Origin of the sequence: Arthrobacter sp. ZGTC412 (assembly GCF_002929215.1) — a bacterium.
Taxonomy (GTDB): domain Bacteria; phylum Actinomycetota; class Actinomycetes; order Actinomycetales; family Micrococcaceae; genus Arthrobacter.
In genome coordinates this window covers 114,158-168,553 of record NZ_PJII01000004.1, presented here as the reverse complement: position 1 = coordinate 168,553, position 54,396 = coordinate 114,158, and the positions used below count along the sequence as shown (strand labels likewise).

Sequence of the window (54,396 nt, the reverse complement as noted above, 5' to 3'; positions counted from 1 at the left end):
GAGTTTGAGCTGGGTGCGTTCACGCGAGTTCGCCTTTCAGGTTCCGGTGTGCGGCGTCCAGCCACAGCTCCCGCGCCCGGCCGCTGTGGAACAGCGGGTCAAGTTCCAGCAGGCGGCGTACGACGGCGGTGCGCCCGGCAGCGAAGTCAGCGTCGCCGATGTGCGCATAGTCCTGGCGGACGTCCGCCACGTACCTGGCGTACTCGTCCGGTTCCCCGCCGAGAACGGAAAGGTCGGCATCGCAGAGGAGGGCGCCGTCGTCGTCCCCCGGCTCGGGGCGGTGGTCCGACGTCAGCCGCACCAGCCGCGCCACTTCAGCCACCTCCGCATCGGGAAGCCCGGCGTGCTGCAGCCGGTCCTCCGCCAGGCGGGCCGACTCCTCCTCATCCTGGCCGGCCACGCCCCGGTAGACGGCATCGTGGAACCATGCAGCCAGCAGCACGGAGCGGGGAGGATCAGCGGGATCGGTCAGCAGATCGAGGGCTTCCAGCACCGAGAGCAGGTGGGTGCAGCCGTGGTACCGGCGGTGCGGCTCGCTCCACCGGTCCAGAAGGTCGAGGAAGAGCGCGTCCTGGCCGGCCATGATGGCGTCCCACCGGTTGAACAGCGGAACCTTGAGCGACTTGTTCCGCTGCCGGGCGGGGATCCGCAGACCGCTGGCGATCAGCTTGCGCACCAGGACCCGGGCCTCTACAGGGATTGCTCCTGCCGCCACCAGGTCATCGAAGCGACGCTCGGCCACGTCGTAGTGGTCGCCGTCGAAAGCGCGCTCGGGAATCCCGGCCGCGGAGGCGAACCCATGCAGTTCCGTCAGCGACGAGTCCGATACCAGGTGCGAAAAGTGCGTCCCGTGGGCAGGCCAGAGCGGCGGGTCAATGTAGATGGCCATGGAGGAAGTCTAGTGGGACGCCTCCCAACGGGTGCCGGCCGCAAGCCGCTGACTTAGGTTTCCGAAGATACGGTGTGATTTCGCCGCTTCTGCCGTAGGTGCGCTCTAGACTTGCGCTATGACCATTATTCGCGTCGCTGAGGCTGCCCGGTTCCTGGGTGTCAGTGACGATACCGTGCGCCGCTGGATGGACAACGGGTCCCTCACCCCCGTGAAGGACGACGGCGGCAGGCTCGCCGTGGACGGCCTGGAGCTCGCCCGGCATGCGCAGAAGCTGGCGCATCTTCCGGACGATCCGCACCGTACCGGCAGTTCCGCCCGAAACAGGTTCGTGGGCCTGGTCACCGGCATCACGGCGGACAAGGTGATGGCCCAGGTGGAGCTGCAGTGCGGGCCGTTCCGGGTGGTGTCGCTGATGAGCAGCGAGGCGGTGCGGGAGCTGGGGTTGGAACTCGGCTCCGTAGCCACCGCGGTGGTCAAAGCCACCACGGTCATCATCGAAACGCCGCAGGGCAGGGCCCTGTGAAGAAGGGCCAAAAGCTGGCCGCTCTGCTGCTGGCGTTCCTGGTGGCCGCCCCGCTGGCAGCCTGCGGCGGCGGCCAGGCCACGGGCAACGGCGGCGGGACGCTGACCGTGTTGGCCGCCGCGTCCCTCAAGGCCAGTTTTACGGAACTGGCAAAGACCTTCGAAACCCAGCACCCCGGCACCACCGTTACCCTCAGCTTCGCCGGATCAGCGGACCTGGCCGGGCAGATCAACCAGGGCGCACCGGCCGACGTCTTCGCCTCCGCCGACACCAGGAACATGGAAAAGCTCCAGGAGGCCGGGTTGGTGGACGGCGAACCCCAGGTCTTCGCCACCAACACGCTCGCCATCGCGGTCCCGCCGGGAAACACGGCCGGCATCCGTTCCTTCGCGGACCTCAGCAAACCGGGAATACGGCTGGTTCAGTGTGCAAAGCAGGTGCCCTGCGGAGCCGCCGCGGCCGCCATCGAACAGAAAACCGGCACGGACCTGGCCCCGGTGAGCGAGGAAAACTCCGTAACGGACGTGCTCGGCAAAGTCATTTCCGGGGAAGCCGACGCCGGGCTGGTCTATATCACCGATGTCCGTTCCGCGGCCGGCCAGGTGGAGGGAGTTCCTTTCCCGGAAGCCGCCAGCGCCGTCAACAGCTACCCCGCCGCCGTGCTGTCCAACAGCCGGAACAGCGCAGACGCCCGGGCTTTCCTCAATCTGTTGACCAGCCCGGAAGGCCAGCAGGTGCTGGCGGCCGCCGGCTTCGGCAGTGGCCGGAATTGAGCGGCGCGACGTGAACCGCCAGGCCTACAGCGGCGTTCCGCGCTGGATCTATGCCCTCGCGGTCCTGGCCGCCCTGGTGGTGGTCCTCCCGCTGTTCGCCATGGTCGCGAGGGTCAACTGGGCCAGCTTCCTTCCGCTGGTCACTTCCGAATCAGCGCTGTCGGCCCTGGGCTTGAGCCTGCGGACTTCCGTTGCCAGCACCGTTCTATGCATTGTGCTCGGTGTGCCGCTGGCGCTGGTCCTGGCCCGGGGCAGGTTCCCGCTGCAGGGCCTGCTGCGGTCACTGGTGTTACTCCCACTCGTGCTGCCGCCGGTGGTGGGCGGCATCGCGCTCCTCTACACATTCGGCCGCCAGGGCCTCCTGGGCCGGACCCTGGAATTCCTCGGCCTCCAGATTGCCTTCTCCACCACGGCCGTTGTCCTGGCGCAGACGTTTGTGGCACTGCCGTTCCTGGTGGTGAGCCTGGAAGGGGCCCTGCGGACCGGCGGCGAACGCTACGAAGCCGTGGCGGCCACTCTCGGCGCCTCACCCGGAAGGGTATTCCGCCGCGTCACGCTGCCGCTGGTGCTGCCCGGGCTGGCCTCTGGCGCCGTGCTCTCCTTTGCCCGCAGCCTGGGCGAGTTCGGTGCCACCCTGACGTTCGCGGGCAGCCTCCAGGGGGTGACCCGGACCCTGCCGCTGGAAATCTACCTGCAGCGTGAAACGGACCCGGACGCCGCCGTCGCACTCTCCCTGGTGCTGGTGGCCGTGGCGGTAGCCGTGGTGGCACTTGCTTACCGGCGGCCCAGCGGAGGTGCCTTGCAGACTTCCACGCAGCGGACGACGACGGCTGCCGCGCCGGGCGGGAACGTCGCGTGACGTTCACGTTCGAGGCAGCCGTGGCGGAGCGGGGATTCGACGTGACCCTGACTGTCGGCCCCGGCGAAACGGTAGCCGTGATGGGGCCGAATGGGGCCGGCAAATCGACGCTGCTGTCCGTGATCGCGGGCCTGCTTCGGCCCGACAGCGGCCGGGCGGAACTCAGCGGAAAGGCGCTGTTCGATTTCTCGCCGGGCCGTAGCACATGGACGCCGCCGCATCAACGCGGCACCGCCCTGCTCGCCCAGGAACCCCTGCTGTTCCCTCACCTCAACGCCCTGGAAAACGTGGCCTTCGGTCCGCGGAGCACCGGGGCGACCATGCAACAGGCAAAGTCCGAAGCCGCCCGGTGGCTGGCTGAGGTGGAAGCGCAGGACCTCCACGAACGCCGTCCGGCGGAACTTTCCGGCGGCCAGGCCCAGCGCGTTGCGGTGGCAAGGGCGCTGGCAGCGGATCCGGCTCTTCTCCTCCTGGACGAGCCCATGGCCGCCCTCGACATCCACTCCGCCCCGCTCCTCCGCCGCCTGCTGAAGCGGGTCCTCACGGACAGGCCGGCCATCATCATCACCCACGACGTCCTGGACGCGCTGATGCTGGCGGACCGTGTAGTCATCCTGGAAAAGGGCCGGATTTCAGAGGAAGGGCCAACCCGCGAGGTACTCGAGCGGCCCCGGAGCAAGTTCGCGGCAGGGCTGGCGGGGCTGAACCTGATTCCTGGAAACCTCACCGCCCGCGGGCTCGAAACGGCTGACGGCCAGACCATTTCCGGCCATGTGGAGGACCCCAGTTATGCAGGGGGGGACCTTGCGGCGGTGGCCGTGTTCCCGCCGTCAGCCGTCTCCGTATTCCTCGACAACGCCCACGGCAGTCCCCGCAACTACTTCGAGGTGACCATCACGGACCTGGAGCCGCACGGTGACCTCATCCGGGTCCGCGCGGGAGGCCTTGCTGCGGACATTACTCCCGCCGCTTCAGCGGACCTGGGACTGGTCCCCGGCTTGCCCGTGCATTTTGTGGTGAAGGCAATGGCGGTGGCCATCTACCGGGCCTGACCGACCCCGCCAATACAGCAATATTTACAATATCTGTCATATCAAGTGACAGCCATCACAATTCCTTGTAAAGTCCCCGTTGGGGGAGGCAAATCCTGCCGCTGCCCGTCAACCGGAACTGTTCCCGCGCGCCGCACAACGGAGCCGCGGGCGGTCTCTCGTGAAGGAGTACCGCTTTGAAAATCGCCAGGATTCTTGCTGCCGCTGCCGTCGTCGCCCTGCTCGGCCCGCTGCAGCCGGCCTCTGCTGCTCCTGCCCCGGGTGGGGACACCGCCAGCCCGGACATTGCCGGCGGCACAACCACCACCATCGCCGCCGCGCCGTATGCCGCCCAGATTTCCTTCGACTCCACCGGAACCAACGTGGGTTGCACGGGCAGCCAGATCTCAGCCGGCTGGGTCATCACAGCCAAGCATTGCAACTCCACCTCGCTGAAGTCGGTCCGGCTCGGCACCAGCTACCTGGAGTCCGGCGGCACCGTCAAGGCCGTCTCCGCCAGGTACGCCTCCAGCACCGGCGACGTCCTGCTGCTCAAGCTCTCCACGCCGCACTACGGCTCCTACGTGGGGCTTTCCAGTTCCTTCCCCGCCACCGGCGTCGGGGCCAAGGTTTACGGCTGGGGTGACCAGACCGAGGGCGCCGGCACCATGTCCTACAACCTCAAGACGGCAAGCGTCACTGTGGCCGGCCAGGGAATCGACACCTACGGCGGGCCCTCCGTCCGGACGCAGTCCCAGACCGGGCACACCCTGGGCGGTGACTCCGGCGGACCCCTCATCGTGAACGGGAAGCTGGTAGGCGTCCTGTCGACGTCGAGCATCCTCCCCGCATCCAACCCGTCAAGTTACACCCGCTACTACAACGACCACGCCTCTGTGGCCCAAAACCTGAGCTGGATCACCGGCGTCTCCGGGGTTGGCGCTTCCTGACGACGGCGGCAGTGAACGAGCCGGCGGGTGGCTTTGCTGGGGGAGCCACCCGCCGGTTTCTTGCGCCTGATCATGCTCTGCTTTGGCTGCTGGCCTACATCCCCGGCAGGTCCAGGGACTCGTACACCTGAATGCTGGCGCCGGGCATCATGAGGTGCGGGTGCCCGTCCAGCAGCCCCTGGGCGCCGGCGAGGTCCTCGGCCTGGAGGATTCCATAACCGGCCACGCCGGTGCTGGTATCAGAAGTGCCGGTTGACGTCATCTCCTTCCCGGCCCCGAGCGGGTTCCCCAGGTCCACGATGCCGTCGCCGGCGCTCTCTGCCCAAGCCATCCACGCCTTCATGCCCTCCTGGGCGGCCTCTGGGGTACTTTCGGCCATTTGCGCCTGGGCCGACTGTGCTGCGATGTAGAGAACAACAAACTTCTTCATGGCCTGTCCCGTCTCCCTGCGCCGGCGGCACTGTGCTCCCCGGTCACAAGGCGATCCTAGGGTGGATGAGACCGCTTGAAAACGGGACGGGTGTCGCGTGCGGTGGTTCGCCATTGGCAAACAGGAAATAAAAAGTACCCCGTCCAAAGTTGAGCGTAGTAGACTCAACCTAGATTAATTACCCCTGAAAGGAGCTCTCTTTGGACGTCAAATTCACTACCAAGAGCCAGGAGGCTCTCTCGGCTGCAGCCATGAACGCCTCAACCGCTGGCAACCCGCAGGTGGAGCCGGCCCATCTGCTCAAGGCGCTGATGGACCAGCGTGAAGGCGTCGCCGTGGCGCTTCTGCGAGCCACTGGGGCCGATCCGGACGCCGTCAGCGTGCAGGCGAGCAGCGCCATCAAAGCTCTGCCCGCCACTTCCGGTGGGTCCAGCCAGCAGGCACAGCTGTCCCGGCCCGCCCTGCAGGCCATCCAGAACGCCAAGGGGGAAGCCGAGCGGTTGGGTGACACCTTCGTATCCACCGAAGTGCTCCTCCTGGGCCTGTCAGCAGGAAGTGACGCCGCAGGCCGGTTGCTGCGCGACGCCGGCGCCTCCCACGAAGCCCTGGTCGCTGCGCTGCCGGGTGTCCGCGGCGACCGGAAAGTCACCAGCCCGGACCCGGAGAACACCTTTCAGTCCCTGGAAAAGTTCGGCACGGACCTCACTGCCATGGCCCGGTCCGGCAAGCTGGATCCGGTCATCGGCCGAGACACGGAAATCCGCCGGATTGTCCAGGTTCTCAGCCGCCGCACCAAGAACAACCCCGTGATCATCGGTGAGCCCGGCGTCGGCAAGACCGCCGTCGTCGAGGGACTCGCCCAGCGCATGGTGGCCGGTGACGTGCCGGAAAGCCTGCGCGGCAAGACCCTCATCGCCCTGGACCTCGCCTCCATGGTGGCCGGCGCGAAGTACCGCGGCGAGTTCGAGGAGCGCCTCAAGGCTGTCCTCGAGGAGATCAAGAACTCCGACGGCCAGATAGTCACCTTTATCGACGAAATCCACACGGTGGTGGGGGCGGGAGCCACCGGAGAGTCCTCCATGGATGCGGGCAACATGCTCAAGCCGATGCTTGCGCGCGGGGAGCTGCGGCTTATCGGCGCCACCACCTTGGATGAGTACCGCGAAAACATCGAAAAGGACCCTGCGCTGGAGCGCCGCTTCCAGCAGGTGTACGTGGGCGAGCCCAGCGTCGAGGACACCATCGGCATCCTCCGCGGCCTGAAGGAGCGCTACGAGGCGCACCACAAGGTGGCAATTGCCGACTCTGCCCTGGTGGCAGCCGCGACGCTCTCCAACCGCTACATCTCCGGGCGCCAGCTGCCGGACAAGGCCATCGACCTCGTGGACGAGGCCGCGTCCCGGCTGCGCATGGAGATTGACTCGGCCCCTGAGGAGATCGACCAGCTCCGCCGCGCCGTCGACCGGCTCACCATGGAGGAGCTGGCCCTGGAAGGTGAGACCGACGCCGCGTCCGTGGAGCGCCTCGCCGCGCTCCGTGCGGACAAAGCAGACAGGGAAGAGGAGCTCGCCGGACTGAACGCCCGCTGGGAGGCCGAAAAGGCCGGCCTCAACCGGGTGGGTGACCTGAAGGCCAAGCTGGACGAACTCCGTTCCACGTACGACAAAGCTGCCCGGGAAGGTGACCTGGAGACGGCGTCGCGGATTCTCTACGGCGAGATCCCGGCCCTGGAGCGCGAGCTGAACGCTGCCGCGGAAGCCGAGGCCGCCGTCACGGACAAGTCGGCGCAGATGGTGGCGGAACAGGTGACCGCAGACGACATCGCCGAGGTGATTTCCGCCTGGACCGGCATTCCCGCCGGCCGCATGCTGCAGGGTGAAAGCCAGAAGCTGCTGCACATGGAGGAGGAGCTCGGGAAGCGGCTGATCGGCCAGAAGACGGCTGTCACCGCTGTGTCCGACGCCGTTCGCCGCGCCCGTGCCGGCATCAGCGATCCCAACCGGCCCACGGGTTCGTTCCTGTTCCTTGGGCCCACCGGCGTCGGTAAGACCGAGCTCGCGAAGGCCCTCGCGGACTTCCTGTTCGACGACGAACGTGCCATGGTGCGGATCGATATGTCCGAGTACGGCGAGAAGCATTCCGTTGCGCGGCTGGTGGGTGCGCCTCCGGGATATGTGGGTTATGAGGAGGGCGGCCAGCTCACCGAGGCCGTCCGCCGCCGCCCGTACTCGGTGGTGCTGCTGGATGAGGTGGAGAAGGCCCACCCTGAGGTCTTCGACATCCTCCTGCAGGTGCTCGACGACGGCCGCCTCACCGACGGCCAGGGCCGCACGGTGGACTTCCGCAACGCAATCCTGGTGCTGACGTCCAACCTGGGCAGCCAGTTCCTGGTGGACCCCTCGCTGGATGCCGAGGCCAAGCGGAACGCCGTGATGGCCACTGTCAACGCTTCCTTCAAGCCGGAGTTCCTGAACCGGCTGGACGAGGTGGTGCTCTTCGATCCGCTGTCCGTGGAAGAGCTGGCCCGCATCGTTGAACTGCAGGTGGCCGAACTTGGCCGGAGGCTGCACGAGCGCCGACTGACCCTGGACGTCACCGAAGGCGCCCGTGCCTGGCTGGCGATGTCCGGGTTCGACTCCGCCTACGGGGCCCGGCCGCTGCGCCGCCTGGTGCAGCGGGAGATCGGCGACCGCCTGGCCAAGGCCATCCTGTCCGGCGGGATCGCGGACGGCGACACCGTGCTGGTGGACACGGCCACCGACGTCGACGAACTCACCATCGAAGGGCTGGAGGCGCTCGCCCGGCCCAACAGCGGCGCAGTTCCGGGAACGGGGCTGGTGGTCCGCCGGAAGGACTAAGCCGGCTTGAGTTGAACTAACGCGTGCTGCCCCGGTGCCCCAAGCGCTAGGGCAGCACGCTCGCGTTAATGTTGTTGCCGCCCGGGGAGGTTACGTAGCAGTCCAGCCTGCGGTCCCCGGAGCCCCAGCTCGTGGAGCTGGGGAAACTGCGCTCGAAGTTCAGGGTGTACTCGTTCGCTGCCGGGCCCAGTTTTGCCGCCTTGCAGGCTTCCAGGGCCTTGGCCTTCAGGGCCTCGGCGCCCGGGTAGGACTCGCCTTCCGGGTAGTGGAACAGGGCAACCAACTGCGCGGAATGGCCGGTGTCGCACGGCACAACGGTGGACTTCAGCGCCTCCGGGCTGAAGTCCTTGAAGCAGTCGCCCAGGGCGTAGGCGGCAGGCTCCGCTTGGCGGGGCAGGGGCAGCCGGGTCGCCGGTGGCGTAACGGTGGTTTCCAGCACGCCGGGAACGGCGCCTGCGGACGCTTCCTGGTTCCCGTTGTCGTTCAGCCACAGGGCAAGCCACACCAGCGACCCGATGACCGCCAGGAGGACGACGACGAAGAACGCCTTCCACAGCGTGCGCTGGTTGACGCTGCCACGGCCGGCTTCGGGCCCTTCGGCGAGGACCGACCGGTCCTGGTCCCACGCCTCGCCCTGGTCCCGCGATTGTCCCTTACTGCGAGCCGGGGGCTCGGCTGCCGGGACTCCGTACTCGGCCGCGGGCACCGTGGGCAGGCCAGCGGTGGGCGGAGAGGCGGGTTTGGGCGGAACGTCCTGGTGGTTCACGGGGTGCATCCTCCTGCGTTTTGTCCGCACGGGCAGCCGGATTCCCGGCCAGTATCAGTAGTTGCTTAAGTGACTCTACCGAAGAAAAAAGCCGGATTCCGGCCCTGGGGAGGCAGGAATGGTACTGCATGTGACCGGCGCGTGCAGCGGCTGGCGAGCGGGGGCAGTCGAAAGCATGTAATCTAGGTGTACGACAAATTGACCAAACATTCCGGGGCCTCACCATAGCCAAAGGTGACCACCTCCGGTCCAAGTACAAAAGGGGGTCACGCCATGGGGCGCGGCCGTCAAAAGGCAAAAGCTACCAAGCAGGCTCGGGATATTAAGTACTACTCCCCGAATACTGACTATTCGGCACTTCAGCGTGAGCTGACGGGCCCGAGCAGTCGTGCCACGAGCCATTACGCGAATGAGCCGGTTGAACCGGACTATTCGGCTTATGTGGATAAGTACGCGGATGATTTGGAAGAAGACGACGACGAGGTAGACACCCGTCGGATCGGCTAGTTGTCGCAAGGTGCTGTTGCGTAACCGGACAGCCCTGTGACGCCGTCGCACTCATGGATCCACCACCTGGATCCTGGTTTTTAGGTTTGACCAGTGCAGCGCTTCTATTAGCACCCCTGATCCGGGCCGATCGTGGGTGCTGACTTCAGTTTATGAAGCCCGCCCCCTGCACCGTTGACCGGTGCCGGGAGCGGGCTTCTTGTTGTCTTCCGAGACTAGCGAACTGCCGCCCGTTGACGGCCGGTCCCGGCCGGAGTTGTTGGCAGTTTTCCTGTATTTTGCGGCGGTGACGCCGGGACTGCAGTGCCGCCGGCGCCCGCAAGGCTCACAGCCAACACCGACGCCAGAACCAGCGCGGAGGCCGGGGCCAGCACAGTCCACGGTGCGCGTTCCACATAACCGATGCCCTCGGCAAGGATGAGTCCCCACTCGGGCGACGGCTGTTGTGGCCCCAGCCCCAGGAACCCGAGTGCTGCGAGGGCAAGGGCTACTCCCGGCAGCCGGAGCATTGCGTGGCGCAGGAGCGGCCGCACCACTGCCGGCAGGATGTAGCGGAGCATGATGCGGGCCCTGCCCACCCCCAGCACCGGGAGGATCTGCACGTAGGACTGTGCCCGCGCCTCCTGGGCCAATGCGGCGGTGTGCGCCGCCAGCGGCGCCCAACCCACGGCAGCAACAGCCAGTGCAGCACCTTGCGCTGAGGGCCCCGTGATGGCTGCGACCACCAGTCCTGCCAGGATGGGCGGCGCTGCGTTGGCCACCTCGAGAGGACCCGTGGCAGCCAAGGGGAACAGGCCGACGGCGATTCCCACGGCCAGGCAGACCAGCACCACTACCAGCGCAGTTCCCAGCGTCCCGACGGCCCCGTGACCCACGCGCGCCAGGAGGTCGCGGCCGCTGGCGTCGGCACCGAACGGCAACGCCCAGGTGGGCAGCGCGAGCCTGGCGTGTGCGGAGGTGAAGGGGTCACGCACCAGTCCGGCCATAACCATGAGCAGCAAGCTGGCCGACGCAACCGCCGGTACCGCCAGCCTGCGGCGGCTCCCCGACTGCAATGGGTCCGGCAGCGGAAGTGTGCCGAAGCGGATCGCTGGCCCGATCAGGACGTAACGCACCGCCGTCGTCAGCGTTCCCACCAGCAGTGCCAGCGCCAGAAGTGCCAGCATGCCGGCCTGGAGCGCGGGAATGTCCTGGGCGCTGGCGGCGCCGAGGAGCGCCCGGCCGAGCCCTGGAATGGCGTACACCTTTTCAACGGCGACAGCTCCGCCGGTCAGTCCGATGAGGACCAGCCCGATCTGCGGGAGCACTGACGGCAGCGCTCGCCGCAGCACCGCTCGCGTCAGCTGCCCGGGTTGCGCACCGGCCAGGCGCCAGGTTGCCACCCACTTCTCTCCGAACCCGGCACGGACGGCGTCGGACAGGAGCAGGCCCATCAGGCCGCCTGCCGGGATGCCGAGGGCGAGGGCCGGCAGGACGGAGTACTCCGGACCCTTCCAGCCGAAGGGCGGAAACCACCGGAGCCAGATGGCGCCCACCACCAGCAGCATGGCGGCCAGCAGGAACTCCGGCAGGGAGGTGAGTGCAGCGGACAGGGCCCCGGACGCCGGCCCCCGCCGCTGCCGGAGCCCGTCCACCACCGCGGGCACGCCGATCAGCAGGGCGATGATGGACGCGGCGGCGAGGGCAAAGCCCATCAGGGTCACCGAGACACTTAGGGCGGCCACGACACCGGGCGCCACCGGAGTATTGCTGATCCAGGACGTGCCGAGGTCTCCCGTGACGACCCGTTGGAGCCAGGATCCGAGCATTGCCAGCGGACCGTGTTCCAGGCCGAGCTCTGCGCGGATGGCGGCCAGTGTTTCGGGCGTGGGCTCGCGGTCCGAGTATCTGGCGCGGAGGATGGTGTACTCGGCGCCTCGGCCTGAAAGCCACGGCATTATGCCGATCAGCACCACGAGTCCGAGGAGGGCTGCGATCCGCGAGGCGGCTACTTTCAGGAAGGCCGGAGTGGGCATTAGCCTGCCGCGCCTGTGCTGGTAGACCCGCCGCTGGTGTTCCCGCTACTGCCGGTGATCCCCGTCTTGCCCGTGATCAGTGCCCGCTCGCGCGGATCCCGCTCCACGTGCCGGACTCGGGCGGACTCGCCCTGGATGACGCGTTCGTGGAGCAGCGGGATGGCGGCGTCCCGGGCGAGGATGAGGCTTTCGGCGGCCGAGATCGCAGCACGCCGTTCCGGGCCGGCAGGGATGCCGGCCGCTTTGGCCAGGGCGGCGTCCACTACTGGGTCGCAGAACTGGGAGATATTGAAGGAGCCGGCGCAGGAGAAGTCGCTGTAGAGGTATGCCACGGGATCGCCGGAATCCAGCACCGTGGCACGCGAGAGGATGAACGCATCAAATTTGCCGGCCAAAGCGTCCGCTTCGATGTGCTGGTACTCGCGGACGTCCTGCTCAACGGTGAAGCCAGCGGCTTCCAGCTGCTGCTCGAGCTGGACCGCCACCTCCGGCAGTTCGGCGCGGTCCGTGAAGGTTCCAAGCCGGATGGGCGTTCCCTTGACGGCGGTTGCGGCAACCCTTGTGGCCAGCGCCGCGGCGTAGTCTTCGTTTCCCCGCTCGGCTGCTGCCCAGGGAAGCGCCGGGCCAAGCAGCCCGGCTGCCTTGTCCCCGCGCCCTTCATAAACCCGGTCCACAATGGTGCCGGCATCGATCGCTTCGCGGGCTGCGGCGCGGACGCTGGGGTCAGCAAACGGACCCGCCGACGTGTTGAGGTACAGCGTGTTGGTCCGCGGCATCGGCACTTCATGCACCAAGGCCGGGTCGATCTGCGCCACCTGGCCCACGGGGATGGCTTCCACGATGTCCGCGTTCCCGGTCCGCAGCGCCGCAGCGCGTGCGGTTCCGTCCGGAACAAACTGGACGTCCACGCCGTCGGCTTCCGCTTTTTCGCCCCAGTACCCGTCGAAACGGTCCAGCCGGGCGGAGGTGGTACCGTCCACCGAAACCAGCCGGTACGGCCCGGTTCCGGCATCCACGGGGTCAACCACACCGGGCTCCTTATAGGCCGAGGCCGCGAGGATGGCCAGCTGGGGACTGGACAGCCGCTGGGGCAGGAGCGGATCGGGCGTCGCCGTCCTGATGATCACGGCGCCGGGCCCATCTGGCTGGGCGGTGAGCTCCACGCCGTCGAGGATCCTCGGCTTGGGACTGGCCTGCGCCGCGACGGTCAGCGAGGCAACAACCTCCGTCGACGTCATGGCCGTTCCATCATGAAACTCCACGCTGTCCCGCAGGGTGAAGCGCCACGAGGTCCCGTCGATCTGCTGCCACTTAGTGGCCAGAGCCGGTTCGGCTTCACCGAGCTCGTCCAGCACCACCAGGGTTTCGGCAGTCTTCCAGCGGGACAGTTTGAAGGCGTCGTCGCTGAGGGGCGACAACCCGGACCGCGGCGGTTGGAGCATGGCCACCTTGATCCGGCTGGCGGCGTCCCCGCTATCCCCTGTCTGCTCGGCACCGGCAAAACATCCGGTCAGACCGGCGGCAAGCAGCAGGGTCGAAAGGGCGGTTACACCTGTTTTGAGTCGCATTTTGGGCACGTTTATGACCTGTTTCGGGTATCGAGGGTGCGGAAAGATGGCCCAAGGTGGGCGCGTTGGGTGGTTCCGGGGTTGAGCGTTTTAGGTATTGCGTGTGAGGGCTTAGCGCTTGGCTGGCAGGAGCCTTGAAAGTCCGACGGCGGGAATCACCATAAGTGCCGCCATCACCGCCCAGGGCCAGACGGCATCAGGTCCCGGTTGGGAGGCGCCTGAGTACAGCGGTCCCAGGGCAAAGTTGCCCAGCAGCACCGCACAGCCGCCCATGCTTGCTAGAAATCCGTAGTAAATGCCTGTCCGGCGACCACGGGCAAAGTCCAGGACCAGCGGCATGGCCACCGGCCCGATGCACATGTGCCCGAGGCAGAGCCCCACCACAAGCAGCAGCGGCGGCAGGAGCTGCAGTGTGCCGGTGGCCGGAAGCTGGGCGAGCATGGCCATGGTGGCGAAGGCCAGGCCTTTCAGGAGGAAGCCCGCCGTCAGGGCCAGTCCAGCGCCCATCCTGGTTGTCACCCGGGAGATTGGCCATTGCAGCGCAACGGTGAGGATGGAGGCGGCGGCGAACAAACCGGCCAGTGCCTCCGGTCCAGCGCCGCTTCTGGTCAGTTCGATGGGAAGTCCGAAGTAGAGCTGGTTGTAGGCCAGCAGGTTCACGCTGTAGAGGGCGGCGAAGGCTACAAAGCGCTTGTCCCGGAGCATCGCCGCGACCCCGTCACCGCGCGTGACGGAGGAGGGCGGCACGGATGGGGAGTGCTTGTCCGCCTCGCCGTTTGCGGCTGCGGCGGGCACGCTGCGCCACAGCACCCCTGTCATCACGGCAAAGACCGCCGCCCCGGCCAGCGCGGCCCAGCTGAAGGAAAGCCCCAGCAGCAGGGCGCCCACCAGCGGCCCGGCTACGGCCCCGATCTCTCCGCAGATGGCGAGAAGCGCAAAAAGTGCAGGTGCCTTCCCACTGGTGTCCCGCCGTCGTTCCTCCGCCTTGCCAACCAACGTTTCCAGGGCAGGGGAGAACAGCGCGCCACCCATCCCGGTAAGCACGGCGCCCAGGAGGAACAGCGGAAAGCTGCCGGCCATGGCCAGGGTGAGGTAACCGGAAATGCGGACCAGGCAGCCCGCCAGCATGGCCCGCCGTGGCCCAAGGCGGTCGGTGATCATGCCGCCCACCAGGAAGAGCCCCTGCTGGCTGAAGACGCGGGCGCCCAGGACCACACCCACGGCGGTGGCCGTCATGCCGAAGTCCTGGGTCATCACCAGCGCGAGGAACGGGACCACGGCATAGAAGCCAATGTTGAAGACGAGCTGGCTGGCGAGAAGGAGGCCAGGGGCCGGGCGGGGCTTTGTTGCTGCCAGGTCTATGGCGCTGACTGCAGTCACAGGGCAACCGCCGGGACAGTGCCTTGGAGCTGCAAACCTGCCGACGCCTTCACTAGTTCGACGGCGGCCGGGCTGGCGGGGTTCTCCAGCACCTGGTCCGTTGGCCCATGTTCCACAATGCTGCCTTTTGCCAGGACGGCGGTGGTGCCGCAGATCCGGGCGGCTGTTGCGAGATCGTGGGTTACCAGGAGCATTCCCAGGCCTTCCTCCCGCACCAGGCCGTCCAGCAACGAAAGGACGGTATCCCGCAGGGGGAGGTCCAGGCCGCTGACGGGCTCGTCGGCCAGCAGGTACGACGGCGAGACAACCAGCGCGCGGGCGATCGCCACACGCTGGTTCTGGCCGCCGGACAGCTCTCCCGGGCGGCGCCCCATCAGGGTGGCCGGCACTTCGACGCGATCCAGCGCCTCGCCGATCAGCGACCGGTGGTTTCCCTCCACCCGGAGCTGCCGGAGCGGTTCCATCAGCAGTTGCGAAACGGTCATCCGGGGGTCGAGGCTTCCGGCCGGGTTCTGCGGGATGTACTGCACCGCGCGGCGGTACCAGCGAAGAGCCCGGGCGGGTCCGGGACTAACCGTCCGGCCGTCGAGCATCACGGTGCCGGCAGAGGGGTTTGCCAGGGCCAGGAGAATCCGCACCAGGGTGGACTTGCCGGAGCCGGAACTCCCCACAAGCGCCGTGCTGGTTCCGGGAGTCAGGCTCAGGCTGACGTTTGCCAGCGTTTCCGTGGGTTGCCTGTGGCGGAAGCCGCGGGAGGGGTGGGCGAAGGAGATTCCGTGCGCGGTAAGGGCGGCCGTCATGCTGCCGCCGCTGTGTCTGCAGTGGCGAGCAGTGCCCGGGCCGCAAGCATCGGGGCCCCCGTGGCTGCTTCCACTAACCGCCGCGTGTAGGGGTGGCGCGGGTTTCGCAACAGTTCGGCCATCGGTGCCTCTTCGACGATCCGGCCGCCCTCCATCACCAAGGCGCGGCTGCACAGAGACGCGGCGGCCGGAAGGTCATGGGTGATAAAGAGGAGGCTGCGGCCTTCGGCTCCCCACGTGCGGAGGGTCGCAAGGACCTTGGCCTGGGTAACGGCGTCCAGGGCTGTAGTGGGCTCGTCTGCCACGAGGGTACGGCTGCCGCAGGCCAGGGCCAGGGCGATGCAGACTCTCTGCAACTGCCCGCCGGAGAGTTCTCCGGTGTAGCGGAACAGGATCGCTGTGGGGTCCGCAATTCCGGCCTGCACCAGGAACCGGGCTGCTTGGATCCGCGCGTCGGCCCGGTTGAGGCCGGACCTGCGCAACGGAATGAGGAGTTGTTTGCCCACGGGAACCAGCGGGTTGAGGGAGGTTTGGGGGTCCTGGCGGATGAGTGCCGCGTTGCCTGTGCCTGCAGCCGTTCTGCCTGGCGCGGCAGACTCGCCGCAGAAGGAAACCTCGCCGCTGGCGGTGATCCCGTCCGGAAGGGTTCCCGTCAGGGCCGACGCGGTCAGCGACTTGCCCGACCCCGAGGCGCCCAGCAGCGCGACGCCCTCGCCGGCCTGGATGGAGAAGGTCAGGGGGTGCACCAGCGGTCGGCCCGCGTGAGTAAGCGCGAAGTTTTTCACGGAGAGGGCGGGTGCAGGCATGGGGACATCGTTTCGTGGCAGGACTTTCGGATCGGTCCTCATACTAACAATAATCATTCGCATTTAAGCAACACGATGTCCTCGTTGTGCCCCTTCAAACAAATCGAGTGCTCCGTAACTGCCCTTATGAAGCTTCAAAAGGGCAGCTACGGAGCACTCGATTTATGACTAGGCGTAAGCGTTGACCAGGCGGACTGCGCCGCCGTCCACACCCTTGGCGCCCTGCACGTAGTCCGGACCGGACTTGAGGATCGACTCGGAATCCTCGGTGACGGTGCCCATGACCCAGGACGGCAGGCCGCGGTCGTTCAGGCGGGAGACTGCAGCATCAGCGGCGTCGGCTGAAACGATGGCCACCATGCCGACGCCCAGGTTCAGGGTGCGCTCGAGGTCTGCCAGCGGAACGTTGCCCAGTTCGGACACCAGCTTGAAGATGGCTGGCAGTTCCCAGGTGGAGCGGTCCACCGTGGCCACAAGGCCCCGGGGGAGTACGCGGGCCAGGTTGGCGGCCAGGCCGCCGCCGGTCACGTGGCTGAAGCCGTGCACTGCCGAAGCGCCGGTGACGGGAAAGGTGCGCGCGAGGTCCAGGCAGTCCGCCGCGTACACGCGGGTGGGCTCGAGGAGTTCCTCGCCCAGGGTGCGGCCGAGTTCGGAGACCTGGCGGTCAAGCGCCCAGCCTGCGTGGTTGATGACACGGCGCACCAGGGAGTAACCGTTGGAGTGCAGGCCGGAGGAGGCCATGCCAATCACCACGTCGCCGGCGCGGACCCGGTCCGGTCCCAGGAGCTGGTCAGCCTCGACAACGCCGGTGGCTGCGCCCGCGACGTCGTACTCGTGCTCGCCCAGCAGGCCGGGGTGCTCGGCCGTTTCGCCACCGACCAGCGCCGTACCGGCTACGGAGCAGGCTGCTGCGATGCCGCGGACAATGTCGGCGATGCGCTCGGGAACCACCTTGCCGCAGGCGATGTAGTCCGTCATGTACAGCGGCTCTGCGCCCACCACCACGATGTCGTCCACCACCATGCCTACCAGGTCGAAACCTATGGTGTCGTGGATGTCCATGGCCTGGGCGATGGCGACCTTGGTGCCTACGCCGTCGGTGGACGTTGCCAGCAGGGGCTTCTTGTAGGTCAGGAGCCTGGAGACGTCGTAGAGGCCAGCGAAGCCGCCCACTCCGCCGATTACCGAGGAATTGTGGGTGGCCTTGACGGCACCCTTCATAAGCTCGACGGCGCGGTCGCCGGCTTCAACATCGACGCCTGCGGAGGCGTAGGTGATGCCGGAGGTGTTGCCGGAGGCGGGGGCAGCGGAAGTCATACGGACTCTTTCTTGTCAGCGCCGGCGGCGGCGTGTACGTCTGGCACGAGGTCGGCTTCGGTCAGCAGGTTCTCAAACTCGGAGTCCGGTCCGGGATCGCAGCCAGTGGCGCCGGACTTCTCCGCGGGGTCCACCTGGGGATCCACGGCAAGGGCCGCGGTGACACCCGGGAGGGCGGACGGCGAGGGCTTCAGGCCGCCGAGGTCCGTACGTTCCAGCAGGTTTTTACCCAGTTTGTCCGAGCCGGGAAGCTCGATGGGGTACTTGCCGGTGAAGCACGCGGTGCACAAACGTTCCCGCGGCTGCCGGGTTGCCCCGATCATGCCGTCCTCGGAAATGTAGGCCAGGGAGTCGGCGCCGATGGCCTGCGAGATCTCCTCGATGGTGGCGCCGTTGGCGATCAGCTCGGCGCGGGAGGCGAAGTCGATGCCGTAAAAGCAGGGCCACTGCACGGGCGGGGAGGAAATCTTGACGTGGACCGCGGCGGCACCGGCCTCGCGGAGCATCCGGACGATGGCGCGCTGCGTGTTGCCGCGGACGATCGAGTCATCCACCACCACCACGCGCTTGCCGCGGATCACGGACTCCAGGGCGTTCAGCTTGAGCCGGATGCCCAGCTGGCGGAGCGTCTGCGAGGGCTGGATAAACGTACGGCCAACGTAGGAGTTCTTGACGAACCCGTGGGCGAAGGGGATGCCGGATTCTTCGGCGTAACCCACGGCAGCCGGGGTGCCGGACTCGGGAACCGGAATAACGATGTCCGCAACCTGCGTGTTTTCGCGCGCCAACTGGCGGCCCATCTCCACGCGAGACTCGTACACGGAGCGGCCGGCGATGGCGGCGTCCGGACGGGCAAGGTAGACGTACTCGAAAACGCAACCGGCCGGCGTCGGCTCCGCAAAGCGCTGGGAGCGAACGCCTTGCTCGTCGATGGCGATGAACTCGCCGGGCTCGATTTCACGGATGAAGCTGGCGCCCACAGTGGCGAGTGCGGACTGCTCGGAAGCAACAACCCAGCCACGTTCCAGCCGGCCGAGGACCAGCGGGCGGATGCCGTAGGTGTCGCGGGCGGCGTAGAGGGTGCCTTCATCCATAAAGACGAAGCAGAAGCCGCCCTTGATCTTCGGCAGCAGCTCGATGGCGGTTTCTTCGAGGGTCTTGCCGGGCTCGCCTTCCAGGAGTGCCGTGACCAGGGCGGTGTCCGAGGTGTTGCCCTGCTTCATCTCGCCGGTGAGCTGATCGCCGTTGCGTTCCTGGATCATGGCGTTGAGTTCGGCCGTGTTGGTGAGGTTGCCGTTGTGCGCCAGGGCCACGGTTCCGGTGCTGGTGGCGCCAAGGGTGGGCTGGGCGTTGGCCCAGTGGCTGGCGCCGGTGGTGGAGTAGCGGCAGTGGCCCACTGCCAGGTGACCGGTGAGGGTGTTCAGGGTGGTCTCGTCGAAGACCTGGGAGACGAGTCCCATGTCCTTATAAACGTTGATCCGGTTGCCGTCGCTGGTGGCTATACCAGCGGACTCCTGACCGCGGTGCTGCAGTGCATACAGCCCGTAATAGGTTAGTTTTGCTACTTCTTCACCTGGTGCCCAGACTCCGAAAACGCCGCAGGCGTCCTGCGGGCCTTTTTCGCCAGGGAGAAGATCATGGGAAAGTTTTCCATCGCCGCGTGCCACTGGTCGATTATCTCACGACATGGGGTAAGACTTTTCCGGCTGCCCGTTTGTGACCGTGGCTATGGCTGGGAATCTGTATCCGGCTCGGAGTCGGGCACGGACTCCACCACCGCCCGCTGCTGCCGCTTGACGCTGCGGCGGTCCAGGATCAGCGCCAGTACGGCACCCAGAACCGCGCCGGCGCCGGCGAACAGCACCAGGAAGAATCCGAACACCGAGCCGGGGTCAAAGCTCTCGCTCGCCGGCAGCCCGTACGCCACCGCGGCGGCCACCCCCACACCCACCAGTGCGCCCAGGATCAGGAACGGCACATACTTTGGCGCGCGGCGGACGGTGATCTCGCGGCGCTCCGCGGGGGGTTGTTCAGAAGCCATGCCTTAAGCCTACATTTCCCCGTTGCCCTATCACTTACGGCTGTTGGGACCCCGGTTTGGGGACCGAAAGTGATGGGGCAACCAGGGGGTTAGCTGCCGCGGTACGTGGAGTAGGCGAACGGGCTAAGCAGGAGCGGGACGTGGTAGTGCTCGGGGCCGGTGACTTCGAACACCAGGTCCACCTCGGGGAAGAACGTGGCGGTCTGCAGGCCGGCGTAGTAGCTGCCGGTCGCGAAGTTGAGCTTGTAGTGTCCGGGTTCCAGTTGCTCCGGGCCCAGATCCTTCGCGCGGCCGTCGGCGTCCGTGGTGGAGCCTGCTAGTTCCTGCCAGCTGCTGCCGTCGTTTTTGTAAAGCACGACGGCGACCCCCGCCGCCGGGCGTCCGGCGCCTGTGTCGAGGATATGGGTAGTGACGTGGGAGACGCTCATTCGGTAATCAGTCCTTCAAGCCGCAGTACGGCAATCTCGCGCAGCTGCTGGGCCACGATGGTGTCTTCTTCGGCGGGGGAGTTTTCCAGCCGCTCCTTCAGGGACTGCAGGATTTCGGAGGCGGTGCGGCCGGCGGCGCGGATCAGGAAGACGCGGCCGAACTTTTCCTCGTAGTCCCTGTTGCCCTGGGCCAATGCCTCCGCCAGGGCGGTGTCCGCGGGATCCACCCCAGCCTGCTCCGAGCGGGACATGGACGCCTCGGTGGTGGCCGCCGTCGGACGTTCGCCGATCCGGGGGTGGTGCGCCATGGCGGACTCAACCTCGGCTGGGGTGAAGGGGTCCGCGGCCTCGGCCGCAAAAGCCAGGAGCGAGTCCGTGGACGGGAAGGGCCGGGCTGCGGCGACCGTGTCCACCCAGCGCTTGACGTCAATGCAGGGTCGAAGGGTGTCCGCGGCCCGGGCGGGGTCCGCAGTGTTGAATTCGGCAAGCTTCATGCTGCTGGTTCCTCGGTGACAAATGCTGGCATCCATGGCGACGGCTATGCGGAGGCCGGACTTCCCGGCGCCCGAGCACCGGACAGTACCGGCTTCAGGCTTCCGCATCATGGAACTGTTATTTCAGCATACGTAATATTGAAGTAGAGCATGGGGGTGGTGTCAAGAGACTACAGCAGCTGTCAGGCCCAGCCGGTATTATCACGGGAGAGCCGCAGGCTCAACGACAATGCTGGGGAGAATAAAAGAATACGGACGGGACGGCTATGAAAATGCTGACCGATCAGGACGCCGCGCGGGAGCTTGGGCTGCGGGAGTACGGGCTGATACCTACTACCGCCGGAGAGACGCCGGTGCTGACTGACGCCCAGGCCAGGAGCGCGCTGGACAACCTGGTGCGGCTGGCCGCGTCCTTGTGCGGGGTGCCCTACGGCGTGGTCAACATCATCACTTCGGACCAGCAGTTCCAGATCGCGGCCTCAGGAATCGACCCCCGGATCTGCTCGCGCGAGGACTCCATGTGCGCCACGGTCTTTCTGGCCGGTGGGACAACCGTGGTCCGGGACGCCTCGCAGGACCCGCGCTTCGCGGCAAACCCCTTCGTTAGCGGGGAGAAAGCCGCCGTCCGCTTTTACGCCTCCGTGCCGCTGGAGACCTCCTCTGGACTGGTCCTGGGATCCCTGTGTGTTTTCTCCAACAGCCCGGAACTTCCCACACTCGAGCAGCTAAGCCTCCTGGAAGTACTGGCCCGCCAGGTGGTGGAGCTACTGGAACTGCAGCACCGCACCCTGCAGCTCAATGATGCCCTGGCCGAGCTGGAGCGCAGCAACGCCATGCTGGCCGAGTTCGCCGGGCGGGTCAGCCACGATCTTCGTACGCCGCTCACCACCATCCTGGGGTACGTGGAGCTGGCCGAGGACGATCCGGACATCCATTCGGACAATCCGGCTGTGGAGTACCTGGAACACATCGGCAGCGGTGGGCGGCGCATGCTGGTTACGCTCGACGACGTCCTGGACTACTCCCGCGCCGATGGAAAACTGAACCCGGAACGGCTCTCCCTGCTGGCCGTAACTGCGGAAGCGGCCCGGGACCTGGGCATTGACCTTGGCCTTGCCAGCGGCATTCTGTGCGAAGATGCCCGGCTCTTCGCAGACCGGGCCCAGCTCCGCACCCTGCTGCAGAACCTCCTGGCCAACTCGCTGAACTACCAGAGCCCCGGACGGGGGCTGCGGGTCGCCGTCAGTGCTGAGGCAGGGCCCAAGGGCATGTCCCTGCGCGTCGCCGATAACGGAAAGGGAATCCTCCCGGAAGACCGCCCCAGAGCCGTAGAGCCTTTGGTGCGGCTGAACCGGCCCGGCGACGGTCCCGGGACTGGTCTGGGCCTGGCCACGTGCCGCCGGATCGCGCAGGCGCACGGCGGAGAGCTCACCATCAGTGACACTCCCGGCGGCGGGGCCACGGTTTCGGTGACGTTCCCGGTGCAACGCTAGGGCGGCCCGCCCCTCCCGCTTCAGCTTGCCCGGCCCGGCGGGAATCAGCCCTGGGACGTCCGGGTCAGCACCCAGGTGTTGGTCCCGTCCTGCCGCTCGAACGTAACGGTGGTGACAAGCGCCTGGATCAGCGCCAGCCCCCGGCCGGACTCGGCGTCCTCGTCCGGCGTTGCGGGTTCCATCGGCCCGAACGGGGGCTTGGCGTGGTAGGCGCTCACCCGGGCCTGCAGCAGCGTGGGCTGGACGGAAATGTCCACGCCGAGGTCCACCGGGTCCTGCCCGGCTGGCTCTGCATGCTGGACGATGTTCGACGCCGACTCGATGACCGCCGTCGTAAACGTCATCTGGTCCATGTCCTGCACAAAGGGGACGTCGAGCCAGAGGCTGTCGAGGTGGTTATGGACGGACTCGATGGCGTCCTCGGACGCCGGCCCGCGGAAGCTGCGGGACGCCAGGACCTTAGTCATCGCTGAACGCCTCTTCCGCCGATCCGTACGCGGTGAGGACCTTGTCCATGCTGGTCAGTTGCAGGACCATCTTCACCTGCGGCTGGACAGCCGCGATCCGCAGGTCGCCGCCCGCCTGCCGCGCCGCCTTCAGGCAGCCGATCAGCGCGCCCAACCCTGAGGAGTCCATAAACGCCGTGTTCTCCAGGTTCACCACGATCCGGTTGGACGCGCCGGCGATAACGTCGGTGACGAATTCGCGCAGCTTGGGCGCGGAGACCATGTTCAGCCGGCCGTCCGCCTTGACCTCCGCGTACGAGTCCTTGACCTCATAGCTAAACTCCATCGGGATTCCTCTCTGTGTTTATGAGAACTACGGCTTCTGCGGCCGGTTCATAACCCTTGTAAAGCACTGCCCGCACCAGGATGCTCATGACCACCAGGTCGAAGATGACCCAGGCGACGTTCACCAGCGTGCCCAGCGGTTCGGCCAGTCCGTTGGCCAGGCGGATAATTCCGACGACGGCGGCCACCGCCAGCAGTACGGACACCGTGATCTGTGGCTGGATCAGGCTCCAGCTGGGTCCGCCGCTCTGGCGCGCCTTGGGGGTGACGGCAAAGCCAAGGGGACGGCCGAACCAGACGTTCCGAGCCGCCGTCGAGCAGGCCTTGATCCAGGTGGGGAACAGCGCCAGGCTGTACTGCTGGCCGCGCCAGGTGGGGATGCCCCGGCCGGCGACGGCGAACAGCAGCTGGTTGACCAGCATGAAGGGGATGAACCGGATGAAGAAGTCCCAGCTCAGGCTTGTGACCGGCAGGATGCCCAGCAGCAGGTAGATGATGGGAGCGGCGAAGTAGACGACTGCTGCATAGCCGCTGAGGTAGGTCCACATGGTGGCGAAGTACATCAGCCGCTGGCCCAACTTGAGGCCCCTCTGCACCAGCGGGTTTTCGCGGAGGAACACCTGGATGGTGCCCTGGGCCCAACGGAGGCGCTGCGTGAGCATCGTCTTGAGGTCCTCCGGCGCCAGCCCATACGCGAGGATTTCGTGGTGGTAGACGCTCGCCCAGCCCATGGCATGCATCCGCATTGCGGTGGCCATGTCCTCGGTGACGGAGATGGTGGCCAGCGGCATGACCGGCTGGGCTTCGTCATTGCGTTCCACGGACAGCGCGTCCAGGACGGCCTGCACGGATTCGAGCGCACCCAGGGGGGACCAGTCGCGGGCGGACATGCGCTGCACAGCGTCATCAGCCACCACCGGGACGCCGGCCTCGCCCACGTGGGCCAGTTCCATGGCGGCGATTTCCTCGAGGTCCGCCTGGAGGGCTTCGACGTCGGCCATCACGAGGGTCTGCACGGCGGCGTCCACGCGGCGGCGTACCCGGTAGGTAATTTCACTCAGGGCCCCGCCGGCGTCCAGTTCCTGCTGGGCTTCGCGGGTGGCCTCCTCAACCTCGTCCAGCACCTTCGCCACCAGGGGCGTCTCCATGTCCGCGGACTTCCGGGCCTGCTTTATTGCGGAGCGGGAGGCCGCGAGCGCCCGGCGGATGCTTTTCTCGGTTTCCTTGACGTAACCCACCAAGCCCAGCTGCATCAGGGCTTCGCGGCGCAGGATCGCGTTGGAGCCACAGAAAAAGGCGGCATTCCAGCCGTCCTTGCCCTGCTGGATGGGGCCGTAGAAGAGGGGCGCCTGGCTGCCGAGGGGATCGTCGGCCGGGACGTTGCTGAAGTACTGCGGTGTCTGGACCAGCGCCACCCGGCGGTTGTTGAAGTAACCGAGTGTCTTTTCGAGGATGTCCGGCTCGGGGATCTGGTCCGCGTCCAAAATCAGGAGGAACTCGCCGTGCGTCTGCATCAGGGCGTTGTTCAGGTTTCCGGCCTTGGCGTGCCGGGGCAGGTTTGAGGTCCAGTCCTCGCTGCGGGTGACGTAGCCCAGACCGTGCTCCTCGGCGAGGGTCTTCAGCTCAGGGCGCGCGCCGTCGTCGAGGATCCAGGTGCTGTGCGGGTGGCGGATCCTCTGGGCGGCGAGAGCCGTAGTCATCACCATGTCCAGGTCCTCGTTGTACGTGGTGATGAAGACGTCCACGGTGGCATCATGCGGTGGCGGCGGGGCGCCTTTGCGGATCTTCAGCTTCCACACCGTCATGCCGAACAGCATGACGTCGATGAGGCTGTAGGTTTCGGCGATCACCAGGGGCACGGCGATCCACCAGGCGTCCCAGTTCAGCGATGCAAGCCAGCGCCAGGCGATGTAGTTGACGCCGGTGATGACGGTCAGCACCACCACCAGCCGGGTGAGGAACCGGCTCATCCAGCTGCTTCTTCGGGCAGCCTGCGGACCACCACCACCGTGACATCATCCTCAGCGGTTTCGGCCGGGGCCAAGGCAAGGATGGCGCTGCTTGCTGCCTGGGCCGACTCTTGGCTTTGGGTGGCGCTGCGGACGGCGTCGGTGAAGTCCTCCACGGACTCGAAGACGTCCAGCACGCCGTCGCTGACCACCACCAGGGAATCGCCCGGGGCGAGTTCGAGGTTGGACTGCGGCCACTCAGTTCCTGCCCAGGCGCCGACGGGCGGACCAGCGGAGGGGAGGCGTTCAGCAGCACCGCCGGACCGGACATGCAGCGCAAGCCCGTGCCCGGCGTCGACAAAGCTGACTGTCCCGGAGGCTGCGTGCAGCCGCGCGTGGAACAGGGTGACAAAGGAGTTGGAGGAGTCCAGGTCCGTGGCGATCGCCTTGCTGGCGGAGGCGAAGGCGCCGTCCAGGTCCTGCCGGTGGCCTGTGGAGCGCATGACGGCCCGGACTGTTGCCGCGATAAGCGCGGCGCCCATGCCTTTGCCCATGGCGTCGGCGAAGGTCAGGTGCAGCCCGTCCGGGGTCTGGTACCAGTCGTAGAAATCCCCGCCCACGCTGCGGGAGGGGCGGAACATGCCGGCGACGTCGTAACCCTCAACTCGGATGTCTTCCTTGGGAAGGAGGCTTTGCTGGACTTCGGTGGCGCGTTCCAAGTCACTGCGGGCGGCCGAATCCGCTGCGGCGGACGGGCGCCGACGGAAGAGGGCGTTGATCCGGGACTGCAGCTCGCGGGGGCTGAACGGCTTGCTGATGTACTCGTCGGCCCCGTTGTCCAGGCCGGTCAGCTTGTCCAGCTCATCGGCACGGGCTGTGAGCATCACAATGAAGGCGTCCGAGAACTGGCGGAGCTGCTTGCAGACTTCCAGGCCGTCGATGTCCGGCAGGTTCAGGTCCAGGGTGACCAGGTCCGGCTTGCGGCGGCGGACTTCCTCCACGCCAGACAGGCCAGCCCCCGCCTCGGTGACGTCGAAACCCTGCTTGACCAGGACACGGACCAACAGGCCGCGAATGTCCGGGTCATCCTCAATGACAACGGCACGGCGGGGTTCGGGGGGAGAGACCATAGCTCTACTTCTACCGTATTTACAGCACCAGGGCATGTCGCCGGGCCTGTTGCTGTTTGTCGCCTTGTTGAAGGGAGATGCGAAACGTGGCTTCGGCTTCAGGCGCCTCCGGGGATCTTGTGCAAATCTTGGGACCTGCTTGCCCGGACGTTGAGGATGTCCCGGGACACTCGGAGGCAGGAAACAGCTTCTGAAGGACGAGGGTCAAAGACGACCCGTCTGGAGGCTGGACGGCTCGCAGGAGGGCGGAGCAGCCATGGGACACGTCAACATCAAGGACCGGACGACGGCGGATGCCGCCGCCTGCCCCTTCCTTGCCTGTGCGGAGCCGGCTGGTGTTGAACCTGGCGGTGCCGAGCCGGCGACCGGGGGACCGGAGGCGGGAGCGCAGCCGCGCGAACTGTTGCGGACGGTTCTGGACAAGGGCAGGGCGCTCATGCGCGTCTACTTCCACTCACGGAAAGTGCGCGCCGCAGCCAATGCCCTTGCGCAGGCCCTTGCCGAATCAAGGGAGGCGTCCAGCTGGCCCGGGGACCGGCTACCGGTCGGCGAGGAGATGTCGGTGCAGGTGGAGAAGCTGACGCACCGCCTGAAGCTGGAAACTGAGGCGCATTACAGGCTGGAGGCGCTCTTCAGAAGTGTGAATTTGGGGCGTTCCGCCGCGGCAGTTTAACCCGGCGGGCGCCTAGTTCTGTGGCTGCCTAATCCTGCAGGTCCAGGCGCATCAGCACCCGCGGGAAACCGTTGAGTACGGATTCCGTTTCCGCAGCCTTAGTGAAGCCGGCGTCCTCGAAGAGCTTTCGCGTGCCGACGTAGGCCATGGTGAGGTCCACTTTTCGCCCGCCGTTGTCCACCGGATAGCCCTCGATGGCCGGCGCCATGTAGCTACGGGCAAGCTCGACGGCGCCTTTCAGCAGGTTATGAGAAATCCCTTTGCCGCGGTGCCCCGGCCGCACGCGGATGCACCACACCGACCACACATCCAGCTCGTCCACGTGCGGAATCTTCCGGTTCCCGGCGAAGCTGGTGTCCGCGCGTGGGTGGACCCCAGCCCACCCGACGACCTCGCCGCCGTCGTACGCCAAGACCCCCGGCGGTGGATCTTCGGCTACCAGCTGTCTCACCAGGTCCCCGCGCTCCGTCCCGCGCAACGACAGGTTCTGCTTGGACGGAATGCGGTAGCTCAGGCACCAGCAGACATTGGCGTCGGGCTGCTTGGGGCCCACCATCGTCCTGACGTCCTCGAACTCGGTAGCCGGACGGACCTCGATCGCCATGCGGCCATCCTGTCACCGGGCTGTGTCACCCGCAACGGCGGCGGGAGCAGCGCTAGACTGAAGAACAAAGCAACAGCAGGAAGGCATGGCGGGTTCAATGAACGATAAGCTGCACCTCACCCCGGAAGACCAGTTCCCGGAGGACTTGGAAAACGTATCGGACAACGAGTTACAGGTCCTGGACAGCCGGATCCAACGTCAGCTCGACCACGAAATGGTGGCTGACGGGGAATCTAACAATGAAACGGAATTCCGCCACTACGAACTGGACGAGGAATTCCAGGACCGCGACAAACGCTGACTGCTCCCGCTGGGTCCTGACCCTGTTCGCTCCTGTCGGTTCTCATTACACTGGGACGCATGACCGAGCAGGAACCGGCCCGGGCCAGGGCTGCTGCGGCTTCCGACGGCGGGGAAGGCCATAGCGAGGACGTCACCGTCACTTCCAATCCAGTTGAAAACGGGGAGGCCGCGCCCTTGGCGGAACCCCACGCCGTCGACACCTCCCTGCGCAGTCCGGCAGAAAGATCCCGCACCTTCACCGGGATCCTGGTGAACACTGCCCTCGCCAACATCACCACCAGCTACTTGTGGTTTGCGCTGACGTTCTGGGTGTACCTGGAGACTCGCAACGTGATCGCCACCGGGGTGGTGGGCGGCGCGTACATGCTGTTGATAGCTCTTTCCAGCATCAGCTTCGGCACCTTCGTGGACCGCTACAGGAAGCTGGCGGTCATGCGCTTCGCGGCCGTCTTTACCCTGGTGATGTTCATGCTGTCCGGGGTGATGTTCCTGCTGACGCCGGTTTCCTCGCTGCTGGACCTGATGCAGCCGTGGTTCTGGATCTTCACCCTGATCATCCTGATCGGTGCGGTGGTGGAGAACATGCGCAACATTGCGCTCTCCACCACTGTCACCATCCTCATCGAACCAGACCGCAGGGCCAACGCCAACGGGCTGGTGGGCATGGTGCAGGGGCTGATGTTCCTCATCACCTCGGTGCTCTCCGGGCTGTCGGTGGGGCTGCTGGGCATGGGCTGGACCGTCGCCGTAGCCGTTGTGCTCACGGCGCTGGCCTTTGCGCACTTACTCACTCTGCGCGTGCCCGAGGAAACGCGCGTCGCGGCCACCGATGCGCACGGCGGATTCGACCTTCGCGGCTCCTACGCCGCCGTGCTGGCCATTTCGGGACTGTTCGCGCTGATCCTGTTCTCCACCTTCAACAACTTCATTGGCGGCGTCTATATGGCGCTGATGGACCCCTACGGCCTGGAGATGTTCCCTGTGGAGCTCTGGGGGATTTTCCTGGCGGTAGGCTCCAGCGGTTTCCTCATCGGCGGGGCGCTGATCGGCAAGTTCGGCCTCGGTTCCAACCCGCTGCGGACGCTGCTTATTGCGGTGGTGGCCATGGGTTTCCTCGGCGCGGTGTTTACCCTGCGTGAGTGGGCCTGGCTGTACATCGTGGGGATTTGGTTATACCTGACGCTGGTGCCCGTTGTGGAGGCCGCCGAACAGACGGTCATCCAGCAGGTGGTTCCGCTGCCACGGCAGGGAAGGGTGTTCGGCTTCGCGATGGCGTTCGAGTCCGCGGCGGCGCCGGTCACTTCGTTCCTTATTGCACCGGTCGCCCAGTTCTGGATCATCCCCTACGCGCGGTCGGCCGACGGCGCTGCCCAGTTGGCCCCGCTGCTGGGCGAGGGTACCTCCCGGGGCATTGCCCTGGTGTTCCTGGTGGCGGGGATCATCATGGTCATCGCCGCACTGCTGGCATTCCTCACGCCGGTCTACCGCCGGGTCTCGGCCGAGTACGCGGAGGCGGCAGCTGAGGCGCCGGAAACGGCCGACGCCGAGCCTTAAACACCGGAAGCTCCCGCAGGATGTGCGGGAGCTTCCGGGGAAAAGCTGCGGGACTTGTTAGAGCGTCCGAGGAACGTTGCGGAAGCTGCGAGAGCGTCTGGGAAAGGTTAAATCCCCAGGGCTTCCTTCAGCGCAGCGACGTGGCCGTCGGCCTTCACTTGGTACTGCGCGAGCGTGACCTTGCCTTCGGGGTCCACCACTACTGTGGAGCGGACAATGCCCTCAACAATTTCGCCATTGACCAGCTTCTCGCCCCAGGCGCCGTAGGCCAGGGAGACCACGTGGTCGGGATCCGAGAGCAACGGGAAGGTCAGGGAGAAGTCGCCGGTGAAGCCGGCCAGGGCCTCCGGGGCGTCGGGGGAGATGCCGACGACCTCGTAGCCCTTGCCCTGCAGCGAAGCCAGGCTGTCGCGGAAGTCGCAGGCCTCGGTGGTGCAGCCGGGGGTGGCGGCCTTGGGGTAGAAGTACACAATGACGTTTTTGCCACGGTAGTCGGCCAAGGCAGTCCCACGGCCCTGGGCGTCCTGAAGGGTGAAATCAGGGGCCTGGGTTCCCGGCTGAAGCTTGGTGGTCAAGGTCTGGCTCATGGCGTTCCTTTGGAAGTCTTTGTCAGGTAATGGCAAAACATCAAGTGAAGCGGGTTGCCGCTTAGTCATACAACTCCGGCGTCATATGCAGTATTCCGCCGGACCCCGGACAGTTGCGCAGGAACCGGGTACAAACCGGTATCCGCCGCCCCGGATGGTGGCCACGGCGTGACGCGCATTTCCGAGTTTCCGCCGGATCCGGCCTACGTACACGTCGATGGACCGGGCCGAGGCGCCCGGTGTTTCAAACGAATCCAGGAACTCCTGGAGTTCCTCCCTGCCCACTGTGCGGGACAGGTGGGTCACCAAGTACCGGAGCACCTTGAACTCGACGCCCGTCAGCGGTACGGGACGGCCGTCCAGCAGGACTTTATCGGCGGCGAGGTCCACGGCAACCCGGCTGACGGGGCCGGCCGACGGCGGCAGGCGCGTGCCGCCGTCGTCCTCGCTGAGTGCCCCGCCCGCAGGTGCCTCGCCGGGAGCGCCGGGGTCCTCCGCCGCGGAAGGAGCGCGAGAGGAGTGGTCTGCGGCTCCTTCCGCAGCGGCGGAGACCCCGGACGTTGGAGCTCCGGCGGCAGGCCAATGGACTTCCGCCTCCGGAGCAGTTTGCAGGGCCCGGGTAAGGACGAGCCTTGCGGCGCGGGCCATCAGTTCGGGGCTGGTGCCATCCTCGGGCACCACCCACACAGCGAGGCCCCGGGCAGTCGCCGTTTGAACGGCAGCCGCCCTTTGCGCGGCGGCGCCCGTGCCAGCTAACCGGGGCCGCGCCACCGTCCTCGGATGGAGGGCTTCCACTGCCATGGCGCGTCCCTAGACTCCGCCGCGGCGGATCAGCTTGCCCGTGGGCGTCTGACCGTCCACCACGGCGCCGCGCAGGAAGGTTTTGCGGACCACACCGGAAAGGGCCTTGCCGTCGTACGGGGTGATGGGGTTCTTGTGCTTGAGCTTGGACACGTCCACAACGAAGGCTTCATCGGGGGCGAAGATGGCGAAATCGGCGTCGTAGCCCAGCGCCAGCTGGCCTTTGTTGGAGAGCCGGGCCAGGGCTGCCGGCTTTTCGCCCATCCAGGACACCACCTGCTCCAGCGGAATGCCTCGGTGCCGCGCTTCCGTCCAGATCAGGGACAGGCCCAGCTGCAGCGACGAGACGCCGCCCCACGCCACGGCGAAGTCACCGTTCTCCAGGTCCTTCAGATCCAGTGTGGAGGGGGAGTGGTCCGAGACGATGCAGTCGATGGTGCCGTCCTGCAGGCCCTGCCAGAGCAGCTCGCGGTTGGAGGCTTCGCGGATGGGCGGGCAGCACTTGTAGGCCGTGGCGCCGTCGGGGATTTCTTCAGCCATCAGCGTGAGGTAGTGAGGGCACGTCTCAACGGTGAGCTTCACGCCGTCGCGCTTCGCCGACGCGATCATAGGCAGCGCGTCCGACGACGAGAGGTGCAGGATGTGCGCACGCGCACCGGTCCAGCGGGCCCGCTCGATGACCTCGGCGATTGCTTTGTTCTCGGCGCCTCGGGGGCGGGAGGCGAGGAACGTGGAGTAGTGGTCGCCGCCCGGGTGCGGAGCGCGGTCAATGGCGTGGGAGTCCTCGGCGTGGACGATCATGAGGGAGTCGAAGGACTTGAGCTCGGCCATGTCCTCCTCCATCTCGTCCGCGTCCAGGTGCGGGAACTCGTCCACGCCGGAGTGCAGGAGGAAGCACTTGAATCCGAACACGCCTTCGTCGTGCAGGGCGCGCAGGTCACCCTTGTTGCCGGGGATCGCACCGCCCCAGAACCCGACGTCGATGAACGCCTGGTCCTCGGCCACCTCACGCTTGAGTTTCAGGTTTTCCACGGTGGTGGTGGGCGGGACGGAGTTCAACGGCATGTCGATGATGGTGGTCACCCCGCCTGCTGCCGCGGCGCGGGTGGCGGAGGCGAAGCCCTCCCACTCGGTGCGGCCGGGCTCGTTGACGTGGACGTGGGTGTCCACCAATCCGGGAATCAGGGTCTCTTCGTCGGCCAGTTCAATGACCTCAGCGCCGGCCAGGCCGTTGCCCAGCGGCTCGAGTGCCACGATCTTCCCGCCGCGGACGCCCACTTCGCGCGGAGCCAGGCCGGCAGTGGTGAGGATGCGCTGGCCGCGGATGACCAGGTCAAAACGTTCTTCAGACATGGAGGTCCTCCTTGGTGGTCGCGGTGCGGGACAGCGTGTTCGCCGCCAGCCGTCCGCTGATCTGCGTGCCCAGCTGTTCCAGAAGCTGCGCTGCCTCTGCTATGCACCTGTCTACATTGCTTTCGAGCTCGGTTAAAGCGTAAACGTCCTCAAATCCGGCGGCACGTGCCTGGCTGTCTTCAAGGGTGGTCCGTCCGCACACGGCGATGACCGGGACGCCCTGCCCGGCCGCTGCCCGGGCAACGCCCATGGGCGTCTTGCCCAGCAGGCTCTGCTCGTCCAGGCTTCCTTCACCGGTGATCACCAGGTCGGCGCCGGCCAGCCGTTCCGCCAGTGCGGTGAATTCGAGCACGACGTCGATGCCCGGGCGGCGGGTCGCGGCCAGGGCGGCGATGGCGGCGTAGCCAACGCCGCCCGCTGCTCCGGCTCCCGGGGCTTCCGCCGCCTTGATGGCGCGGTGACCGATTTCCCTGGCCAGGACTTCGACAAACCTGGCCAGGGCGGCGTCGAGCAAGCCGACGTCCTGTTGTGTGGCGCCCTTTTGCGGGCCGAAAATCACCGCGGCGCCTTGGGCGCCCAGCAGGGGATTGTCGACGTCGGACGCCAGCACAAAGCGTGTGTCCTTCAGCCGGGCGTCAAACCCGCTGAAGTCGATCCGGTCCAGGCGGGCCAGGGCGGCACCGCCTGCCGGAAGTTCGTTGCCCTCGGCATCGAGGAATGTCGCGCCAAGCCCCTGCAGGATGCCGGCGCCGCCGTCGGTGTTGGCGCTGCCGCCCACGCCGAGGATGATCCGGTTGCAGCCGGCGTCCAGGGCGGCGCGGATGAGCTGGCCGGTACCCAGGCTCGTGGCGGTGCGGGCCGCCGCGGGGCCTGGCCGTCCCCCAACCAGCGCTCCGGCGGGGAGCAGGGCCAGGCCCGAGGCGGCCGCCATTTCAATAACGGCCTCATTGCCCCGGACGGCAAAGTCGGCCGTAACCGGTTCGCCTGTGGGTCCGGCAACCACGGCGCTGCGGCGGGTGAAACCGGAGCCGACGGCGGCGTCCAGGGTGCCCTCACCGCCGTCGGCTACTGGAATGCGGACGATGTCAAGGTTGCCGCCAGCCCCGCGCTGCAGGCCCTTTTCAAGATGGGCGCAGACGTCCGGGGCGGACAGGGATCCTTTGAACTTGTCCGGGGCAATGATGATGCGCATGCCTGTCTTTCCTGCCTAGCCCTGCAGAGCGAGGATGGCGGTGGGAGCGTCCGCGGCGGACCCCGCCAGTTCCTCGAATTCGTTCACGGCGTTGATTTCCACACCCATGGAGATGTTGGTGACCTTCTCCAGGATCACTTCCACCACCACGGGGACCTGGAACTCGCCCATGAGTGCCTTGGCCTTGTCGAAGGCTGCGGCGAGGTCGTTGGGATCCTCCACACGGACAGCCTTGCAGCCCAGGCCCTCGGCCACCTTCAGGTGGTCAACACCGTAGCCGTTGGTCTCAGGCGAGTTGATGTTGTCAAACGCCAGGGACACGTTCTGCTCCATGTTGAAGCCGCGCTGGGACTGGCGGATCAGGCCCAGGTACGAGTTGTTCACCACCACGTGGATGTACGGGAGGTTGAACTGGGCGCCCACGGCCAGTTCCTCGATCATGAACTGGAAGTCGTAGTCGCCGGAGAGTGCAACAACGGTCTCGTCGGGCTTGCCGCGAACGACGCCGAGGGCTGCCGGGGCGGTCCAGCCCAGGGGACCTGCCTGGCCGGCGTTGATCCACTTCCGCGGGCCGAACACATGCAGCATCTGGGCGCCGGCGATCTGGGAGAGGCCGATGGTGGACACATAGATGGTGTCGCGGCCGAAGGACTTGTTCATCTCCTCGTACACGCGCTGCGGCTTGATGGGGATGTTCTCGAAGTGCGTCTTGCGGTGCAGGGAGGCCTTCCGCTCGGCACATTCGGCAACCCAGGCACTGTAGTCCGGCAGGGACCCTGCCGCCTTGCGCTCCTTGGCGAGCTCAACCAGCCCCGCCAGCGCCGCACCGGCGTCGGACGCTATACCTAGGTCCGGCGAGAACACGCGGCCGATCTGCGTGGGCTCGATGTCGATGTGCACAAACTTCCGGCCTGCGGTGTAGGTCTCCAGTCCGCCGGTGTGGCGGTTGGCCCAGCGGTTGCCGATGCCGATCACGAAGTCGCTCTGCAGGTAGTTCTCGTTGCCGTAGCGGTGCGAGGTTTGCAGGCCCACCATCCCGGCCATCAGCCGGTGGTCGTCCGGGATGGTGCCCCAGCCCATCAGGGTGGGGATGACCGGGATGTCCAGGGTCTCGGCCAGCTCAACCAGCTGCTCGGAAGCGCCGGCGTTGATGATGCCGCCGCCGGCCACGATCAGCGGGTGCTTGGCTGCGGTCAGCATGTCCAGGGCCTTTTCCAGCTGCTTGCGGGAGGCCTTGGGCTTTTCGATAGGCAGGGGCTCGTAGGTGTCGATATCGAATTCGATCTCGGCGAGCTGCACATCGATGGGCAGGTCCAGCAGCACGGGGCCGGGCCGGCCGGAGCGCATCAGCTGGAAGGCCTTTTGGAAGGCGCCGGGAATCTGGCCGGGCTCCAGGACGGTCATGGCCATCTTGGTGACGGGCTTGGCGATGGACTCGATGTCCACGGCCTGGAAGTCTTCCTTGTGCAGCTTGGCTACGGGCGCCTGGCCGGTGATGCAGAGCATGGGGATGGAGTCGGCCCAAGCGGCGTAGAGGCCGGTGATCATGTCGGTTCCGGCAGGGCCGGAGGTTCCGATACAGATGCCGATGTTGCCGTCCTTGGCGCGGCTGAAACCGTCGGCCATGTGGCTGGCACCCTCAACGTGGCGGGCCAGCGTGTGGCGGATGCCGCCGTGGGCGCGCATTGCGGAATAGAAGGGGTTGATTGCGGCGCCTGGCAGGCCGAACGCCTCGATGGCGCCTTCCTTTTCCAGGATGGCCACCGCTGCATCAACGGTACGCATCTTGCTCATGGTGTGCTCCTACTAAGTCTGTTTTTGGGTGTGCTGAAGTAGCCCTGCGAGCTGTCGCGGGGCAGTTTGGAGGTTTCGGCGTCGTAAATTACGACGGCGGCCGGCGTGTCCGTGTCAATGTGCCCCGTTTCGGGGCGGCCGGTTTCGCTGCGTGGGGGTTACTCGCGGCCGCTGAACTTCAGGACCTGCTTGAAGAGTCCGGAGTGGTCGAGGCCGCCGTCGCCCTGGTTGACGGTGGCGGCGACGAGCTGTGCGACGACGGCGCCGAGGGGGACGGCGACGTTGGCTTCGCGGGCGGCGGAGGTGACGATGCCAAGGTCCTTGTGGTGCAGGGCGAGGCGGAAGCCGGGGTCGAAGTTGCGGTCCAGCATCTTCTGTCCCTTCTGGTCCAGGACCTTGGAGCCGGCCAGGCCGCCGCCGAGGACTTTAAGGGCGGCGTCGGTGTCCACGCCATAGGCCTCCAGGAAGGCTATTGCCTCTGACAGGACCTCTATGTTGACGGCGACGATCAGCTGGTTTGCAGCCTTGACGGTCTGGCCGGAGCCGGACGGGCCCACGTGGACGATGGTTTTGCCGACGGCGTTCAGGACGTCCGAGGCTGCGTCGAAGTCTTCCGTATCGCCGCCCACCATGATGGAGAGGACGGCGTCGATGGCGCCCTGTTCGCCGCCGGAGACCGGGGCGTCCAGCGGGCGGATGCCGGCTTCGCGGGCGTCGTCGGACAGGCGCTTGGCTACGTCGGGACGGATGCTGGAGGCGTCGATCCACAGCGTGCCCTGCTTTGCGTTGGCGAAGACGCCGTCATTGCCGCTGACCACGCCCTCCACGTCGGGGGAGTCCGGCACCATGGTGATGACGACGTCGGCATCCTTCACGGCGTCCGCGATGCTCGTGGCGCCCTTGCCGCCTTCGGAGACGAGCTTGTCGATCTTGTCCTGGCTGCGGTTGAAGCCGGTGACGCTGTGGCCGGCCTTTACGAGGTTGATGGCCATGGGTAGGCCCATGATTCCGAGTCCGATAACTGCAACGTTGCTCATGATGGTTCTCTCTCTAAAATCTGTGCGGTGGTGATGGGCGGTCAGCGGGAAGCGTGTTCGCGGATGGCCCAGCTGAAGGCCGTTTCCTGCGGTTGCTTGTACTCAAGGCCGATGTAGCCGTCGTAGCCGAGTTCGCGGCTGCGGGCGATCCACTCGCCCAGCGGGAGGTTCCCGGTTCCGGGGGCTCCGCGGCCGGGGTTGTCTGCAATCTGGATGTGGCCGAAGTCCTTGGCGTGGTTCTCGATGACTGATTCGACGTCGTCGCCGTTGACGGACAGGTGGTAGAAGTCGGCGAGGAGTTTGATGTTGCCGACGCCGGCCTCCGCCTTCACGCGGGCGATGACCTTTAGTGCGTCTTCAGCCGTAAGGAGCGGATACCTGGGTGCGCCGCTGACGGGTTCGAGGAGGACGGTGCCGCCGATCCGGGCGACGCCTTCTGCTGCTGCGGCAAGGTTCTTCAGCGCCAGCTCGTCCTGCTCTTCGGGCGTGAATTCGTCCTGCCGGTTGCCGTAGAGGGCGTTGAAGGCTTTGCAGCCCAGGCGCTCGCCGATACCCGTGACAACGTCAATGTTGTCCTTGAATTCGGAGCAGCGTCCCTTCCAGGACACGAGACCGCGGTCGCCGCCGGGCATGTTTCCGGCATTGAAATTCAGGCCGGTGAGCTGGACGCCGGCGTCCTTGACGGCGTTTTCGAAGTTATTCGTTTCTGCGTCTGAAGGGACGGAGCTTTCGAAGGGCCACCAGAACTCCACAGCGTCAAAGCCTGCTGCCTTGGCTGCGGCGGGGCGCTCGAGCAGGGGCAGCTCTGTGAGGAGGATGGAGCAGTTCACTGTGTACGTCATCGTAGGTCCTTCCAGGGGGCTCTGATCTATCTTCCCTTGCTTCCTCGGCGCCTTCACCGATTCCGCTTTGTGGAATTTAGATTCTGCTTTATGAAAAGTGTAGGGAAGGAGGCGCCGAGGAGTCAAGGGGCGGCGACGGAGACCAGCTATTTACGAGACAAGTAGAGAGCCAGGGGCAGCGCCCCTGGCTCTACTGTGGGTGGCTAGTTAGCGATTACCGCCCGCTAACGTGGTGCAGGGTCGGGCTCTTCTTCCAACCGGACCATTTAGACAGCTTGCCCTTGTCGTCCTCAACCGCGAACGAGATCTCGTGATAGACCTCTTCGCCGTCGTAGCGGTCAAGGTACCGGGGCACGCCGTAGCGGCTGTTAATGAAGCGGTCGTCGCGGTTCACATGGCGCTTGATGTACTTCTCATCAAATTTGGTATCTTTGCCGAGATCTTCTTCGTAGAGTTTCTGCTTGACGTGGACAGTCCTCTTCCCGTCATCACATTTCACGCTGATCTTAAAGTTCACCCCGCCGCCTCGTTCCTGCGATGGCTTCACGGGCTTGACGGTACATCCGCGTATCTTTTGGTCATAGTCAGCCGCGGCGGGGCCCGCGATTGCCACGGAACCCCCGAGCAGACCTAATGAGAGAACCGGAACCAGGGCGATCTTTGCCTTGGTTGAGCCGCTTTTCGTTGTGGTAATGGACATTTTTTGCTCCTGTAGGATGCGTGTCGCATTTGTAGGGTGCATCCGGACTCATCTTCGTTGCTGTTATCCGAAAGTTAAATCTTGCGCCTGTAGTTTGGTCTGACGCTAGGGCAGATCCAACTTTCTTGACGGGGTCTCCCATTGACTTCAGGTGCCGTAGGGCTACGGTTATAGATACGCCAGCACGCTCTGGCGAACGCGTGCGCCGGGGGCAAAGGCGCGCACGGCTGTAGGTCTCGATATTCTTAGCCGCTCGTCGGTATCCGAACCCATCGTCTGGTTCGCGGCCAGGCGTCCCATCACGATCCCTAGGCTGTGTCCGAATGACCGCAAATTTCATCAGAGCTTTGGCAGTTAAGTCATTTGATGTTCCGGACAGGAAGCGCTGCCCGGATAAGGCGGAGTTCGACCTTGTAACCGTGGATGACTATTCAGTGGCGCGGCTGATCCTGGCGCCGGGTTGGCGATGGTCCGAGTCCGCCAAGCCTGCCGAGCTGACAGCTTTCTGCGAGCATCACCACCTGGGCTACTGCATCTCCGGGCTACTGGAAATCGAAACGTCCGACGGCGGGCGCTCCACCATCCGGGCGAATGACACCTATGCGCTTCCTCCCGGCCACGACGAGTGGGTGGTGGGGGATCAGCCCTTCGTCGCCGTCGAATTCCTTGGCGCCGCTTCGTTCGGCCGGCCGCGGAGCCACGGAATGCACGCGCTGATCTAGAACATTTCCGGTCAGCCCGGCCAGCGCCTCATGTTGAAACGCTGGCCGGCTTTCTCCTGCGCAGTGCTTCCAGTGCGCCGGTTCCCGCCAGGGCGATGGCCAGTGCGAGCAGAACCGCGGGTCCCGCCCCGCCGTCGGGTCCGAGGGTAGCTGCCAGGATCTGACGGGCCAACAGGCCCATCTCGTCAAAGTCGCCCAGGTAGACGCGCGTGCCGAATACGTAGTTGACCGAGGTGAACAACGCCGGAACCACCCACAGCAGAACCAGGTCCGCCACCCACACGAGGACGCGGCCGGCGGGGCGGAGTCCGCACCACGCCAAGGCCAGGCCCACCAGTATTGCCGGTAACCAGCGCGCCCCCGCAGGCACCATTGGGGACACATTCCCTACTTCGCTGAGGTTCACGAACCACTTGACCGCCCACGAGGTAACAGGCACCGCCATGAGGCCTACTCCCAACGCCGCCCGTGCCGGGGACCGCGAGGCGAGGAGGAACAACGCCACCAGGCTCGCGGCGATGGCGGCGACCACACCGGCCAGGATGCCGACGAAATAGAGAGCCGACGCCGAGCCCGGCGCCAGTCCTGCCCGGAGGACAGCGAACGCCTGCGCGGCTGCCGTGACCTGCACAGCGAGAACGCCCGCCGCGACACTCCACACCCCAGCACGGCTCCGGTCCGGCCGCCGGAACCTCAAGGCAACCCCGGCCGCTGCACCACCTACTGTCATCAGGGCAACAAGGGTGGTGAGCTCGTACTGGCTCAGCGGAAGTAGCGATAGGGGCATCTCCGCCGGGAGCGCTTCCCTGCCCCAGAGGTTCTGCAGCGGAAGCCGTGCCCCGGTAACCAGACAGGGGGCGAGGCCCAACAACCCCGCCACGACGCCGATCAGGATGCCGGTCCAGGAAGCACCGCCCCCGCCCGTACGCCGAACGGCAGGGTACGCAGCTGCGGCCGCCGTCGATGGTGCACGGTCAGGACTGGCGTGGCTCAAGGTAGCTCCTTCACCCGCGGCAACACTGCCGGCTCGGGGGTTGAGAGCAGGGCCAGTGAGGCGGAGACGGAGTGGTCGGGCTTCTCAGGCGGGCTGGCGTAAGACCGAAGTACCAGCAGGGACTTTCCCGCCAGTTCCACAGTCTCGTCGGCATGGAGGAGGCCAGTGTCCGCGTGCTCACCTGCGGTATCGATGAGTTGTTCCCAGCTGGGCGAATACTCGGCGCTGGGGAGGGTGAAGACCACAGGCTCGTCCCCCGAATTGCAGTACAGCAGGAAGTTGTGGTCGTGAATCACCCGGCCGCGGTGGTCCTTGCCCACCCCGGCCCCGTTGTAGAAGACCCCGAGGGCCCGGGCGAGGGGATTGTCCCAGTCTTCAGGAACCATTGCCGAAGCGTCCTTGTCGAGCCAGACGATGTCCGGCAGCGGCTGACCGAGGCCACGCAGGACGGGCCGGCCTTCAAAAAACCTGGTGCGGCGGAAGGTGGGGTGTTCCCGGCGCAGCCTGCTGACCGCTGCAAGGAACTCCACCAGGGGCTGGTCAGCTTCCTCCCAGTTGATCCATGAGAGGGGCGAGTCCTGGCAGTAAACATTGTTGTTCCCCAACTGGCTGCGCCCCAGTTCGTCGCCGTGCAGCACCATCGGAACGCCCTGGGAAAGGAGGAGCGTGGCCAGGAAGTTGCGCTGCTGGCGTGCCCGTAGCGCAAGGATGCCACTGTCGGTGGTGGGTCCTTCCGCGCCGCAGTTCCACGATCGATTGTGGGACTCGCCGTCGTTGTTGTTCTCGCCGTTGGCTTCATTGTGCTTGGAGTTGTAGGAAACCAGGTCGCGCATGGTGAAGCCGTCGTGTGCCGTGACGAAGTTGATGGAGGCCACAGGCCGCCGTCCTGAACTCTCGTAAAGGTCAGAGGAACCGGCCAGGCGGGAGGCAAACTCACCGAGCGTAGCGGGTGCGCCGCGCCAAAAGTCGCGGACGGCGTCGCGGTACTTTCCGTTCCACTCGGTCCAGAGGGGCGGGAAGTTTCCTACCTGGTACCCGCCCGGGCCGACATCCCACGGCTCGGCGATGAGCTTCACCTGGGACACCACGGGATCCTGCTGGACGAGGTCAAAGAAGCTCGACAGCCGGTCCACCTCGTAGAACTCGCGGGCCAGGGCGGAGGCGAGGTCGAAGCGGAACCCGTCCACGTGCATTTCCAGCACCCAGTACCGCAGCGAATCCATCATCAGCTGCAGGGCGTGCGGGTGGCGGACGTTGATTGTGTTGCCGGTGCCCGTGTAATCCAGATAGTGCTGCTTCTCGTGGTCAACCAGCCGGTAGTACGCCTGGTTGTCGATGCCTTTGAAGGAGAGGGTTGGCCCGAGATGGTTCCCTTCGGCCGTGTGGTTATAGACGACGTCGAGAATCACCTCGATGCCGGCGGCGTGCAGCGAGCGGACCATCGCCTTGAATTCCTGCACTTGCTGTCCCGGCTTGGTGCTGGAACTGTAGCTCTCGTGGGGCGCGAAGAAGCCGATGGAGTTGTAGCCCCAATAATTGCTAAGCCCTTTGTCCCTCAGGGTGCTGTCCTGGACGAACTGGTGAACCGGCATCAGCTCGATCGCCGTCACGCTGAGCTTCTTCAGGTGTTCGATGACGGCGGGGTGGGCGATGCCGGCATACGTGCCTCGTTCCCGCTCCGGCACTTCCGGATGGGTCATCGTCAGGCCCTTTACGTGGGCTTCGTAGATCAGGCTGTCGCTGTAGGGGATCCGCGGCGGGCGGTCGTGCTGCCAGTCAAAGAACGGGCTGATCACCACCGATCTCATGGTGTTGGGAGCGGAGTCTTCGGTGTTGAACGAGGCGGGGTCGCCGAAATTGTAGGAGAACATCGGCTGGCCCCACGTGATGCCGCCGCTGGTTGCCTTGGCGTAGGGGTCCAGCAGCAGCTTGTGCGGATTGAAGCGGAGGCCGCGCGCGGGATCATAAGGCCCCTCCATGCGGTAGCCATACACCTGGCCGGGCAGGATATGTGGGAGGTAGCAGTGCCACACGAAGGCATCCACCGCCTCCAGGCGGATCCTCTGCTCGGCGCCATTTTCGTCGAACAGGCACAGGTGAACGGCGCTCGCCGCCTCGCTGAACACCGCGAAATTCGTGCCGCTGCCGTCATATGTGGCGCCCAGCGGATAGGGGTTCCCCGTCCAGACTTCCATGCCCGCCTCCCAATCCGAAGAACACCATCGAATCATAGAGGCGCCGCTTCTACGGGGAAGGAGGGCAGGCGTACGACGGCGGGCCTTGCCTTCGCAGTTCTGTCGCCCCTGTGTTGCACACTGTCTCCATGACCTTTGCAAATGTGGGAAGTCTCGGAACCAGGCCCGGCCAGCGCGACGCCGTCGTGTCCATTCTGCTCCGGCCTATGGCCGGGCTGAAGGAGGCCGGCTGCCTGCTGTACGAAGTGGGCGTCAATGACGAGATGCCGGACACGGTGTTTGTGTCCGAGCTGTGGGAGTCGCCGGAGGCACACCAGGCGTCGCTGCAGCTGGACACCGTTCGCGCGGCCATAGCTGAGGCGATGCCGTTGCTTTCGGGCGAGATGGGCGGCAACCAGTTCGAAGTGCTCGGGTCTCCGCTGCGCTGACAGCCTCTGGTCGGCCACCCCTGTCCCTTCCGCCAGGCAGCAGCTAGGCTGACCGGCATCGACTGGACACTAACGTCTGCATACTGACGGACGGGGTAAGGGAGACACATGAAACCGCTGCCTGCACTTGAGCTTGTTACCCGCCTGGAAGATGCCGAATGGCTGGATCCCGTGGCCAAGAAGGTCCGGAAAGTCGTCAAGCGTACGGTCCGCCCGCAGTGGGCCCGGGACATTCTCCACGGGGTGCCCATCGGCCACCCCGTGCATCCGCTGGCAGTCCAGGTTCCCTTGGGATCCTGGATCTCTGCAGCTGTCCTGGACGCGCTCCCCGGCAACAACCGGGCTGCCACCGTATTGATCGGCGTGGGAACTGCATCCGCGCTGCCTTCTGCGGTGGCCGGCTTCATGGACTGGTCCCAGCTGCACAGCCAGCAGCAGCGGGTGGGACTGGTCCACGCCGCTGCCAACATCACTGCAGCCGGCCTTTACGCGGCCTCACTGGTGGCGCGTGCAAACAGGCAGCAGGGCGCAGGCAAGGCGCTCGCGTATCTGGGCCTCGGAGTTGTCAGTTTTGGCGGCTTTTTGGGCGGCCACCTCAGCTATCGCCAGGCCGCGGGCGTGAATCACAGCGAAGATATTCTGCACCGCTTCCCAAGCGGGTGGCATCCTCTCGCACCGTTGGAGGACCTGCCGGAAGGGAAGCTTCACAAGCGCGTCGTGGCCGGACTCCCGCTGCTCGTATTCCGCGAGGCGGAGTCCGTCAACGTGTTGTCCGATGTCTGCAGCCACCTCTCCGGTCCGCTGCACGAGGGCAAGCTCAAGGGCGCCAGTCTGAACGATGCCTCAGCCAGTGATGGTGGCGACCCATGCGTCGTGTGCCCCTGGCACGGCAGCACCTTCTCCCTGCGGTCCGGCGAGGTGCAGGCAGGGCCAGCCACCGCGCGGCAGCCGCGGTTCGAGACGCGTGTCACCGGCGGCCTCGTGGAAGTGAACCTCCCCGGCGCGGACTAAACATTGCGTATTAGACATCGCGTGGTTGCCTCAGCCGAGTAGCAAGGCTACGAGGGCATCTTCGAAGGGGCGGTTTCCCGTCGCCGGGACCCCGGCTGCTGGGGAGCTTATTGTCAGGACCCCGGCGATTTCCTCGACCGCTGACATTTCCGCATAGGTCCGTTCGTGCACGGGCGCTTCCGGCGGCGTCATCGCGTGCTGGATCTCGACGGCCTCGGCGGCGTCATCGCGTGCTGGATCTCGACGGCCTCGGCGGCGTCCCTGGCCTTGACCGCAGCGAGTTGTGCTTCCAGCCGCCGCATCACAGCCATCCGTTCCAGGCAGATCTCGTATCGGCGCTGCAGCACATCCACAACAGCGCCGGCGCCAGCAGCGGCAGTGTCCAAGGCGGCATCCTCAAAAAACAGCGCGTCAACGACACCAACGGAGGCATGTCTGCCCTCCATCGCTGCTGCTGTGCCCGCGCCGTTTTCCATACAAACATCATCTATGGAGGCACTGACATTCTGCGGGCGAGTACTTGGGCGGCCGGGCGGCAGCTTAGGCGGATCGTTGCAGTTCAGCCACCCACTCTCCCCGGCGCAGCACTCCTGCCGCATTCAGTTCTTGGTCGACAACTACGACGTCGGCCGGCGTCCCGGCCCGCAGGTCACCCGCCTGCCGGGACAGGCCCAAAACCGACGCCGGGACGGCACTCGCAGATATGACTGCGTCGCGCAAGGAAACGCCAGCGGACACCGTGGACCGGACCACGTCCAGCAGTGTTGCCGTTCCGCCGGCGATCGCACCTGTGTTGTCCACGCGGGCCACGCCGCCATCGACCGTGACGGCCAGGGTGCCCAGCTTGTAGTGGCCGTCCTCCAAGCCGGTGGCAGCCATGGAGTCGGTGACAAGTGCAATGTTGTCCGCACCGACCAGTTCGAACACCGTCTTCACCGTCTCGGGGGCCAGATGGACGCCGTCGGCAATGAGTTCGACGACGGCGTTCCCGGCGCGCGCGGCACTGAGGCAGGCGGAGACGGGGCCGGGGGAGCGGTGGTGGAGGCTCGGCATCGCGTTAAAGAGATGGGTAACTGTTGGACGCTGACCCCCGCGGCTCGCCGCTGTTGATACTCCGGAAAGCCCGGCGGCTGCCAGCTCCAGGAACGAGGCCGCGGACCGGTGATCCGCTGCGGTGTGCCCCAGCGACGGAATGACTCCGCGGCGAGCAAGCAGATCCACGAGCCCCTCAGCGCCGGGAAGTTCGGCGGCAAGGGTCATGGAAGCCAAGGACGGACCTGCGGCGTTTAGCAGTTCGGCCATCAGTTCAGCATCTGGTTCCAGCAGCAGTGCGGGGTCATGGGCGCCGCACTGCCCGGGCGAGAGGAAGGGGCCCTCCAGATGTGACCCGGCAACCAGCCCCTCCTCGGCCATCAACCGCAACACCTGGAGATTCCGGACCAGGTCCGCCGGTGCTCCGGTGACCAGGCTGGCCAGCAGCGTGGTGGTGCCCCGGCTATGCAGGTAGCGGGCAGCAGCACGGGCGCCCTCCGCCGAGCCCTCCGAGAAGTCCGAGCCATGAGCTCCGTGGCAGTGCAGGTCCACCAGGCCCGGCAGCAGGATGCCTCCGGCAGCATCAGCTGCACTGCCAACGTCGCCGTGAAAGTCCGACGCCGGCCCGGCGTAGGTGATGTGCCCGCCGTCGACCGCTACCAGGCCGTCCTCGACGTCCACGCTCGCGGACACGATGTGGCCCCGCAGTAACAATTCCCCGCCCATCATGCGGCCTTTCGCAGAGCCGCAGCCATTCCGGCGGCGAGGGAGGGGTCCGCGGCACGTGCCCTGGTCCCGGTGGACGGGTCGAGTCCCCGCGCGGAGGTGTGGACGGCATTGACTCCGCTGGCTACCAGTGCGGACATCAGTTCCAGCCGGACTCCGCCGCCAGCCATGATCTGTAACGACGGCGCGTGGTTCCTTCCCAGCTCCACCAACCGCGCCAGCATCGGCAATCCGGCTGTGCAGTCCGGGCTTCCGCCGCTTGTCAGCACGCGGTCGACACCGGCGCGATTCAGCCTGGTCAATGCATCACCAGGGTCCACTCCCGCGGCGAGGGCCGCATCGAACGCACGGTGGAACGTTACCTCAGCCGCGGGACTGTGACTGCGTGCCACTTCTGAAACCCGAAGAAGCGCTGCAACGTCAGGTCCGCCGTCGTCCGTCAACATGCCCACCACAACCCCGGCGGCCCCGGCCTCCAGGGCCGCAACAACGTCGCGCTCCAGCACCTCGAGCTCCTCGGCGCTGTAAGTGAAGCTGCCCGGGCGGGGACGGACCAGCACATGGACCGGGAGGTCCACCTGGCAAGCCTGCTCGACGGTGGCAATGCTGGGCGTGATGCCGTCCGTCTCGGCGAGGGCAGCGCAAAGTTCCACCCTGGCAGCACCCACGGATGCTGCCAGCCGTACACCCTCGGCGCTTTCTACTGCCAGCTCAAGCTGTGGCACCCGGAGCAGGCTCCCTGCCACGCTCAAAGTCCCTGCCACTCGGGTTTCCGTCCGAAGGTGTCCTGGTAGTACTCCCGGTGCGCCAGCCTGGACGCCGCAGCCTCATCCAGCAGGACGGTCACATGCGGATGCAACTGGAGTGCGGAGGCAGGGCACGCTGCCGCCACCGGACCTTCCACGGCTGCCGCAATCGCTTCTGCCTTGGCCTCACCGATAGCCAGCAGCAGGAGGTGCCGCGCTTCCCGGATGGTGCCCAGACCCTGGGTCAGCACATGGTCCGGAACCTCCGCCGGGTCCTCGAAAAAGCGCGCGTTATCCTTGCGTGTCTGCTGGGTGAGGGTCTTGATCCGGGTTCGGGAGGCCAGTGAGGACATCGGCTCGTTGAAACCCACGTGGCCGTCCGTTCCGATCCCGAGAATCTGGATGTCCACACCTCCTGCTGCTGCAATCGCCGCTTCGTACCGGTCTGCTTCAGCGTCAAGGTCCTCCGCTGCACCGTCCAAGCCGTGGACCGCGCCCGCCGTAAAGTCCACGCTGTCCACGAATTCTTCCCGGATCACCGAATGGTAGGACTGCGGATGCACGCTGGGCAGGCCCACGTACTCGTCGAGGAGAAAGGCCTGAGCACCGGCGAAACTCAGTCCGCCGTTACGGTGCCGCTTGATGAGTTCCTGGTAGGTGCCGAGGGGCGTGGAGCCCGTGGCCAAGCCAAGGATGGACGGGCCGCTGCGGACCTGTTCTTCGATGACGTCTGCAGCAGTGCGGGCCACGTCTTCAGGAGCAGGGAGGATGACAATTTCCATGGTGTTGGGTGCTTTCCGTTGCTGTTTGCTGGTAGTCGCCGGCCGGAGACTTACTTGGCCGCGTCAGTCTCCACAGTGACTTCGTCGTCCTCCCGGCCCGGGGTGCGCAGGTTCCAGCGCTTGATAACGATGGAGAAGAGGAAGTAGTAGATCACCGCGTACGCCAGGCCGATGGGGATGAGCAGCCAGCCGTTCTCCGACTTGCCGAAGTTCAGGATGAAGTCGATTAGTCCGGCGGAAAAAGTGAACCCATGGTGGATATCGAGCGCGTTGACCAAGGCCATGGAGGTTCCGGTGAGGGCAGCATGGACGATGTAGAGCGGGAAGGCGACGAACATAAACGAGTACTCGAGCGGTTCCGTAATTCCGGTGAGGAATGCCGTGAGGGCGGTGGAGAGCATGACGCCGCCCACGATCTTCTTCTGTGAAGGCTTGGCGTGGCGCCAGATGGCGAGAGCGGCGGCCGGCAGGCCAAACATCATGATGGGGAAGAACCCGGTCATAAAAACGCCCGCCGTGGGGTCGCCGGCGAAGAACCGGTTGAGGTCACCGCGGACCAGTTGGCCGGAAGCGTCGGTGTAGTCGCCGATCAGGAACCAGACGGCCGAGTTCAGGATGTGGTGCAGGCCCGCAGGAATGAGCATGCGGTTAGCAAAGCCGTAGACTCCGCCGCCGGCAACGGCATTGCCCGCCACGGCCTCACCCACGGCTGAGAGGCCTGCGTTGAAGAACGGGTAGACGAGGGCCAGTGCAACGCCGGCTACCAGGCTGGTGAAGGAGGTCAGAATTGGCACCAGGCGCCGGCCGCTGAAGAAGCCCAGGAAGTCAGGAAGCTTGGTGCGGTAGAAGCGCTGCCACAGCATCGCGGAGAAGAGGCCCACCACAATGCCGGCGAGGACACCGTAATTGATCACGGCGGGCTTGCCCGTGGCGTCCACCTGCCCCGCCAGGACCAGCGGAGACATCGCCTTGAAGACACCGTCGATCACCATGTACCCCACCACTGCTGCCAAAGCGGTGGACCCGTCCGCCTTCTTGGCCCAGCCGATAGCAATGCCCACAGCGAAGATCAACGGGAGCCAGGTGAAGACGGCATTGCCGGCGGCGGAAATGACAGCCGCGCCCCCTTCAAACCCGGGAATCGCTCCCAGCAGATCTGCCTGGCCGATGCGCAGGAGGATGCCTGCAGCGGGAAGGACAGCGATGGGGAGCATCAGGCAGCGGCCCAGGCGCTGCAGGTTCGCGAAAACCCTGTTTGGCTTCTTCTCCGGGGCCAGGGCGGCGGTATCAGACGTTGACATGGTTGCACCTCTACGGGGTTCGTTGGGGGTTGTGGAGTGATGGGGTTAGCCGGTACTGTCTGGTTATGACCAGTTCAGTGTGATTCATCCCACGAGTGCCTGTCAAGGCATGAGCTAAGCAGCCGAGCTTTTCAAAGGCGCGGCCGCTGCAGCCATAATTGGTCCCACCTGGGCCGCCGGCTCCGGTGATGAATAAGTGCTCCGAACGGGCACCGTCAGAAAGGGCAGCCATGTCCAAAGCAGAGAAGATCATTGAAGGCCTCGGCGGAGCCGGCAATATCGTGGAAATCGAAGCGTGCATCACGCGCTTGCGCACGGAAGTCAAAGACGGCTCACTCGTCAACGAGGCCACGCTCAAGGCCGCTGGAGCCCACGGCGTCCTGGCCGCTGGAACTGCTGTCCAGGTGATTGTGGGACCGGAGGCCGACAACCTGGCCGAAGACATCGAGGACCTCCTCTAGTGGCGCAGTCCCTTGTTGTCCACGCGCCTCTCAGTGGCTCGGTGGTTCCCCTCGCGGATGTCCCGGACCCCGTCTTCGCAGGCCAGATGGTGGGGTCCGGCGCCGCCGTCGAACCTCCGGCTGGCGAGATGTTCGACGTCGTATCCCCGGTTGCGGGAAAGGTGATCAAGCTCCTGCCGCATGCCTTTGTGGTGGTGGAGTCATCAGGGCGCGGAGTCCTAACGCACGTGGGCATCGACACGGTCAAACTCAAGGGCGAGGGCTTCAAGCTACTCATTGCTCAAGGGGACACCGTTGATGCCGGCGCGCCCGTTATGCGGGTGGATCCCACCGCCGCCCTGGCGGCTGGGTACTCGATGGTGAGTCCCGTCGTCGTGCTTGACACGAAGCCCGACACAGCCACGCTGGTCGCATCCGGCACTGTAACCGCCGGCGCCGAACTGTTCTCGCTCGACTAGCCGCGGAGGCTGAGACCGGCTCCTAGAGCCGGACTTCCATGTTGAGGGAGTAACGGTCCGAGCGGTACCAGGAGCGCGAATGCTCGATGGCCAGGGGGCCCGAATAGGAAACCCGGTCGAACGCGAGCACCGGCGCTCCCGTTCCCGTGCCGAGGAGCGCCCCGACATCCGCCGGGGCGCCCTCGGACCGGACGCTCTGCCGGGCCCTGTCGATCTCGTGGCCGAACTGTGCCGCAAGGGCCTTGTAGACGGAACCCGTCAGGTCAAGATCCAGCAGCCCCCGGGTGTGCTCCGGGTTGTACCAGGCATCGTCGACGCTGACCGGCCGGCCGTCCGCCAGCCGCAGGCGCTTGAGGTGGATGGCCTCGGATCCTGGAGTAAGGCTAAGGGCCTCGGCGGTGTCATCCGGGGCCGCGGCGGACTCTGCCAGCAACACAACAGTGCTGGGAACGTGCCCCATAGCCTCCATCTCCTGCGTGAACGAGGCAAGGTGCAGGGTGGACTGCACAGGCGAATCGGCCACAAAAGTGCCCTTCGCGGGAACGCGGACCAGGTGCCCTTCGTTGACGAGGCGACCGATGGCGGCGCGGACGGTAATCCGGCTGACGCCGTAGGAGTCCATGAGTGTCCGCTCGCTGGGAAGTCGGGCGCCGGGTTCCAGCTCCTCCTTGGCCAGCCTCAGGATGATCAGGCGCAGTTGCTCATGCTTGGGGACCTGCGAGTTGTTGATGAGCGCGCTCGCCGCTGGAGCGTTGCCCCCTGCTGGTGCTGTAGCTGGCAAAGCGGCGCCTCCGATCCTGGAGCGGTCCGGTAAGGACCACTGCCTCGGATTATTTCACAGCTGCGGTGGCCGCGCCTTACTCCCCCGATCGAGGCCTGAAGTTGCCGCGCCGGTATTTCCTGCTCCCAAGAAAACCCTCTAGTGTTGAAAACACTAAGCCTGCTTCCTATTTTCTAAAGGGGTTCTACTTAATGCGAAAAGTACCTGCGCTTGGACTGATGACTGCAGCGATGATTGCCCTGGCGGGCTGCACGGGCGGCGGCGGTGGCGCTGCGAGCCCAACTGCCACGGAGACGGCGAGTGCCTCGGCCAGCCAGACGGCGGAAGCCAAGGTTTACACCGAGGATGAGCTCCGCGAGCTGATCGCCGGATTGAAGGACGAAGACGGCGGCGAGCTGAAGCTGTACTCCAAGGAGCAGGTGGACCAGGGCGGCAACATCGCCAACCTGCTCCTGAGCACGGCGACCGTTGACCCCGCAGATTGCAAGGACATCGCCACCGCAGGACTGCTGGACACGGTGGAGAGCGGTGGGATCGCCGTCGCGCTTTCAGAGGGTGACCAGCCGCGCACCATCTCCGCACAGTCGGGCAGCGAGGGGCCGGGCGCCGTCGAGGTCCTGGACGGGATCAGCGGCAAGATGGGCCAGTGCGAAAAGTTTTCCGTAACGGCGCTGGGCCAGACGTATGAGGTCACCAGCGAGGAGCTCCAGGCCAACACGGATGCGGAAAAGACCTTCGGTACCCTCAGCACCCGCGGCGGCGAGAACCAGCAGAAGCTGATGCAGGTCTCCGCCGCCGAGGGCAAGCTGCTGGTTGTTGCCACCAAGAGCGGTGCCAACCTGGGCGATCCGGACCAGAAGGAACTCGAGGACCTCATCAATGAGGTGCTCCAGAAGGCCGACGGCGGCAGCGCGACTTCCAGCCCGACGTCCACCAGCACTTCCGGTTCCACGAGCACGTCGTCGCCGGGCGAATCAGCCTCGCCTTCCGCAACCGAGACCGAAACGGAAAGCACCGAGACGTCCTCGGCCTCGCCGACCGCGTCGCGTTAAGGTTTCGCGCTGGGGCTCCGCGATGAGCCAGCAGCGTTAAAGGAAGCGACAAGGAGGGCAGGACCTGATGGTCCTGTCCTCCCGGGCGTTCCGCCGCCGGCACAGGCGGCGCCGCTTCCTGTTGGCCGCCGGCAACAGACCGTAGGCTGGAGGCTGGCCGGTCTGAAGCGTAAGCCCGGGCCAGGAGAACAGCCGGTACTCAAGTTGAAAGGCAGCAGCATGACCACTTCGAATGAGGAGCCCCAGAATACCGCCGACCTTCGCGGTCCCGGTGACCCCGAGGAGGCGAAGCAAGTGACGGAGGCGCCACAGAGCGGCCAGCACCCGGAACTGCCAGGTGCCAGCAACATCCGCGAGGAACAGCAGGCGCACGCGGCCGGTACCGTACCGGCGTCGTACTCCGGAAGCGGCGCGCCACCCCAGGAGCACAAGCCCGAGGAAGCCTTGGAGGAGCCCGGAACCTGGGACGACGAAGTCTGACGTGATTACCCGTGCCGATGTAGACGACGCGGCACGGCGGACGGCCGGCCTCACCCGGCTGACGCCGGTCCTGCAGGCTGACCCAGGCACGTTCCAGGGCGAGGTGTGGTTCAAGTGCGAACTCATGCAGCACACCGGCACCTTCAAGGCCCGGGGCGCGCTCAACCGCATCCTCGCGAGTAAAGAGCGCGGAGAGCTGAAATCCGACGTCGGCGTGGTGGTGGCTTCCGGTGGAAACGCCGGGCTGGCCAACGCCTACGCGGCAGCCCAGCTGGGAGTCCCGGCAACGGTCTTCGTCCCGGCTGCGGCGCCGCCTGTGAAGGTGAGGAAGCTCGAGGCGATCGGCGCTAAGGTCATTCAGGGCGGAGCGGAATACGCCGAGGCCTACCAGGCCGCGGTGGCGCACGCCCGGGAAACCGGCGCTGTTTACTGCCACGCTTATGATCAGCCCGAAATCGCTGCCGGCGCCGGAACGGTGGGGACGGAACTGCTGGAGCAGATAGCCGGGGTGGACACCGTGCTGGTTGCGGTGGGCGGAGGGGGACTGATGGCCGGAATCGCCGCAGCCGTGGAAGGCCAGGCGAGGGTGGTTGGCGTGGAACCCGAAAACGCACCGACGCTCCATGCCGCCCTGGCATCGGGTGAACCCGTTGACGTGGCGGTGTCCGGCATCGCTGCCGATTCCCTGGGAGCCCGACGCATCGGCGACATCGGCTTCTCCGTCGCGGTCCGAGCCGGCGTCGTCGGCGTTCTGGTGTCCGACGCCGACATCGTCACCGCGCGTTCGCTCCTGTGGAACAACTATCGGATGGTGGTGGAACACGGTGCTGCCGCGGCGTATGCCGCCCTGACCTCGGGCGCGTATGAGCCCAAGCCCGGGGAGCGCGTCGCGGTAGTTCTCTGCGGGGCGAACACGGACCCGGCCACCCTCTAGGAAGGACGGCCGGGACCGGTCAAAGGGAAAGGATTAGCTGCAGACCTGGCTGTAGGTTGTGCCGGCTTGCTCGTAACCGGCCTGGAGCTCGGACAGCTTTGCTTCGTCCGGGGTTTCCTTCGCCTGCTCATCCGTGTACTCAAGGATGGACTCAAGGGCGGGCTTAAGGTCATCGGAAGCGACCGCATGGATCGGCCGAATCTGGTTGGCGAGGCGGTTCATGCCCGTCTTGCCCGCGTTGTTCGCAGGGCTGGACACAACGCTCTGGATCCGCTCGCAGGTTTCCGCGGTGGTGAGCTGGTTCGAAGCGGTGCAGGCCGTTGCGGAGACAACGAGTCCGGCGGCGATCAGGGCTGTGGCGAGTTTCTTCATGGGTCCCTCAGTAGTTGATTGAGGTTTCGATTGTAAGCAGAATCCCGGACACGGTGGTGGTCCGGGATGCCCGCACCCGCGACTATGAAGGGGGTACCAGGCTCTGGCGGGCCGTCCCGTAAGTGTTTAAAATGGCAACACCATCGTGCGGAGCTGCCGCAGATTGGGCCCCGCGCACCAGCCCAATTCAAGGAAGCACCATGCGCCGAGTACAGCGCCGTACCGCCGTCGGATTCATCGCTCTTTTGGCCCTGCTGTTACCCACCGCGCTGCCGGCGGCGGCCTCTCCGCCTTCCCGGGACGACGTTATTGTGCTCGACGGCGCCAAGTCCGCCGAGGGCATCGCGGCCGGCAAGGGGAAGACTTTCTACGCCGGGGAGCTCATGACCGGCGATATTTTCCGTGGCGACCTACGTGACGGCAAGGCCAAACGTTTCATTGACGTCCCTAAGGGGCGGATGGCCGTGGGGATGAAGGCGGATGTCCGTAAGGACCTGCTGTACGTGGCCGGCGGAGGTAACGGGAAGGCGTACATCTACAACACCGAAACCAAGGCTACGGTCGCCGACCTCACGCTGACCACTAAGAAAGGTTCGTTCATCAATGACGTCGTTCTCACCGACGACGGCGCCTGGTTTACGAACTCGAAGTACGGCGAGCTGTATCAGGTCAAGGTCAGCCGCTGGGGAGAGGTGCGCAAAGCTGTCCGGACGCTGACCGTGAAAGGCGAGGCAGGCGCTGCCCTGGCACCCGCGGATTTTGGGCTTAACGGCATTGCGGCAGCCAAGGATGACCACGTGCTGATCGTGGCCCATACCAAGAACAAGGCACTCTACAGGGTGAATCCGTGGAACGGCGATAGCATCAGGATCAAAGGCCTGGACCTGGAGTTCGTAGACGGCATCCTCGTGCAGGGCAACACGCTGTGGGCGGTTCAAAACATGGCCAACAAGATTTCCCGCGTCAAGCTGGCCGGTGACCTGTCTTCCGGGACGGTCCGGGACGTCATCACCAGCAAGCACTTTGACGTTCCGGCGACGGTTGCCAAGTTTGGCGATACCCTTGCCGCTGTGAATGCACAGTTCAACCGGCCGGCCAGCCCGCACGAGGTGGTCCTGGTCCCGGCGCGTGACTGACTAAATCCCAACTGGCTGGCAGGTAACGTCGTCAAAACCCAGTTTTGCGACGTCAACTGCCAGCCAGTTTCGCGTGTCTGAATGGGTCCCGCTCGGCCCCTCGTCCAGTCCATAACAAAACGTAATGGAACAAATTCTCCCACTTAGTATCGCGAAGCCCTTGACCCTCCTCAAGCCACGCTGATAGACCTAAAGGGCAGAAAGCGCTTTCCCTCCTGCTTCGACCAGCCCACAGCCACCCCGCAACGGCTTGATCTCGCAGAGGAGTGAAACGTTCCAAACTGTCGTGCGGCAGACTCAGCTGCCGCCGCATCAAAGGAGATGTTCACTTGCCTAATCCCTCAAAATGTTCCCGTCTGTCCCGTGGAGGCCGCGCCTGGAAGGCCGCCCCGCTTGCTGCGGCAGCATCACTCACAGCTGCCGCTCTGGCGTTTACCGGCTTGCCCCTGGCGCAGGCCAACCCGGTATCTGACCCCGGGCAGGCCGGCAAGGCCGGGCTCCAGCGCCAGGTGGAGAACCTGGACCGGGCACCTGTTGCCGTGCTGACAGACCAGGGCGTCACCCTTGGCTGGCGCATGCTGGGCCTGGACAAGGACAGCGTTGGCTTCCATGTGATCCGCGACGGCATCCAGCTCACCGAAGAGCCCATCCGCAACACCACCACGTATGTTGACCCGGCCGGAACCGCAGCCTCCAAGTACGTCATCAAGACGGTGGGCAACGGCAACGGGCAGGACAAGCTGAGCGCGGAAGTCACGCCGCTGGCCCGGAACTACCTTGCCATCAAGCTGGACAAGCCCGCCGACGGCGTCAGCAAGGACGGAAAGCCATACACCTACTCTGCCAACGACGCGAGCGTTGCAGACCTCGACGGCGACGGCAGCTACGAGATCATCCAGCTCTGGAATCCCTCCAACGCGCAGGACAACTCGAAGTCCGGTTTCACAGGCAACGTGTACGTTGACGCCTACAAGATGGACGGCACCAAGCTGTGGCGCATCGACCTGGGCCACAACATCCGCGCCGGCGCCCACTACACGCAGCTCCTCGCCTACGACTTCGACGGTGACGGCAAGGCCGAAGTGTCCATGAAGACGGCGGACGGCACCAAGGATGCCGCCGGCACCGTCATCGGCGATGCCGCGGCAGACTACCGCAACAGCGGCGGCTACGTCCTGGCAGGGCCCGAATTCCTCACCGTATTCAACGGCGCCACCGGCACCATCATGGATACCGTGCCCTACGACCCGCCGCGCGGCAACGTCAGCTCCTGGGGTGACGGCTACGGCAACCGCGTGGACCGCTTCCTTGCCGGCGTCGCTTACCTTGACGGCGAGCGGCCGTCCATGATGTTCAGCCGCGGCTACTACACCCGCGCCGTTGTGGTCACCTATGACCTGGTGGACGGCAAGCTGGTGAAGCGCTGGACCTTCGATTCCGACATTGCCGGGGCAGAGTACAAGGGCCAGGGCAACCACAACCTCTCCGTGGCGGACGTGGACCAGGACGGTAAGGACGAGTTCGTCTTCGGCTCCATGACCATC

The 54,396-nt window shown here is 65.8% G+C and carries 56 protein-coding genes and 1 pseudogene (2 of these 57 only partly in view); 21 read left to right on the top strand and 36 right to left on the bottom strand.

Annotation, left to right across the window (positions count from 1 at the left end; translation table 11 throughout):
• A pseudogene (locus CXQ88_RS07535) lies at positions 1-23 on the bottom strand (2-phosphosulfolactate phosphatase); it reaches 741 nt to the left of the window's first position.
• Positions 20-889 (bottom strand): DUF4031 domain-containing protein, encoded by an 870-nt coding sequence (locus tag CXQ88_RS07530; RefSeq protein WP_104043542.1) that lies wholly within the window; start codon positions 887-889, stop codon positions 20-22. The pseudogene CXQ88_RS07535 and the gene CXQ88_RS07530 overlap by 4 nt, the downstream one beginning before the upstream one ends.
• Positions 890-1,007: 118 nt before the next feature.
• Here CXQ88_RS07530 and CXQ88_RS07525 point away from each other — a divergent pair, with 118 nt between their 5' ends.
• The 5 genes from CXQ88_RS07525 (at position 1,008) to CXQ88_RS07505 (ending at position 5,028) form a co-directional block, all read left to right on the top strand.
• Positions 1,008-1,415 carry a TOBE domain-containing protein gene (locus CXQ88_RS07525; RefSeq protein WP_104043541.1) on the top strand — a complete coding sequence of 136 codons (408 nt, stop codon included), beginning with the start codon at positions 1,008-1,010 and terminating at the stop codon, positions 1,413-1,415.
• On the top strand, positions 1,412-2,188 hold the full coding sequence (gene modA / locus CXQ88_RS07520) for a molybdate ABC transporter substrate-binding protein (protein ID WP_104043540.1): 777 nt from the start codon (positions 1,412-1,414) through the stop codon (positions 2,186-2,188). The genes CXQ88_RS07525 and modA overlap by 4 nt, the downstream gene beginning before the upstream one ends.
• A complete protein-coding gene (locus CXQ88_RS07515; RefSeq protein WP_373637723.1) occupies positions 2,175-3,047 on the top strand; it encodes an ABC transporter permease in 873 nt (290 codons plus the stop codon). Before modA ends, CXQ88_RS07515 begins: the two co-directional genes overlap by 14 nt.
• A complete protein-coding gene (locus CXQ88_RS07510; protein ID WP_104043539.1) occupies positions 3,044-4,099 on the top strand; it encodes a sulfate/molybdate ABC transporter ATP-binding protein in 1,056 nt (351 codons plus the stop codon). The genes CXQ88_RS07515 and CXQ88_RS07510 overlap by 4 nt, the downstream gene beginning before the upstream one ends.
• 176 nt (positions 4,100-4,275) lie before the next feature.
• Entirely contained in the window at positions 4,276-5,028 is a 753-nt protein-coding gene (locus CXQ88_RS07505; protein ID WP_104043538.1) for a S1 family peptidase, read from the top strand.
• 94 nt (positions 5,029-5,122) lie between these two features.
• On the opposite strand, the gene CXQ88_RS07500 is transcribed toward CXQ88_RS07505, so the two are convergent.
• Positions 5,123-5,458 (bottom strand): hypothetical protein, encoded by a 336-nt coding sequence (locus CXQ88_RS07500; RefSeq protein WP_104043537.1) that lies wholly within the window; start codon positions 5,456-5,458, stop codon positions 5,123-5,125.
• Positions 5,459-5,658: 200 nt separating this feature from the next.
• Here CXQ88_RS07500 and clpB point away from each other — a divergent pair, with 200 nt between their 5' ends.
• On the top strand, positions 5,659-8,316 hold the full coding sequence (gene clpB, locus CXQ88_RS07495) for an ATP-dependent chaperone ClpB (protein ID WP_104043536.1): 2,658 nt from the start codon (positions 5,659-5,661) through the stop codon (positions 8,314-8,316).
• A gap of 46 nt (positions 8,317-8,362) precedes the next feature.
• Here clpB and CXQ88_RS07490 read toward each other — a convergent pair whose 3' ends face one another.
• Complete coding sequence (locus tag CXQ88_RS07490; protein WP_104043677.1) at positions 8,363-9,082, bottom strand: septum formation family protein; 720 nt, start codon at positions 9,080-9,082, stop codon at positions 8,363-8,365.
• A gap of 273 nt (positions 9,083-9,355) precedes the next feature.
• On the opposite strand from CXQ88_RS07490, the gene CXQ88_RS07485 reads away from it, so the two are divergent.
• Entirely contained in the window at positions 9,356-9,589 is a 234-nt protein-coding gene (locus tag CXQ88_RS07485) for a DUF3073 domain-containing protein (RefSeq protein WP_009359485.1), read from the top strand.
• A gap of 215 nt (positions 9,590-9,804) precedes the next feature.
• Here the strand turns inward: CXQ88_RS07485 and CXQ88_RS07480 are convergent, their stop codons facing one another.
• The 10 genes from CXQ88_RS07480 to uraD all read right to left on the bottom strand — a co-directional run bounded on the left by CXQ88_RS07480 (position 9,805) and on the right by uraD (position 20,438).
• Positions 9,805-11,604, bottom strand: a complete 1,800-nt coding sequence (locus CXQ88_RS07480; protein ID WP_104043535.1) for an ABC transporter permease subunit — start codon at positions 11,602-11,604, stop codon at positions 9,805-9,807.
• Positions 11,604-13,172, bottom strand: coding sequence for an ABC transporter substrate-binding protein (locus CXQ88_RS07475; RefSeq protein WP_104043534.1), 1,569 nt, complete (start codon positions 13,170-13,172; stop codon positions 11,604-11,606). Before CXQ88_RS07475 ends, CXQ88_RS07480 begins: the two co-directional genes overlap by 1 nt.
• A 111-nt stretch (positions 13,173-13,283) precedes the next feature.
• The gene (locus CXQ88_RS07470; protein WP_104043533.1) at positions 13,284-14,552 is read right to left on the bottom strand and encodes an MFS transporter; all 1,269 of its coding nucleotides are present in this window, start codon (positions 14,550-14,552) and stop codon (positions 13,284-13,286) included.
• Positions 14,549-15,352, bottom strand: coding sequence for an ABC transporter ATP-binding protein (locus CXQ88_RS07465; protein ID WP_104043532.1), 804 nt, complete (start codon positions 15,350-15,352; stop codon positions 14,549-14,551). Before CXQ88_RS07465 ends, CXQ88_RS07470 begins: the two co-directional genes overlap by 4 nt.
• Positions 15,349-16,158, bottom strand: coding sequence for an ATP-binding cassette domain-containing protein (locus tag CXQ88_RS07460; protein ID WP_104043531.1), 810 nt, complete (start codon positions 16,156-16,158; stop codon positions 15,349-15,351). Before CXQ88_RS07460 ends, CXQ88_RS07465 begins: the two co-directional genes overlap by 4 nt.
• A gap of 168 nt (positions 16,159-16,326) precedes the next feature.
• On the bottom strand, positions 16,327-17,475 hold the full coding sequence (gene purM / locus CXQ88_RS07455; protein ID WP_104043530.1) for a phosphoribosylformylglycinamidine cyclo-ligase: 1,149 nt from the start codon (positions 17,473-17,475) through the stop codon (positions 16,327-16,329).
• Entirely contained in the window at positions 17,472-19,142 is a 1,671-nt protein-coding gene (gene purF, locus CXQ88_RS07450; protein ID WP_104043529.1) for an amidophosphoribosyltransferase, read from the bottom strand. The genes purM and purF overlap by 4 nt, the downstream gene beginning before the upstream one ends.
• Before the next feature lie 59 nt (positions 19,143-19,201).
• Positions 19,202-19,516, bottom strand: coding sequence for a hypothetical protein (locus CXQ88_RS07445; RefSeq protein ID WP_104043528.1), 315 nt, complete (start codon positions 19,514-19,516; stop codon positions 19,202-19,204).
• Between the two features lie 89 nt (positions 19,517-19,605).
• A complete protein-coding gene (gene uraH, locus CXQ88_RS07440) occupies positions 19,606-19,944 on the bottom strand; it encodes a hydroxyisourate hydrolase (protein ID WP_104043527.1) in 339 nt (112 codons plus the stop codon).
• Positions 19,941-20,438, bottom strand: coding sequence for a 2-oxo-4-hydroxy-4-carboxy-5-ureidoimidazoline decarboxylase (uraD, locus tag CXQ88_RS07435; protein ID WP_104043526.1), 498 nt, complete (start codon positions 20,436-20,438; stop codon positions 19,941-19,943). Before uraD ends, uraH begins: the two co-directional genes overlap by 4 nt.
• A gap of 266 nt (positions 20,439-20,704) precedes the next feature.
• On the opposite strand from uraD, the gene CXQ88_RS07430 reads away from it, so the two are divergent.
• Positions 20,705-21,931 carry a GAF domain-containing sensor histidine kinase gene (locus CXQ88_RS07430; protein ID WP_104043525.1) on the top strand — a complete coding sequence of 409 codons (1,227 nt, stop codon included), beginning with the start codon at positions 20,705-20,707 and terminating at the stop codon, positions 21,929-21,931.
• Positions 21,932-21,975: 44 nt separating this feature from the next.
• Here the strand turns inward: CXQ88_RS07430 and CXQ88_RS07425 are convergent, their stop codons facing one another.
• The 4 genes from CXQ88_RS07425 to CXQ88_RS07410 are packed head-to-tail and all read right to left on the bottom strand — an operon-like array spanning position 21,976 to position 25,801.
• Positions 21,976-22,398 carry an ATP-binding protein gene (locus CXQ88_RS07425; protein ID WP_104043524.1) on the bottom strand — a complete coding sequence of 141 codons (423 nt, stop codon included), beginning with the start codon at positions 22,396-22,398 and terminating at the stop codon, positions 21,976-21,978.
• The gene (locus CXQ88_RS07420; protein WP_104043523.1) at positions 22,391-22,723 is read right to left on the bottom strand and encodes an STAS domain-containing protein; all 333 of its coding nucleotides are present in this window, start codon (positions 22,721-22,723) and stop codon (positions 22,391-22,393) included. The genes CXQ88_RS07425 and CXQ88_RS07420 overlap by 8 nt, the downstream gene beginning before the upstream one ends.
• The gene (locus CXQ88_RS07415; RefSeq protein ID WP_104043522.1) at positions 22,713-24,692 is read right to left on the bottom strand and encodes a glycosyltransferase family 2 protein; all 1,980 of its coding nucleotides are present in this window, start codon (positions 24,690-24,692) and stop codon (positions 22,713-22,715) included. Before CXQ88_RS07415 ends, CXQ88_RS07420 begins: the two co-directional genes overlap by 11 nt.
• Entirely contained in the window at positions 24,689-25,801 is a 1,113-nt protein-coding gene (locus CXQ88_RS07410) for a PP2C family protein-serine/threonine phosphatase (protein WP_104043521.1), read from the bottom strand. Before CXQ88_RS07410 ends, CXQ88_RS07415 begins: the two co-directional genes overlap by 4 nt.
• Positions 25,802-26,057: 256 nt before the next feature.
• On the opposite strand from CXQ88_RS07410, the gene CXQ88_RS07405 reads away from it, so the two are divergent.
• Positions 26,058-26,474: a hypothetical protein gene (locus tag CXQ88_RS07405; RefSeq protein ID WP_258061725.1), complete on the top strand. Its 417-nt coding sequence runs from the start codon at positions 26,058-26,060 to the stop codon at positions 26,472-26,474.
• A 28-nt stretch (positions 26,475-26,502) separates the two neighbouring features.
• Here CXQ88_RS07405 and CXQ88_RS07400 read toward each other — a convergent pair whose 3' ends face one another.
• Positions 26,503-27,078 carry a GNAT family N-acetyltransferase gene (locus tag CXQ88_RS07400; RefSeq protein ID WP_104043520.1) on the bottom strand — a complete coding sequence of 192 codons (576 nt, stop codon included), beginning with the start codon at positions 27,076-27,078 and terminating at the stop codon, positions 26,503-26,505.
• Positions 27,079-27,175: 97 nt separating this feature from the next.
• Between CXQ88_RS07400 and CXQ88_RS07395 the strand changes: the two genes are divergently transcribed.
• Positions 27,176-27,379 carry a hypothetical protein gene (locus tag CXQ88_RS07395; RefSeq protein ID WP_104043675.1) on the top strand — a complete coding sequence of 68 codons (204 nt, stop codon included), beginning with the start codon at positions 27,176-27,178 and terminating at the stop codon, positions 27,377-27,379.
• A 59-nt stretch (positions 27,380-27,438) separates the two neighbouring features.
• The gene (locus CXQ88_RS07390) at positions 27,439-28,935 is read left to right on the top strand and encodes an MFS transporter (protein WP_104043519.1); all 1,497 of its coding nucleotides are present in this window, start codon (positions 27,439-27,441) and stop codon (positions 28,933-28,935) included.
• A 107-nt stretch (positions 28,936-29,042) separates the two neighbouring features.
• On the opposite strand, the gene bcp is transcribed toward CXQ88_RS07390, so the two are convergent.
• The 8 genes from bcp to CXQ88_RS07350 form a co-directional block, all read right to left on the bottom strand.
• A complete protein-coding gene (gene bcp, locus CXQ88_RS07385; RefSeq protein WP_104043518.1) occupies positions 29,043-29,522 on the bottom strand; it encodes a thioredoxin-dependent thiol peroxidase in 480 nt (159 codons plus the stop codon).
• Between the two features lie 81 nt (positions 29,523-29,603).
• Positions 29,604-30,323 carry a winged helix-turn-helix domain-containing protein gene (locus tag CXQ88_RS07380; RefSeq protein ID WP_104043517.1) on the bottom strand — a complete coding sequence of 240 codons (720 nt, stop codon included), beginning with the start codon at positions 30,321-30,323 and terminating at the stop codon, positions 29,604-29,606.
• A gap of 9 nt (positions 30,324-30,332) precedes the next feature.
• On the bottom strand, positions 30,333-31,676 hold the full coding sequence (gene allB, locus CXQ88_RS07375; protein WP_104043516.1) for an allantoinase AllB: 1,344 nt from the start codon (positions 31,674-31,676) through the stop codon (positions 30,333-30,335).
• Positions 31,669-32,868: a glycerate kinase gene (locus CXQ88_RS07370; RefSeq protein ID WP_104043515.1), complete on the bottom strand. Its 1,200-nt coding sequence runs from the start codon at positions 32,866-32,868 to the stop codon at positions 31,669-31,671. Before CXQ88_RS07370 ends, allB begins: the two co-directional genes overlap by 8 nt.
• A 15-nt stretch (positions 32,869-32,883) precedes the next feature.
• Positions 32,884-34,662: a glyoxylate carboligase gene (gene gcl / locus CXQ88_RS07365; RefSeq protein WP_104043514.1), complete on the bottom strand. Its 1,779-nt coding sequence runs from the start codon at positions 34,660-34,662 to the stop codon at positions 32,884-32,886.
• 158 nt (positions 34,663-34,820) lie between these two features.
• The gene (locus CXQ88_RS07360) at positions 34,821-35,699 is read right to left on the bottom strand and encodes a 2-hydroxy-3-oxopropionate reductase (protein ID WP_104043513.1); all 879 of its coding nucleotides are present in this window, start codon (positions 35,697-35,699) and stop codon (positions 34,821-34,823) included.
• Positions 35,700-35,740: 41 nt separating this feature from the next.
• Positions 35,741-36,541, bottom strand: a complete 801-nt coding sequence (locus CXQ88_RS07355) for a hydroxypyruvate isomerase family protein (protein WP_104043512.1) — start codon at positions 36,539-36,541, stop codon at positions 35,741-35,743.
• Positions 36,542-36,755: 214 nt separating this feature from the next.
• Positions 36,756-37,241: a hypothetical protein gene (locus CXQ88_RS07350; protein ID WP_104043511.1), complete on the bottom strand. Its 486-nt coding sequence runs from the start codon at positions 37,239-37,241 to the stop codon at positions 36,756-36,758.
• A 323-nt stretch (positions 37,242-37,564) separates the two neighbouring features.
• Here CXQ88_RS07350 and CXQ88_RS07345 point away from each other — a divergent pair, with 323 nt between their 5' ends.
• Positions 37,565-37,963 (top strand): cupin domain-containing protein, encoded by a 399-nt coding sequence (locus CXQ88_RS07345; protein WP_104043510.1) that lies wholly within the window; start codon positions 37,565-37,567, stop codon positions 37,961-37,963.
• A 28-nt stretch (positions 37,964-37,991) separates the two neighbouring features.
• On the opposite strand, the gene CXQ88_RS07340 is transcribed toward CXQ88_RS07345, so the two are convergent.
• Together CXQ88_RS07340 and glgX are read right to left on the bottom strand one after the other, a co-directional pair.
• Positions 37,992-38,957: a hypothetical protein gene (locus CXQ88_RS07340; protein WP_258061724.1), complete on the bottom strand. Its 966-nt coding sequence runs from the start codon at positions 38,955-38,957 to the stop codon at positions 37,992-37,994.
• Positions 38,954-41,152 carry a glycogen debranching protein GlgX gene (gene glgX, locus CXQ88_RS07335; RefSeq protein WP_104043509.1) on the bottom strand — a complete coding sequence of 733 codons (2,199 nt, stop codon included), beginning with the start codon at positions 41,150-41,152 and terminating at the stop codon, positions 38,954-38,956. The genes CXQ88_RS07340 and glgX overlap by 4 nt, the downstream gene beginning before the upstream one ends.
• Before the next feature lie 128 nt (positions 41,153-41,280).
• Between glgX and CXQ88_RS07330 the strand changes: the two genes are divergently transcribed.
• Both CXQ88_RS07330 and CXQ88_RS07325 read left to right on the top strand, forming a co-directional pair.
• The gene (locus CXQ88_RS07330) at positions 41,281-41,580 is read left to right on the top strand and encodes a putative quinol monooxygenase (RefSeq protein ID WP_104043673.1); all 300 of its coding nucleotides are present in this window, start codon (positions 41,281-41,283) and stop codon (positions 41,578-41,580) included.
• A 108-nt stretch (positions 41,581-41,688) separates the two neighbouring features.
• Positions 41,689-42,591 carry a Rieske 2Fe-2S domain-containing protein gene (locus CXQ88_RS07325; RefSeq protein WP_104043508.1) on the top strand — a complete coding sequence of 301 codons (903 nt, stop codon included), beginning with the start codon at positions 41,689-41,691 and terminating at the stop codon, positions 42,589-42,591.
• 188 nt (positions 42,592-42,779) lie between these two features.
• Here the strand turns inward: CXQ88_RS07325 and CXQ88_RS07320 are convergent, their stop codons facing one another.
• The 5 genes from CXQ88_RS07320 to CXQ88_RS07300 form a co-directional block, all read right to left on the bottom strand.
• Complete coding sequence (locus tag CXQ88_RS07320) at positions 42,780-43,067, bottom strand: hypothetical protein (RefSeq protein ID WP_258061723.1); 288 nt, start codon at positions 43,065-43,067, stop codon at positions 42,780-42,782.
• A 64-nt stretch (positions 43,068-43,131) separates the two neighbouring features.
• On the bottom strand, positions 43,132-44,349 hold the full coding sequence (locus CXQ88_RS07315) for an N-acetylglucosamine-6-phosphate deacetylase (RefSeq protein ID WP_104043672.1): 1,218 nt from the start codon (positions 44,347-44,349) through the stop codon (positions 43,132-43,134).
• Positions 44,349-45,095, bottom strand: a complete 747-nt coding sequence (locus CXQ88_RS07310) for a copper homeostasis protein CutC (RefSeq protein WP_258061722.1) — start codon at positions 45,093-45,095, stop codon at positions 44,349-44,351. The genes CXQ88_RS07315 and CXQ88_RS07310 overlap by 1 nt, the downstream gene beginning before the upstream one ends.
• 2 nt (positions 45,096-45,097) lie before the next feature.
• Complete coding sequence (gene nagB, locus CXQ88_RS07305; protein WP_104043506.1) at positions 45,098-45,877, bottom strand: glucosamine-6-phosphate deaminase; 780 nt, start codon at positions 45,875-45,877, stop codon at positions 45,098-45,100.
• 50 nt (positions 45,878-45,927) lie between these two features.
• The gene (locus CXQ88_RS07300) at positions 45,928-47,178 is read right to left on the bottom strand and encodes a PTS transporter subunit EIIC (RefSeq protein ID WP_104043505.1); all 1,251 of its coding nucleotides are present in this window, start codon (positions 47,176-47,178) and stop codon (positions 45,928-45,930) included.
• 230 nt (positions 47,179-47,408) lie between these two features.
• Between CXQ88_RS07300 and CXQ88_RS07295 the strand changes: the two genes are divergently transcribed.
• Complete coding sequence (locus tag CXQ88_RS07295; protein ID WP_104043504.1) at positions 47,409-47,639, top strand: glucose PTS transporter subunit EIIB; 231 nt, start codon at positions 47,409-47,411, stop codon at positions 47,637-47,639.
• Positions 47,639-48,097 (top strand): PTS sugar transporter subunit IIA, encoded by a 459-nt coding sequence (locus tag CXQ88_RS07290; protein WP_104043503.1) that lies wholly within the window; start codon positions 47,639-47,641, stop codon positions 48,095-48,097. Before CXQ88_RS07295 ends, CXQ88_RS07290 begins: the two co-directional genes overlap by 1 nt.
• A gap of 22 nt (positions 48,098-48,119) precedes the next feature.
• Here CXQ88_RS07290 and CXQ88_RS07285 read toward each other — a convergent pair whose 3' ends face one another.
• Positions 48,120-48,878, bottom strand: a complete 759-nt coding sequence (locus tag CXQ88_RS07285; RefSeq protein ID WP_258061721.1) for a GntR family transcriptional regulator — start codon at positions 48,876-48,878, stop codon at positions 48,120-48,122.
• Between the two features lie 191 nt (positions 48,879-49,069).
• Here CXQ88_RS07285 and CXQ88_RS07280 point away from each other — a divergent pair, with 191 nt between their 5' ends.
• The 3 genes from CXQ88_RS07280 to CXQ88_RS07270 all read left to right on the top strand — a co-directional run bounded on the left by CXQ88_RS07280 (position 49,070) and on the right by CXQ88_RS07270 (position 51,344).
• Positions 49,070-49,930, top strand: coding sequence for a hypothetical protein (locus CXQ88_RS07280; protein ID WP_258061720.1), 861 nt, complete (start codon positions 49,070-49,072; stop codon positions 49,928-49,930).
• A 219-nt stretch (positions 49,931-50,149) separates the two neighbouring features.
• A complete protein-coding gene (locus CXQ88_RS07275) occupies positions 50,150-50,410 on the top strand; it encodes a hypothetical protein (protein WP_104043502.1) in 261 nt (86 codons plus the stop codon).
• 1 nt (position 50,411) lies between these two features.
• Positions 50,412-51,344 carry a threonine/serine dehydratase gene (locus CXQ88_RS07270; protein ID WP_104043501.1) on the top strand — a complete coding sequence of 311 codons (933 nt, stop codon included), beginning with the start codon at positions 50,412-50,414 and terminating at the stop codon, positions 51,342-51,344.
• A 33-nt stretch (positions 51,345-51,377) separates the two neighbouring features.
• Here the strand turns inward: CXQ88_RS07270 and CXQ88_RS07265 are convergent, their stop codons facing one another.
• Entirely contained in the window at positions 51,378-51,716 is a 339-nt protein-coding gene (locus CXQ88_RS07265) for a hypothetical protein (RefSeq protein WP_104043500.1), read from the bottom strand.
• 200 nt (positions 51,717-51,916) lie between these two features.
• On the opposite strand from CXQ88_RS07265, the gene CXQ88_RS07260 reads away from it, so the two are divergent.
• Together CXQ88_RS07260 and CXQ88_RS07255 are read left to right on the top strand one after the other, a co-directional pair.
• Complete coding sequence (locus CXQ88_RS07260; RefSeq protein ID WP_104043499.1) at positions 51,917-52,852, top strand: SMP-30/gluconolactonase/LRE family protein; 936 nt, start codon at positions 51,917-51,919, stop codon at positions 52,850-52,852.
• A gap of 329 nt (positions 52,853-53,181) precedes the next feature.
• A protein-coding gene (locus CXQ88_RS07255) for a rhamnogalacturonan lyase (protein ID WP_104043498.1) crosses the window boundary here: on the top strand, positions 53,182-54,396 show its 5' portion. 783 nt of this gene lie beyond the right edge of the window; 1,215 of the gene's 1,998 nt are visible here — the first part of the coding sequence; the start codon lies at positions 53,182-53,184; the stop codon falls past the right edge of the window.

Coding starts and splice junctions, on each gene's coding strand:
- CXQ88_RS07530 (WP_104043542.1), bottom strand. CDS start 889: ATGGCCATCTACATTGACCCGCCGCTCTGGCCTGCCCACGGGACGCAC.
- CXQ88_RS07525 (WP_104043541.1), top strand. CDS start 1,008: ATGACCATTATTCGCGTCGCTGAGGCTGCCCGGTTCCTGGGTGTCAGT.
- CXQ88_RS07500 (WP_104043537.1), bottom strand. CDS start 5,458: ATGAAGAAGTTTGTTGTTCTCTACATCGCAGCACAGTCGGCCCAGGCG.
- CXQ88_RS07485 (WP_009359485.1), top strand. CDS start 9,356: ATGGGGCGCGGCCGTCAAAAGGCAAAAGCTACCAAGCAGGCTCGGGAT.
- CXQ88_RS07480 (WP_104043535.1), bottom strand. CDS start 11,604: ATGCCCACTCCGGCCTTCCTGAAAGTAGCCGCCTCGCGGATCGCAGCC.
- CXQ88_RS07475 (WP_104043534.1), bottom strand. CDS start 13,172: ATGCGACTCAAAACAGGTGTAACCGCCCTTTCGACCCTGCTGCTTGCC.
- CXQ88_RS07465 (WP_104043532.1), bottom strand. CDS start 15,352: ATGACGGCCGCCCTTACCGCGCACGGAATCTCCTTCGCCCACCCCTCC.
- CXQ88_RS07460 (WP_104043531.1), bottom strand. CDS start 16,158: ATGCCTGCACCCGCCCTCTCCGTGAAAAACTTCGCGCTTACTCACGCG.
- purM (WP_104043530.1), bottom strand. CDS start 17,475: ATGACTTCCGCTGCCCCCGCCTCCGGCAACACCTCCGGCATCACCTAC.
- CXQ88_RS07445 (WP_104043528.1), bottom strand. CDS start 19,516: ATGGCTTCTGAACAACCCCCCGCGGAGCGCCGCGAGATCACCGTCCGC.
- uraH (WP_104043527.1), bottom strand. CDS start 19,944: ATGAGCGTCTCCCACGTCACTACCCATATCCTCGACACAGGCGCCGGA.
- uraD (WP_104043526.1), bottom strand. CDS start 20,438: ATGAAGCTTGCCGAATTCAACACTGCGGACCCCGCCCGGGCCGCGGAC.
- CXQ88_RS07430 (WP_104043525.1), top strand. CDS start 20,705: ATGAAAATGCTGACCGATCAGGACGCCGCGCGGGAGCTTGGGCTGCGG.
- CXQ88_RS07425 (WP_104043524.1), bottom strand. CDS start 22,398: ATGACTAAGGTCCTGGCGTCCCGCAGCTTCCGCGGGCCGGCGTCCGAG.
- CXQ88_RS07420 (WP_104043523.1), bottom strand. CDS start 22,723: ATGGAGTTTAGCTATGAGGTCAAGGACTCGTACGCGGAGGTCAAGGCG.
- CXQ88_RS07415 (WP_104043522.1), bottom strand. CDS start 24,692: ATGAGCCGGTTCCTCACCCGGCTGGTGGTGGTGCTGACCGTCATCACC.
- CXQ88_RS07410 (WP_104043521.1), bottom strand. CDS start 25,801: ATGGTCTCTCCCCCCGAACCCCGCCGTGCCGTTGTCATTGAGGATGAC.
- CXQ88_RS07405 (WP_258061725.1), top strand. CDS start 26,058: ATGGGACACGTCAACATCAAGGACCGGACGACGGCGGATGCCGCCGCC.
- CXQ88_RS07400 (WP_104043520.1), bottom strand. CDS start 27,078: ATGGCGATCGAGGTCCGTCCGGCTACCGAGTTCGAGGACGTCAGGACG.
- CXQ88_RS07395 (WP_104043675.1), top strand. CDS start 27,176: ATGAACGATAAGCTGCACCTCACCCCGGAAGACCAGTTCCCGGAGGAC.
- CXQ88_RS07390 (WP_104043519.1), top strand. CDS start 27,439: ATGACCGAGCAGGAACCGGCCCGGGCCAGGGCTGCTGCGGCTTCCGAC.
- bcp (WP_104043518.1), bottom strand. CDS start 29,522: ATGAGCCAGACCTTGACCACCAAGCTTCAGCCGGGAACCCAGGCCCCT.
- CXQ88_RS07380 (WP_104043517.1), bottom strand. CDS start 30,323: ATGGCAGTGGAAGCCCTCCATCCGAGGACGGTGGCGCGGCCCCGGTTA.
- allB (WP_104043516.1), bottom strand. CDS start 31,676: ATGTCTGAAGAACGTTTTGACCTGGTCATCCGCGGCCAGCGCATCCTC.
- CXQ88_RS07370 (WP_104043515.1), bottom strand. CDS start 32,868: ATGCGCATCATCATTGCCCCGGACAAGTTCAAAGGATCCCTGTCCGCC.
- gcl (WP_104043514.1), bottom strand. CDS start 34,662: ATGAGCAAGATGCGTACCGTTGATGCAGCGGTGGCCATCCTGGAAAAG.
- CXQ88_RS07360 (WP_104043513.1), bottom strand. CDS start 35,699: ATGAGCAACGTTGCAGTTATCGGACTCGGAATCATGGGCCTACCCATG.
- CXQ88_RS07355 (WP_104043512.1), bottom strand. CDS start 36,541: ATGACGTACACAGTGAACTGCTCCATCCTCCTCACAGAGCTGCCCCTG.
- CXQ88_RS07350 (WP_104043511.1), bottom strand. CDS start 37,241: ATGTCCATTACCACAACGAAAAGCGGCTCAACCAAGGCAAAGATCGCC.
- CXQ88_RS07345 (WP_104043510.1), top strand. CDS start 37,565: ATGACCGCAAATTTCATCAGAGCTTTGGCAGTTAAGTCATTTGATGTT.
- glgX (WP_104043509.1), bottom strand. CDS start 41,152: ATGGAAGTCTGGACGGGGAACCCCTATCCGCTGGGCGCCACATATGAC.
- CXQ88_RS07330 (WP_104043673.1), top strand. CDS start 41,281: ATGACCTTTGCAAATGTGGGAAGTCTCGGAACCAGGCCCGGCCAGCGC.
- CXQ88_RS07325 (WP_104043508.1), top strand. CDS start 41,689: ATGAAACCGCTGCCTGCACTTGAGCTTGTTACCCGCCTGGAAGATGCC.
- CXQ88_RS07320 (WP_258061723.1), bottom strand. CDS start 43,067: ATGGAAAACGGCGCGGGCACAGCAGCAGCGATGGAGGGCAGACATGCC.
- CXQ88_RS07315 (WP_104043672.1), bottom strand. CDS start 44,349: ATGGGCGGGGAATTGTTACTGCGGGGCCACATCGTGTCCGCGAGCGTG.
- nagB (WP_104043506.1), bottom strand. CDS start 45,877: ATGGAAATTGTCATCCTCCCTGCTCCTGAAGACGTGGCCCGCACTGCT.
- CXQ88_RS07300 (WP_104043505.1), bottom strand. CDS start 47,178: ATGTCAACGTCTGATACCGCCGCCCTGGCCCCGGAGAAGAAGCCAAAC.
- CXQ88_RS07295 (WP_104043504.1), top strand. CDS start 47,409: ATGTCCAAAGCAGAGAAGATCATTGAAGGCCTCGGCGGAGCCGGCAAT.
- CXQ88_RS07280 (WP_258061720.1), top strand. CDS start 49,070: ATGCGAAAAGTACCTGCGCTTGGACTGATGACTGCAGCGATGATTGCC.
- CXQ88_RS07275 (WP_104043502.1), top strand. CDS start 50,150: ATGACCACTTCGAATGAGGAGCCCCAGAATACCGCCGACCTTCGCGGT.
- CXQ88_RS07265 (WP_104043500.1), bottom strand. CDS start 51,716: ATGAAGAAACTCGCCACAGCCCTGATCGCCGCCGGACTCGTTGTCTCC.
- CXQ88_RS07260 (WP_104043499.1), top strand. CDS start 51,917: ATGCGCCGAGTACAGCGCCGTACCGCCGTCGGATTCATCGCTCTTTTG.